This window comes from Aquirufa aurantiipilula, assembly GCF_019923745.1.
Taxonomy (GTDB): domain Bacteria; phylum Bacteroidota; class Bacteroidia; order Cytophagales; family Spirosomataceae; genus Aquirufa; species Aquirufa aurantiipilula.
This window is the reverse complement of the sequence record NZ_JAANOG010000014.1, coordinates 1-46,228: the sequence shown is the minus strand read 5'-3', so window position 1 is coordinate 46,228 and position 46,228 is coordinate 1. Positions and strand designations below refer to the sequence as shown.

Sequence of the window (46,228 nt, the reverse complement as noted above, 5' to 3'; positions counted from 1 at the left end):
TAGGGTCTTGAAGATGCTTAGAAATAAATACCTGTCTTCGATGTTTATAAAAGCTAGCTCTTGTTTTACCTAGTTTATGCACAATAGGGGCTACTTTCTGCCCTTTTTGGACGGCTTTGAAGCTAATATCGAACCAGCTTTTTTTTTAACTTCATCAATATCCAATCCTTGTTGTTCACAAATAACCTCTAAGGTACTTTCAGCAATCACTCGGTCAGTGACAATGTCTGCTATGGACATCTTTAAGCGCTTTATTTCAAGCTTCAAAGCGGCTATTTCATCTTTTTCTTGGGGAGTTTCCACACGAATAGTTTTTGGTATCAGGTTAAAATTACCACTTTTTCTCGCCCAATATGCAATAGTGTTCGAACCTTTAATTCCATAGCGCCGCTGTAATTCATGGGTGCTATAAATTCCTTGAGAAAGTTCTTCTAAAACTTGTTGTTTGAAACTTTCACTGTAACGATAAATCCTCTTAATTTTAAGCATAAGTATTCAGTTTATAACTGTCTACTTTTTTCAGGACGGTACATAGTGAGTTGGATATGGGTGAAAGCTGAATTATATAGGGCATTTTGGTTAGAATCTCCAAGTCAAATCCACCATTCACCATTTACCTTTTACAATTTAGAATGGTTCATATTTCGCCTGAATAATATAATAGTTCCCATGTTGACCCTGTATGATGGAATTTCCCAGGTCATCAATATCATTGATTTGCAAGCTATCTTGATTAAACTTTGAGCCTTTGGGAAAACGAATACCAATCACAAAACAGCCTTCAATCTCAACCGCAATGCGAGCAAATACTGTGGAATCTTTCGTAACTGTATTTCTTTGAATAACTGTAGCCGGATATGCCCCATCCTCAAAAATACAGGCATATGGCAAATGGGCATTCTTTTTTTCTGGCAAAGACTTTTTAGTCTTAGCCTGTTGTGCAAAGGCTAAACTTGGAATCATTAAACATAAAAGTGTAATTAGTCGAAGCAAAGCAGTTTGTAGGGAATGAAGAATGTAGAATGTAGAATGAAGAATTAAAAATGTAAGATGGTAAATCAATTTCATTTACATTCCAACATTTATAATTTATAATTTATAATTTATAATTTATAATTCATAATTTATAATTTATAAATTACCTCACTTCTTCTTTACCAAACTTAATATACTGTTCCCAATCATATTCATTGATATCATGTTTACCATCGCGTATATGGTAACGAATAAGTTTGCCTACTGGTTGATTTAAACCAGGCATTTCTATGTTGCCTAATCCCTTTTTGCCATACAAAGCATATACTTTTTCCATTTCTTTAGCACTCAAAAATTCTCCCTTAGGATCAGACCATTGATCGCCAAAAGCAGAGGCAACGTAAACGGGACGAGGTGCCATCAAACTCAACAAAATATGTTGGTCAAAAGGTAATTCATTCTCACGGTCAGCATAGGTGGCATATGTAGGTATAAACCAATGCGGGAAACTATTGGTAATCCTCCAAATAGTTTCTCCATAAATTCTTCTACTTAAAGCAGCTCCACCTTCACCGGATTCATTGGAAATGATGGCTGCAAATCGACGGTCATTGGCACCTGACCATAAAGCGGCCTTGCCTAATCGAGAATGTCCATGCAATATCACTTTCTTCCCATCTATTTCCTTGATACTTTGGGCCAAATCCAACATGCGACTCAAACCCCAAGCCCAAGCTCCATTGGCCGTCCAAGCTTCAGGTTTTAAACCCAATTCACTTGCCAATTTTGTTCTTACTCCATTTTTATACCCTGTAGCAAAATCTTCTTCAAAATCACCACAAGCGGCCGTAATCGTTCCGAAGCCCGCATCGATGACTTTCTCAATCTGCCAGCGACTAGCCCACTCTCCTCGAGAAGCAGCTTGAGAAATATTCTTGATAAATTTTGGCTCGTTGTTACATACCACATATTTATCAAATACAGGAATCCCTTCATCCGTACTGATGGTTTGGTTTCCACAAAAATTCAAACCCATAAATACCGGAACCTTCTTGCTTGATTTAGGTAAAATCACCACCACTGTGGCTTGAACTTTCCCGGCAAAATCCATTTTCCAAATCGATTGTATCGCTTTTCCTCCCAAAATTTCTTTCTGAGAAATTAGGGTATTGCTTTGCTTAATAGATTTTTTAGGCATTTGACCATACATGTGGTCAGCAAACAGAGTTAACCAGGTAGCTCTATTCTTTTCCCAATCTGCTTGGCTACTAATTTGCTTAGAACCAATTTGTAAAGGATCAGGCAGAGTAAATTGACCGACTTTACTTTCATCGTAATTCGCTACAAAAGGTTTTTGTTGGGCCATGATCGTAGTACTTATCAAACAAAAAAAGAGAAAATTTTTCATATTAACGTTCTATTTTAAAGCAGAATATTATTTTGTTTTAACCTGAAAAGGAATCAGCACTTGTGATTCTTTAATGGGTTTTTTATGAATTAAATCCAAAGCCAAGGCTATAGCTTGTGCTCCCTGTTGTTCCGCATTTTGTAAAATGGTGGCATCTAAAGTTCCGGCATCTACCGCTTTTAAGGCATCTCCAATGCCATCCACACTAACAACCACTACTTTATCTTTTTTCTTGGCATCTAATAATGCTTGCATAGCGCCCAATCCCATTTCATCGTTATGAGCAAACACTCCTTGGATTTGATCCCCATAGGACTGTATCCAATTTTCCATTAAAGACATGGATTTAGCCCGATCCCACTCTCCTGTTTGGGTCGCTAATAATTTCATATTGGGATAGGCTTTCAATGCCTCAACAGCACCACGTTCACGATCTATCTGGGCTGCTTGACCCATGTATCCTTGAATTATCAAGATGTTGCCTTGACCATTTAATTTCTTCGCTAAAAAATCAATGGCCATTTTAGCTGATTCTGCATCATCTGACCCTACCCAAGCATCCGGTTTTTCTTTGGTAGATGAGTTGACATTGACAATGGGAATACCAGCTTTTTTTGCTCGTAATATCGCGGGAGAACTAGCCTCAAATTCTGCTGGATTTAATATGATTGCGTCAACTTGTTGACTGATAAAATTCTCTACTTGTTCCACTTGTTTCAAAGCTGAGCGTTCAGCATCCACCACAATTAATTCTACATCAGCCTCTTTAGCATGCTTTTCTAGTGAAGCACTTACTTGTTGAATGAACTCATTTTGTAAACTCAGCATAGATACCCCTATGACGATTTTTTTCTTTTCTCCTGATTCCTTGCTACCACAAGCCCATGCTAAAGCCAACACCAAACAAGTCAATAAAATGCGTAAACTAATTTTCATACTAACGTTTCATTTTTTGATAAACACTATCCAATACTACTGCTAATATAATGATTCCGCCCATCACAACTTGTTGCCAATAAGCAGAAACATTTAATAAATCCAAACCATTATTAATTACGCCAATGAACAGAACACCCAAAAGTGTCCCAGTCATGCTTCCTTTCCCTCCTCGTGTGCTTGTTCCTCCAATGATAACTGCTGCAATGGCATCTAACTCAAAACCTAATCCAGCGTTTGGCTGGCCTGTATTGATTCTAGCAGATAATAAAATCCCACCCAAAGCTGCGAATATTCCACTTAATGTATACACCCACCATTTAACTTTAGCGACTGGTATACCTGCCACCCATGCAGCTGTTTCGTTTCCCCCAATTGCTGTAACATAGCGTCCAAATACCGTTTGAGTTAATACAAAATGACAGACAAGGTAAGTCCCAACTAAAAATATAATTGGAATGGGCACTCCCAGTAAATCTCCATTACCCAGGTAATTAAAAGATTCCGATAAATCTGAAACGGGCCTACCTGAAGAAATAATCAATGCCGCCCCACGGGCGATGGTCATAGTACCCAAAGTCACTATAAATGGTGGAACTTTGGATAAAATGACGGTAAATCCATTCATTGCTCCCATTAAAGCACCTACACCTAAGGCCATCAATAAGGCCATATATACATTACCTCCATCAGATTTGGCAAATAAGGCAGCCACTACTCCCGCTACGGCTAACATGGAACCCAAAGACAAATCTATTCCTCCGGAAATAATCACAAAAGTGACACCAAAGGCAAGAATGGCATTCACAGAAACTTGATTTAAGATGACCAACAAATTGGTATCTGTTAAAAAGCGAGGCGTTAAACTAGATATTAACACACACATCAAAATCAATGCCAAGAAGATTCCTCCTGATTGACTCCCAATAAGTATTTTTTTCAAATTCATGTGCTTATTATTTCATGGCATAAGACATAATCTCCGCTGGATTGGTCTCTTCTTTTTTCAAAGTAGCTGTTTGTTTTCCCTTTGAAATAACCAAAATTCGGTCACTCATGTGCAATAACTCAGGTAAGTCTGAAGATATTAAAATAATGGATTTGCCTTGCTTACTTAATTCTGCCATCAAGGTATATATTTCAAATTTGGCCTGAACATCAATCCCCCGCGTAGGTTCGTCTAAAATTAACACCTCGGGAAGATGTTGCAATACTCGTCCAAAAACAACTTTTTGTTGGTTACCTCCACTCAAATACATCACCTGCTGATTCACTCCTTGCGTCTTAATCTTCATTCGAGATACATGCCCTTCGGCTGTTTCTTTTTCTTTTGATTTATCCAAAATCCCCCAACGTTGAAAATCCAATAAAGAAGACAAGGTCAAATTGTGCTGAACCGAAAATTCCGGTATAAAACCCATTTCTTTCCGATCCTCACTCACATAACCTATCCCTTGTAGAATTGCCTCTTGAGGATTTTTGAATTTAACCAACTGATTTTTCCATTTAATTTCCCCCTCTTGAGGGATTAGCAATCCCGCTAAAGCCTTACCAATATCTGTCCTTCCTGCGCCTACAAGTCCACCAAAACCTAAAATTTCACCTTGATGCAAATCAAATTCAATACCTTGGAAAAGGCCAGGAATACCAAGACCTTTAACTTGTAAAGATATATCCCCACTTTGTACTTCACGATGAGGAAAAAACTGATTCATTTCACGACCGACCATTTGCTGAACTACTTCCTGTTCTGTACAGTTTTCCTTATTGCTGGAGGAAATCAAATAACCATCGCGTAAAACAGAAATCCGATCGGAGAAGCCAAATATTTCCTCCATTTTGTGGGAGGTAAACAAGATACTAACTCCTTCATTTTTTAATTTATGAATGAGACGCCTAAACAAAGTAATTTCCTTTTCTGATAAGGAAGAAGTGGGTTCATCCATCAAAATTAAGTGGGCGCGTTGAGAAATGGCCCGCAAAATTTCAACTAATTGTTGTTCGGCAATCGATAAATTCTTGACTAAAGTTGCTGGATCTAAAGGGATATCACAGTCTCTCAATAATTCCGCTGTTTTTAATTGGGCATTTTTCTTCCTTTCCCAAGGCCAAAATCCCAATTCATTTTCTCTTCCTAAAAAAATATTTTCTGCAATGCTTAATTCTGGAATCAGCATCAGTTCTTGATGTATCATGGAAATACCGCTTTCCATGATTTGTTTCAAACTTTGATGGTGACGTTTTTGACCAAAAAAAATCACCTCCCCTTTATCAGGCGAGATGATTCCTAAAATAGTCTTCATTAAAGTTGATTTACCTGCTCCATTTTCACCCACTAAAGCGTGGATTTCACCAGGGTACAAAGATAAATCAATGGAATGTAAAATGGGAGTTCCCGAATAAGCGATAGATACTTGATTGAGTTCTAAAACTGGTTTCTCTCCTTCCACCCTACATTCCATTTAAAATATTAACAAGGCCACTCTACGTTGGTGTCCTTCCACTGCTTTTGTTTTGCTGAATCAATGACAGCTTCACATACTTTTTGAGTTTGCAACGCTTCACGGAAGGTAGGTGAACAAGGTTCTCCTGTCTCCAATGATTTCAAGAAATCAGCAGCTTGGTGTACAAAGCTATGCTCATAACCAATAGATAAACCTGGAACCCACCATTTATCCATGTAAGGTTGGTCTCCATCCGTTACTAAAATAGATTTCCAACCACGAACGATTGATTCATCCGCATGGTCATACATTTCCAAACGGTTCAAATCATGTAAATCCCAACGAAGAGAAGCATGCTCTCCATTGATCTCAAAAGTATAGAGAGCTTTGTGTCCGCGTGCATAACGAGTAGACTCAAACAAACCTAAAGAACCGTTTTCAAAATGGCAGTGAAACAAACAAGCATCATCAATACCTACTTTTTGAACTTGTCCAGATTCTGTGTGTACACGCTCCTTAATGAAAGTTTCTGTCATAGCTGACACATCGGTGATTCCACCGTTAATCCAAAGCGCCGTATCGATACAGTGAGCAAGCAAATCGCCCGTAACACCTGAACCAGCAGCTTCTACATCCAAACGCCAAGTACCTGCTCCACCTTGTGGTAAATCAGGACTAATGGTCCAGTCTTGCAAGAAGTTAGCACGGTAATGGAAAATACGACCTAATTTACCTGAATCTACAATTTGTTTAGCTAAAGTAACAGCAGGCAAACGGCGGTAATTATACCAAGTTGTGTTTTTCACACCTGCTGCTTCAATTTCTTTCACCATCTCTTCTCCTTCAGCTAATGTTCTAGACAAAGGTTTTTCACAAAGAATCATTTTACCTGCTTTAGCCGCAGCAATAGCGATTTCTGCATGGGTGTCGTTTGGTGTACAAATATCAACTGCATCGATATCATCGCGAGCAATTAATTTACGCCAATCTGTTTCGTAAGAAGCATAGCCCCATTGTGCTGCAAATGCCTTTACTTTTTCCTCATTACGCGAACAAACGGCCTGCATCACAGGCTCATAAGCTAGATTCGGGAAAAAGTTTGTAATACGGTTAAAACCATTGGAGTGGGTTCTTCCCATGAAGCCCGTTCCTATTAATCCTATTCTTAATTTCTTCTTTTCCATTGTCAAATATATTTCAAAATCTTAAGACCAACCATGGGCATTACGCACCTTAATCATGGTCGCTAAAATATCGTTCCAAGTTTTTTGTTGTAACATAACTTCATTGCTGAACATACAACCATCCCAACAAATATGTTTGAATGCTTTGGTCAATTCACCTTTTTCATCACGAAGCCAAAACCCAGCATCTTCAGCCACTACTAATTTTCCATTCGGATCTGTAGCTTGACAGTGTCTACCTGTTTTATCATGGCTACCTGTTCCATGTACTGTACCATCGTTTTGTGCTACGTGGAAGTCGATCGTCCAAGGACGAAGGGCTGCAGTAATTTGACGTAAGGCATCTTTCAACACGTCACGATCAGTCCAATCATACCCTTCAGGTAAAATACGGTCTTCAGGAGAATTATAACCCATAGTGTACAACAAGGTATGCGACATATCAGCTTGAAAACCAATATTTTTACGGTCTACTGCTTCTAATGTAGCTACCATGTGACGCCAAGAGTGCATTCCACCCCAGCAAATCTCACCTTCTGCCGCTAAGCGCTCGCCGTAATCAGCTGCCACATCACAGGCACGTTGGAATGTCTCAACGATTTTTTTGGAATTAGCTACCGGGTCTTTTGCCCAATCAGACACACCACTTGCTGAGTCAATACGAACGATACCATTCGGACGAATACCCATTTCACGTAATGTTTGACCAATTTCGCAGGATTTTTTAACCATGTCAACAAAAGTATCCTGATCAGCTTTGGAACCAATAGCTGGACCACCCCAGATTGGAGCAACCAAACTACCAATTTCTAAACCATGAGCTGCTACTTTGTCAGCCAATCGTTTCGCTCCTTCTTTACCAGAATTTATATCAAAATGCGGATCAAATAATCCGACATCAACTCCATCAAATTTCACGCCATCTACTTCTGCCGCTGCAGTCATTTCAAGCATTTGATCTAAAGAAATTACGGGTTCGGAATCTGGACCTTTACCCACGATGCCAGGCCAAGTGGCATTGTGCAATTTTGGATAATGATTTATTTGTGTCATTTGTTCAAATGGTTTATGTCTATGATAATTTTAAATCAGGATTGTTTGGACCAAAGTGCTTCAACATGACGATTGGGTCTGTAGATGAATGGTTCGTTATAACCACACCTTCTTGAGCTGCTTTTTCAGTCACAAAGAATTCATCGTTTGTCAATTGTCCGTAACGAATCATGGCAGGAGTTTCTACATTCCAAACACCCATTTTTCCATGACCTTGCATCATGATTAAACCGTAAGCGGCTGCATCTTTGATGGTGACAGTTTGACCTGGGAAAACTGTTAATTCTTTAGCGGAGAAAGCTTCTGAACGGTAGCAAACCCACTTTTCTGAATATCCTTCTTTCGCCATTTCAGCCTCATCCTTTACTGGAATTGGAGCCATAAAACGGGTTTCTAATAAATTAGGATTGGTATTCAAATCCCAATCTATCACTTCCATCAATTGGTCATAATTACCAATTTCTTCTTTGGGAGTACCATTCCACAACAATTCTTCTGGAATGATTGCTTCATTTACTAAAGACTGATACATAGCAAAAACATCTGATGCTTTCTGTGGCTCGTAAGTACAAAGACTACCCGGAGCGTGCAACATTCCTGGAGGCACATCCCATCCAGTCCCTGGAATTAAAGGGAAAGCTTGCGAGAACATGGTGATTTTGTTATCACCTTTGGTAAAGTTCTGCAAACATTCTTTGATTTGCTCTTTGGTAGTACCAGGAGCAATTCCGAAGAAAGTATAAGGAAAATCTCCACCATGGTTATTCAATTGAGGCGGGAAATAATAGGCCTCAGGCTTACCCAATTGACCAATTTTTGCCGCGTGCTCGTCGTTATGGTGAATGTGATGAGGTAAAGGACCCATGTTATCAAAAAACTTGGAATACATAGGCCAAGACTTATATTCATTCCAAAGACGATCTCCAATGATTTGGCCACCTAATTCTTCAATGACATCTTTTAATAGGATTTGTTCTTCTTTTCCGCCTTCTGAGTAAACAACAGCACTTAGGCCTTCGTTTTCTCCCGTTAAAGGACCATTTTTAGCAGGGGTTGTAGATGATAACCAACGCTCATCAATTCCTCCTCGTACTCCACCAAGTACATAATAATCATCTGGATGCAATTTAATACGACGACCTGGAACACAAAATGATCTTGGTACCCAAGTTGGTGCTAAACGCAATATGCCCTTTCCTTGCTCCAGGGCTTTTTCTGCTTTATTTTTCATAAGAATAGGCAATCTTTTATTGTATAAAATTAGTTAATTTCTCTGTTTGTTTTTGTTGATCTAAGACTTCTAAAGTCACCGAAAAACGTTTACTCGCTCTAGGAGCTAAAAAAAGCAATGAGCCTTCTTCCCGAGCGGCTTTTTGGCCAATTGGAGGATTTGTACCTGGTTCAATCCCAGTCACATATTCATCCTTACCCCAATGCTGCCAATTGGTTAAACTAGGCAATTCTCTTTTGTCGTAAGACATCTTAACTCCTAAGCCTAGCTTTTCATTATAAAGTCCGCAAACTACTTGATGCTGTGCATCTGTAGCTGCATCGATAAAGGCTACTTCTTCTCCCCCACCTACATGTATGTCCAAAGGGGCAGGACATGTTTTATAATCATTTCCTTCTTTGAAAATAAGAGCATCTTGAGTTCCCTCAAAACGATATTTCCAAGTTCCATTGGCCACAATTTTTGTTCCTTCGTCTACCAAAGGCCAGCCAAAATTAAAGTGATATAATAACATCAAAGGGGCATTAGTATTGCCTTCATTGATGATTTCATCTTCAATTTTCAAAAAAGCTTCCCCTAATCTACCAGAAATTGTTCTTTTCAATGTCAAACATGGGCCGAAAATAACATGTTGACGAATAATACCTGAAATACTCATGTCTAGTTTTCCAGCATGAATATCAGGTTGTACAATGGACGTAATTTCAGCGATTTGATTACTGATTTTACCATGAATTCCACGACTGCCTAACTCATCTTCTTCTGGGCCACCTACATGGTCCAAACCGCAAGTTGTGAGCAATCCTCCTCCAAAGGTGCGTAACCAGTGCAGCCCCTGATCTGACAGGGGCTGTGGACTAGTAATGCCTGCATGGGAAATCCATGCTAAACTTTTTTCTTGGTAAAAGGCCTCGGCAATATCCATGCCGCGATCTAGTACAATTTTGTAGCGAAATCCCGCTCCCGTATCCATCCAAGCAATTCGAACGCCTCTACCAGCTCCGTTATCTAATGTGGAGGTTTCAATGCCTCCGAGTTGCTTGTGATTGGATATTTTATCTTTCCAAGGATACGTCATCTTTTTCTTTTCAATTATTTCGCAGCTGGTTTAGCAAACATAGCATTCGCCTCACTTCCACCTGACATTAAATAAGCCATCAAATCTTTCAATTCTTCTGGATTCAAACTGTTCACCAAACCGGCAAGCATTGGAGAAACACCTGAGTATTTCACTGAAGTTACATTTTTCTTCAATACTTTTTCCAATTGATCAGGAGCATATGGGTTTTGAGACACATAGAAAGCTACTTTATCTTGGTTGGTGATACGTCCTACTACAGATGTTCCATTTCTCAACATCAACTGTGAAGCTGCATATTGATCAGAAACGGTCTTGTTAGGATCAATGATGGCTTCCAAAATATCTTTCTTAGAGAAACGAGTTCCTAAATTCGTTAAGTCTGGACCAATGTTTCCACCTCCATCAGCACCTACAGCGTGACAGTTTCTACAAGTAGTAGCAGCAAACATCGATTTACCATTTTGGAAATCTCTGTTGGTTAATGGAGCGTCTAAAAGAGCAACTGCATCATCTACTTTCCAGTTTCTTCCTGGTCCTTTTGGAGCATTCACTTTCACTAAATCATTACCATTGGCAGTCAATAAATCTGCACCTGATAATTTATCGTATTTAGCACGCTGAGATTCAGCTACATTTTTCAATGCTAATTTACGAGCACGGTCAATGAAACCTACATAGCTACGTCCACCTTGATACTCAAATCCTTTACGGAACCAAGCAAAATAACGATCATGTAATTCTGGAGTCCAGTTATTTTTAGCTGCACTTAACATAGTAGCTAAATAGGTCTGTTGAGCTGGTGGAATTTTCTCCAACATACGTGCGATATCTGTACCGTACTGTGGGTTACGCATGATTAAGTCAGCAGAAGAGGTTGCAGTTTCAGCACGGTATGCAGCAACTGAAGCAGTATCTTTTGTCTCTAACAATTTCAAAGTACGAGGAATAATGTTAGGTGCTTCCAAAGTAACCAAGATACGGCTCAATGAACGAGTTAAGTTCATTTGTTTAGCAGGATATAAAGCATCAAACTTAGCTACGATAGCAGAGGATTGTGATGCATCTGGCAAACCATTTCTTAAAATGTTCAATTCAAATGCACGGATGTAATCAATTTGTAATGCCTCATTGAAACCTTTGTTATCAATCTTTAATAAAGCAGCATTGATTGCAGCTTTGTTTTCAGGCTTATCCATACGAATCAATCCAATCAAAGCATTAATAGCCGATACTGGATCTTTTTCATTCAATGCTTTCTCTTTCCAAGAATCAGCTGGATTATGTTCTAGAGCTATACGAGCTGCATAACGAACAAAGCGATCTGGGCTATTTAAATGTGGCCAAACTGTTGCCACAGCAGCAGGATTAGAACCATTGTGGAATACCTCTAATTTACGACGTAATTCATTCAATGGAGTAATCTGAGATACTACTGGCTTGGTAGAGGCTTCTTCAGGACCTGTGTAATACACACGGTATAAATCAGATTCCAAACGACGACCACCAATCAAGAAATACAAGGCACCATCAGGACCAATTTGACCATCAGTCAATGGTAATGGAATACCTGATAAGAATTCTTCACGATCTGCAGAATATGACGAACCTTGTGGCTTTAACTTAATTAAGTGAGCAATACCAAATGTCCAATCGAAAGCCAATAAAGATTTTTTGTATTTCGCTGGGAACTTAGCGTCACGCAAAGATAATAAGCTGGTAGGTGAACCTTGACCGATATTCAACACTGGAGGTAAGTTATCTGGTAAAGATGGTGACCATTTACTGTTACCTGTTCTCCATCCATGCTCAGAACCTGAAGTTACGTGGTTGATACGAGTTGGGCGATACCAAGGTAAACCGAAATCCCACTCCATATCAGCATCATAAGCAAATAAATCACCTACTTCATTAAATGCGATATCAAATGCATTTCTATAACCAGCACTGATTAATTCCCATTTCTTACCATCTGGATCAATGTTTACTACATATCCACCTGGAGCATAACGATCATTAGCATGTCCACGTGGGTCTTTAATTAATGGGAACAAGTTATCCTCATGCCAGTTTTTTGGTAAACGATAGGCATCCATTGGAGGCACGTCGGTGTGGTTACCATTGATTAAATAAATGGATTTTTTATCTGGGGATAAAATGATTGAGTGAGGACCATGTTCTCCTTCTCCTTTGAATTCTTTCATCAAAGTAATTTTGTCATACTGATCATCACCATCCAAATCCTGAATACGGTACAAGCCACTACCACGTGGAGCGTAGCTTGGTGCAAAATTTGGATTACGACCTGGTTGAGCAGCAGGAGGATTCACTGGAGCAACACGTGCATTCACCATGACGTACAAACTATTGAACGCATATAGTAAACCGTGAGCATTACCAATTCCCAATGTATCTACTCCTTTTCCAAACTTTAATTTTTCAATTTTTGGAGTATTATCTTTAGAACCAATCGCTGGAATGGTTAATCTGAACAATCCACCATATTGGTCAGAAGCGATCATTCTTCCCTTATCATCAAAACACATCGCTACCCATGAACCAATTTTGGCATCGGAAGGACTAAATAAATGTTCAACTTTAAATCCTGGTTGTAAGCGAATCTTATCCGTTTTAGGATTTGCCCCTTCTGCCAGGGCGGGTTGTACTTTGTGGAGTGAATTGTAGCCAAAACTGCCCAAAGCAATTACCGCTGCAAACACCATTCCAAGTTTAACTAGAGGTCTCATTTTCATATAATTAACAGTGTTTATTTAAGTGTTTTCAATCGAATGTTTTTGTACTCAACTTTCATAGGAGGTCCAACGTGCACTTGCATACCTAACCAACCTGAAGCTTTTCCATTTATTTTATCTAAGTCAGTTACATCACTCATCAAAATACCATTGATGTAATGCAATAAATGATTTCCTTTAGCTACAATATGAAGCTCATTCCAATCTTCTGATTTAATCGAAGTTTTCAATGAATCAGTATGTCCTAATGAACCTTTTACCTGACGAGCTGTCCAGTTATTTCTCTGTGCTAACGTACGCAAATTGTTCTTTAATTCGGGATCTGTCTGCTCGTTAATCACAGATACTTCACCTCGATAAGCCAACGTTGTGCGAGCACGCTCTTCATAATTTTGACCGGTATAACGGTTATTTCCATCGATATCTGCTTGATATCCTTTTAAAGCAAATGGTAAATCAGGTAATAATTCTTCTGAGCGGTAGTTTACTCCTGTATTTCCAGCTTTGGTAATTTTAACATCGGCCTTAAATTCAAAATCAGCGGGTTGTCCACCTCTCCAAATTAAGAAATGATTTCTTTTCAATACGGTTGCTGGAGTAATTTCTCCAATGATGGATCCATCTTCTACCCGCCAATAAGCAGGATCCCCTTCCCAACCTTTTAAGCTTTTACCATCAAAGATTTTCTTGAATCCTTTTTCCTTAGGCTTGTCCTGCTGGCCAGCCGAAGGGTTGCGAAATGCAAAGAACGGAAGCATTAGCCCCACGAGGCCTAGGTACAATAATTGTTTTTTCATAGGTAATATAGATTATATGTAAAAATTAGTGAAAAATTCCGCATTTATATAATGTTTTATAGGGTTTTAAGCCTTTTTGGTAGAATAATGAAAAAAGACAAAAACTCCTTTTTTATTCGAAATGACAATATCTTTAAGGCCATCTTGATTCATATCTTCTATTATGATATGAATACCCGCACCAGAATCTTCATCTATGTCGTGGCTAATCCAAGTAGGAGTTTTGCCTGGTTTAAATTCATACCAACGTAATAGTGCTTTCTCAAATTCACCTGGATCTTTCCCGTTATGTGCCATGAAGCGCTTACCCACCACAAAATCTGGATGCTTATCTCCATTCAAATCTGCCATAGCCATAGCATGTGTTTGAGATAAATCCTTTTGAATTACTTGAGTTTCAACACCAGTGGCTGTCCGACGGTGCCACCAAATTCCATAATCATGCGCAGAGGAATTGAGTAAATCAACTAATCCATCTCCATCAAAATCCAATACCATAATGTGCGCGCTATCAAAACTTAAGGACAAAGGATGATATGTCCATTCGTTAGCTAACACATCTTGAGGACATTCCCACCAGCCTTCTTTAAAGACTATATCCTTTCTTCCATCACCATTCATGTCGCCATGACCTAATCCGTGTGTATACTTATGAGTCCCTAAGTTAGGGTTAGAGGAAATCACGTGTGCTTTCCAAATAGTATCTTTTTTAGTGCTGGGTGCTTGTAACCAAACCATTTGTTTCGATTTGGAATCATTGCCAATGATATCTTTAAAACCATCTCCATTAACATCTTCAAATAGAGGTGATTCATTCCCGATAGAGGCATATAAAAAATGTCTTTTCCAAAGCTCAGACTTGTTTTTGGGATTCTCAAACCAAAAAACTGCTTCACCTGGCAATCCTACTTTAATCAAATCTACCCAACCGTCATGATTTACATCTTGGGCAAAATTTAAAAATGAATTACTATAACCCTCATCCACTTTAAATACATGGTCTTTCGGGAATGCTTTCAATGATTTATCGTAACGAATATCATCGTCACTGATTATATGTTTTGTCCATGTAGGAGCTTCAAACCAAAATGCTCCGGCTAAAACATCTTTTTTCCCGTCATGATTGACATCCCCTACGCATACTCCTTCTGAAAGAAAAGTGGAACTCAAGGTTACTTTCTTAAAATCAGGGATATGTGAAGCCGCCATGGTTTGCCCGATAGACATCAAGCACATTAAAACGACCTTGGAATTCAATGTAAACGTTTTCATGACAAAAGGAGAAAAAAATAGCTGTCCTGTTAATCTAGGACAGCTATTTTAAAATTAAAATATTACTTAATATTAGGATTCAATGCTGCTTCATCAGCTGGCATTGGGTAATATTTCTCAATTACGGTGAAAGAGTTACTACGTAGAGTATATCCTTTTTGGTAATAATAAGAGAATGGATTTGCTTTAATTTCAGCACCATAAGCTGTAATCACTGCTTTGAACGTATCTGTACGAACAAGGTCATGCCAACGCTTGTTTTCGAATGCAAGCTCAACGCGACGCTCCTTCATCAAAGCAGTACGGAAATCAGCCTGAGAAGTAGCCGTAGTATTCGCTAAACCTGCACGCTTACGCACCATGTTCATGTAAGTAGCTGCTTCAGCCGTTTTTCCTTGCTCATTCAACGCTTCCGCTAAGAACAATATAACTTCAGCATAACGGTATACTGGCCAGTTCATTCCATGGTTACCATTCAAAGCGTGTGTTTTCATGTACTTCTTAATGATTGGGTATGTTTTACCCTCCCACAAAGTAGAAGAACAAGTGATGTAACCAATAGAAGCATCCTTACGTAAATCACCTGCTTCATATGCCGCGATAATATTAGGTGTAGGAGCATTATTACCTTCACCTGTTTGCGGTTGAGGGTTAGAAGTTCCTGACAAAGTTTTCAATTCATCAGCAGTCATTGGACGAGGCAAGAAGTTGTACATGAATGTACCGTTATAACCATTCGATCCCTCTTGGAATTGTACTTCAAACACACTTTCTGCATTGTTTTTGTTCGCAGTTGAAGTAGAGAATACGTTGTTGTAATCAGGAATCAATGAATAGCTTCCTTCAGCTACAACTTCTTTCAATAACTTTTCAGCTTCTGCCCATTTCTTCTGGATGATGTACAAGTTTGCCAATACTGTTTTAGCAGCACCTGAAGTAGCACGTCCAGCTTCTTGAGTAGACTTTGGCTTTAAGTTAGCCGCTGCACCTACTAAATCATCCGTAATGATTTTCTCCAAATCAGCAGCCGTACCCAATTTAGCCGCAGCTTCTTCTCTAGTTGTAATAGGAGTTAAGTGCAAAGGCCCTTTGTTGAAATATCTGTATATTTCAAAATAAGCAAAAGCTCTTAAAAACTGAGCTTGACCCTTTAAATTAGCCTTAGCAGCTGCATCGAAATCAGCCTTGTCGATTAATGCAAGAACCTGATTAGCACGAGCAATGATCAAATAATCCTGACGATACTGGTTCAACACGTGTGTATTGGTCGTTAATCCATTCGAAACTGGAATGGAGAAATCCGCCAAGTCCTCTTGTTGCTCTGTCGCTCCAAATGCCGTATTTCTGTAATAATATGTATTATCAGAGTGCATTTCAGACAATAACCAAGAACGGTCATTATAAATAGTTCTCAAAGGAACATAGCACGCATTGACAGCTTGTTCAAAATCCGATTGGGTCTTAAAGAAGGTCACCGAACTTAAATTGGTTTCTGGAGTAATTTCCAAGAAACTCTCTGAGCAGCCCGTTAAACCAAGGGCCAGCAAACAGCTTAATATGATTTTATTTTTCATTTTGTCTATCTAAATATATGATAAGATTATCGTCGTCCTAATTAAAAGTTAAAGTTCGCACCAATTGTAAAAGTACGCGGAACAGGATAGTTAGATAAATCCACACCTGGGCTTAAGTTACCACCATCGCCCTGACCATTTCCTTGTGCCGATGTTTCTGGATTAGGTCCACCCCAATAATTGGTGAAAACATAGGCTTGTTGACAAGAAGCATATACACGTAATGACTTGTATACTTTTGAAGGCTTAGTGAAGGTATAACCCAAAGTGATGTTACGAATAGTAAAATAAGATGCATCAGCTACGAAACGACTATTCATCCAGTCACGCTCGATACCTGTTACGTTACCACCACCAACAGTAGTTCCATACATTCCCATTCCTGGATTAGCCTCTGAACGGAAACGATATTTAGCTCCATCCACCATATTGAATACACCATCTAAGTTAGCTGTTGAATAAATGTGACGAACTAATAATTGGTTTCCATAAGATCCAGAACCAATGATGTTGAAATCCCAGTTCTTGTAAGTAACGTTGTTTGTGATACCATAAACGAAGTCAGGGAAAGGATTACCCATGATAGTTCTATCATCAGCGTTTCCACCGTAATCAATTATACCATTACCATTGAAATCCTTCAGCTTGATACTTCCTACAGTTGAACGACCTGGAACTTGTGGCGAATTAGCCAAATCTGCAGCATTTTTGTAAACACCGTCAGCAATCACACCATAGAACTGACCGAAAGGTTGTCCTACTTTAGTGATGTGGAAAGATCCATAAACACGGTCAATACCCGGAGCTAAAGCTACTACTACGTTACGGTTGAACGAGATGTTAGCGTTGGTAGTCCATTTAACCGCACCAGTTGTATTTTTAGTATTAACAGCAAATTCATGACCCCAGAACTTAATCTCTCCAATGTTATCATTGAAATTACCAAAACCAGAAGCCTGAGCAATTTGAACTGAATACAATAAATTTGTGGTATTCTTTACGTAATAATCATAGGTAAAGTTTACACGATCATTCCATAAGTTTAAATCTAAACCTAAATCAAATTGACGTGTTTTTTCCCAACCTAAGTTCGGGTTAGCCAATGAACTTACAGAAGCACCTGGAGCTACCGTGTTCCCAAATACACCATTAACCGTATTGTTAATCAAGGCATAGTGAGTGTAGTTACCAATGTTATTATTTCCAATTTCTCCTAAACTTGCACGAATTTTCATGAAGGATACTGCTGGCATGTCTTTCATGAATTCTTCATCAGACACTACCCAACCTGCACCAATAGAAGGGAAAATACCCCAGCGGTTATTTGAACCGAAACGAGAAGAACCATCACTACGAATAGCAGCATTTAATAAGTATTTGCCTTTGTAGTTGTAATTCAAACGTGCCAAATAAGAAATCAATCCCCACTCTTGTACACCTGATACAGTAGCACCACGGTTGATATTAATGGCACCTTGGATCGTTGGAAGACGATCATCTGCATAAGTATCTGCTTGAATTTGGCTAGACTCTTGACGGAAATATTGACTTGTGTAACCTCCTAAAATTTCGAATTTATGATCATCCCATAAAGTCTTGCTGTAAGTCACTGTATTTTCATTCAACCAAGATAGGTTTTCAATATTCTGACGAATAGAAACTGCCGTAGTAGGAATAGCTACGTTGATTGCGGATGTAGCTGTAGATGGATTGAAGAAGAAGAATTTCGTTCTCAAAATCTCACCATTCATACTAGATCTGAATTTCAAACCTTTGATGGGTTCGAACTCAATAAACGCATTGGTTAATAAATTCGTTGTAGTCGTCTCATTAATCAACTCTTGAGCTGATCTAACCCAGTTTGGATAGGCGAAAATATTACCTGTACTAGCAGGGAAACGGTTAAACTTAGTTAAGGTCTTTCCGTCTGCTTCATATATTGGCATGATTGGCCAAGTGTGTAAAGCATTGAACAAAATACCAGTTCCACGATCACCGTCTGTTCTTGGTGTATTATCGTATGTCAACTGTGGAGCTACATTAAAACCAATAGTTACTTTATCTGAGATATCGTATGCAGAGTTCAAACGTAATGAATAACGCTTATAGTCTGTATTTAATACCACACCTTTTTGATCTAAAATACCCGCAACCAAAGAAGTTCTTGATTTTTCTTTATTTGAAGTAATTGACAAGTTATAACTTGTAATAGGAGCATTTTTCTGAATCAAAGCATCATACCAGTCGTTGTTTTTACCTGCATACTGAGAAGGATTCTGGAATTCAGCAGGAACTGGTTGTTTCGCATCTTCGTAAGATTCTTTTTTGAATGTAGCAAATTCTACCGCATCCATCATATCAACGCGACCTTTCATAGGTACTTGCTGAATACCAGTATATACGTTAAAGCTTACATTGGTTCCACTTCCTTTTCCTTTTTTCGTTGTGATCAAAACCACACCATTCGCAGCACGAGAACCGTACAATGAAGTTGAAGCCGCATCTTTTAATACTGAAATATCTTCAATCTCATCTGGGTTCATAGCACCGATTGTACCAGTGATAGGGAAACCATCTACTACGTATAAGGGATCAGAACCTGCAGAAACAGATAATTGACCACGAATACGTACGTTCATGCCTTTACCTGGCTGACCAGTGGTTTGGTTGATTTGAACACCAGCTAATTGACCTTGTAATTTTTGGCCAATTTGAGTTACCGGTAAATCTTTCAATTCTTTGTACCCAATCGTTTGTACAGCACCCGTGATTTCTTTTTTCACTTGGCTACCGTAACCTACTACTACGATTTCGTTCAAAGTCTTGTTATCCGCAGCTAAAGAAATATTCAAAGTCTTTTGACCTGAATAAACTACATCTTTAGATATAAAACCAACTGAACTAAAACGTAAAGTTTCGTTGTTTTTAACATCGATGGCAAAGTTACCTGAACCATCAGTTGATGCTCCACGAGTGGTACCAACAATAGTAACGGCAGCACCAATCAAAGGTTCCCCGTCGGAACCACTTACTTTACCTCGAAGATTCTGGGCCTGTGCCATTGCTACCGAGGACAAAAAGAAAATCAGCGCTAGAAGCAAGCCTCCAGTCCGATTTCCCATTCGTAGGTCGTAAAATTTGTTTTTCATAGAGAAAAAATTAAAGGTTAAAAATGTGTGAATTTGTTTAATTCAGAAGCCGAGTTTTAAAGCAACATGATTAATAACTGTCGAAATTTAGAATATAGCACTACCCTAACCGTCCTTATCTATCCTTATGAAAAAAATAAAAAATTTCTAGATTTCATCAAAAAAGTACTATTTCGTGTATTAAGTGGTATATAAAAATGCATTAAATAGTACTTTAACAGCATTATTTTGAAAAATTCCGACTCGTCAATTTTTAAACTGACTTGACCTGAATAGCTGATGAAAATCATACATAAATGCTGAATTTTCAGAAAAAAGAAAGAAATTGAATTACATATCCTTTAAATAACATGATTCATCGACGACAATTCCTACAATCTTCATCATTGGCATTCTTGGCCCCTAGCCTAATGACCCAAACGAGTAATGCGATACTACCACCAACAGTTATTCCAATAAGTGTCGAAGAAAGAAAACAAAGGATAGCTAAAGCTCAGCGTTTATTAGTTAAAAATAACATGCGGGCTTTGATATTGGATGCCGGAACAAGCATGGAATATTTTACTGGGGTAAAATGGTATCCTAGTGAGAGGTCTTTATTAGCCATCATTCCAGACAAGGGAGATTTAAGTTTTATTTGTCCGGCTTTTGAGGAAGATAGATTCAGTGAAATCAATGTAATCAGCCAACAAGTTCGTACATGGGAGGAGCATGAAAACCCATTTGCCATGACGATTCAGTTGTTGAAAGATCAAGGAATTCGAACAGGAAAATTGGCTATCGAAGAAAGAACCCGTTTTTTTATTTTTGATGGATTAAGAAAAGCCGGTCCTTCTTTCCAATTAGTGAGCGGCGACCCTATCAGTATTCCTTGTCGAATGATTAAATCACCTACAGAAATAGCATTGATGCAAAGAGCCAATGATATAACGGTGGAAGCTATCAAAGCAGGAATAGCAAGTTTGAAAGAAGGGATGACACCTGCTGATGTTTCTTCCAAGATTGCTCAAGTTCATCGAAGTCTAGGTGCTGTTCATGATTTTGCATTGGTAAACATGGGGGTGGCTACGTCGTTTCCACATGGTAGTAATAAACCTCAAATTTTAAAGCAAGGCGAAGTCGTATTACTGGATGTGGGTTGCGTTGTGGGCGGATATAGTTCTGATATTACCCGGACTATTGTATTTGGACAAGCAAATGATCAACAGAAGAAAATATGGGATTTGGAAAAAAAATCCCAGGCTGCAGGTTTTGCTGCTGCTCAATTAGGTCGACCTTGTGAAGAGGTTGATCGAGCTTCTAGAAAGGTATTAGAGGATGCAGGGTTTGGACCTGGGTATCGATTACCGGGTTTACCTCATCGGACAGGGCACGGGATTGGCATGAATGGACATGAGTGGGGCAATATGGTAAAAGGGAATAAAGATCCACTTCAGGTTGGGATGTGTTTCAGTATTGAACCGACCATTGCCATACCTGGTGAATTTGGAATTCGACTAGAAGATTGTGTATATATGACAGAAGATGGCCCACGGTGGTTTTCACAACCTAGCCCATCGATCAATAAGCCATTTCAATAATTAGACAACTTTCTAATAAATAAATTTGCAGCTTATATTTGTGTGGGATTTAGTGCTATTTACCAACTAAATAAAAACTAAGTGAGCTGAACCGAGCTGAGCTCAGCTCAGCTGAAGATTTGACAACTTTTTAAAAGTTGTCAAATCTAAGTAACAAATCTATCTACCAAAACTAATCAGCTCGACCTATTTTTGCCCAAAACATATTGATATTCTTAATCAATAAACAGATAATTGACTAAACCATACTCTTTCTTTGAGTGACACAACTAGGGACATCACTCTCATAATGAGATACATATAGTAAGGTAAACTCATATTGATTGGACATATAGTCCAACAAGTCTTTTACATGTTGGATTTGATTTTCATCTAAACCTTGACAAGGTTCATCCAATATCAATAAAGGTGGATTCTTAACCAAAGCTCGGGTTAATAAGACCATTCTCTGCTCACCAGTAGATATTTGTTGGAAATTCCTATCAGATAAATGTTCCAATCCCATTACTTCCATCCAAGCCTCTACCCTGCCACTTTGATCCATACTCATTCTTTTACCTAATCCCATGATATCAAATAATCCTGATGAAATCACTTCTCTCACAGTACCCGTTGCTCTGAAATACAAATGCATTTCAGGACTTACATAACCCATTCGTTTTTTGATATCCCATATACTTTCTCCACTACCTCTTTTACGATCAAATAAAACTAAATTTTGGGCATACGCTTGAGGATTATCCGCTGAAATTAAACTCAACATAGTTGATTTACCGGCTCCATTGGGTCCATGTATCAGCCATTTATCGCCTTGTCTTACTTCCCAATTAAATCCAGTCAAAACCACTTTATCCCCATATTTTACTTGAACATCTTTCATTCGGATTGCCCATTCAAATGAAGCAAAATCTTCTTTGGTACGAATTAATTCATTCAATTTACTTTTCCAACCAGTTACATTGAATTTGACCAAATGCTTCTTTTGCTGCTCATAAGCTTGTTTCTCTCCTTGCCAAACGGATTGTCCATGCTCCAAAACCATCACATGCGTCACCGTATCAGGCAATTCCATGGCTGAACTGATCAAAATGAAATGGATGTTTAATTGGGATAATTTAGCCAAACATTGACTCAAAATTTCTCGACCCTGTACGTCCAATCCTAAAAATGGATTATCCAATATTAACCAATCTGGTTGTTTCAATAAGGCCTTAACTAATTGTAAACGCTTATTTTCACCATTGGACAATTGAATCAAGGGCTTATGAGCCAATTCTGTTAAATGAAAGACATCTAACCAGGCATACATGGCATCAGCATCTTCCTCTGCTAACTCCTCTAAAATGGTGTAAGCATCCTCAGAGTCTTGTGAATTAAAGCGTTGTTGAAGATAAAAGTCGGAAACATTGCTCCTATTTTTAAATCGATGCTGTTGCTCTATCCAATATACTTTTGAGGTAGATATGCCTTCTTGGAAAAAGCTAACATCGCCTTTCCTAAACAATCGCCCTGTTAAGGCTTTAGCTAAAGTTGTTTTTCCTGAACCCATTGAGCCCACTATGGCCCAATTTTGCCCCTCTAGCACTTGAAAATTAATATCACTTAGCACTTGAGCACTTCCATAAGAAGCACTCAAATGCTGGATATCTGCCAATATTTTCGACATATTACAATCTCTCCTCCTTGATTTTGTCCACAACTGAAGGGTCCAATAATGTGGAAGTATCTCCTAAATTATTGATATCGCCTTCTGCTATTTTTCGCAAAATCCGGCGCATGATTTTCCCTGAACGTGTCTTAGGTAAGCCTGTTACAAATTGAATTTTATCAGGTCTAGCAATAGCTCCAATAATTTGACTTACCGTAGCCGCTATATCCTTTCTGGCCATAACAGGATCCATGGGTGTCGAAGCCATGATGACATAGGCATATATACCTTGCCCTTTGATATCATGCGGATATCCCACTACGGCAGATTCAATCACATCAGTAAACATATTGATGGCATTTTCTACTTCAGCCGTTCCAATACGATGTCCTGAAATGTTCATTACATCATCTACACGGCCTGTAATACGGTAATAACCATCCTCATCGCGCATACATCCATCTCCTGTAAAATACAGATTTTCGTAGGTGGCAAAATAGTTAGTCCGACAACGCTCATGGTCACCATAAGTAGTTCTCAAGATTCCAGGCCAAGGAAATTTAATGCATAAATTTCCTGAAACGCCATTTCCTGTAATTTCATCCCCTTTTTCATCCACCAAAATAGGCTGAACTCCTGGTAAAGGAAGCGTCGCATAACAAGGTTTAGTTGGGGTTATATTAGCCAATGGAGATATCAAAATACCCCCAGTTTCTGTTTGCCACCAAGTATCAACAATCGGACATTTTCCTTTTCCTATGTGTTCATTGTACCAATTCCAAGCCTCCTCATTAATGGGTTCTCCCACAGATCCCAATACCCTTAAACTACTCAAATTCTTGTCTTTGACATAGTCTAAACCAAATTGCATCAAAGAACGTATGGCCGTAGGTGCTGTGTACAGAATATTGACATCATGTTTATCAACAATATCCCAAAAACGACCTGCATCTGGGAAAGTGGGTATCCCTTCAAAAATCAAACTAGTGGCTCCTTGAATCAATGGGCCATACACAATGTAAGAATGTCCTGTAATCCAGCCAATATCCGCCGTACAGAAATACATTTCCCCCGGTTGATATTGAAATATATTTTGGAAAGTATAAGCTGTAAATACCATGTAGCCTCCACAGGTATGTACCACGCCCTTGGGCTTACCCGTTGAACCAGAAGTATATAGAATAAATAATGGGTCCTCCGCATCCATCTCCTCGGCAGGACAATCCGTCAAGCCTAAACTGCGCATACGATCCATCTCTGAGTGCCAAAAAAGGTCACGACCCTTAATCATACTAACAGCCGACTTAGACCGCTCTAGTACAATGACTTTTTTCACGCATGGACAAGAGATAATAGCTTCATCCATGATGTGTTTCAAGAATATCTCTTTATTTCCTCTGTGTGAACCATCTGCAGTAACAACCATGGAGCACTGAGCATCTTGAATACGGTCCGCAATGGATTGGGCAGAAAATCCACCAAAAACCACAGAATGTATAGCCCCAATACGCGCACAAGCTAAAACAGCAATGGCCAATTCAGGCACCATAGGCATGTATAAACAAATCCTATCCCCTTTCTTCGCTCCATTTTGTTTCAAAACATGGGCAAAGGTGCATACTTCTTGGTGCAGTTGGCGGTAAGTATATGTTTTATTCGCCTCATTGGGATCGTTTGACTCCCAAACAATGGCAGGTTGATCTGCTTTATCAAGCAAATGGCGATCTAAGCAGTTTTCAGTAATGTTCAATGTAGCCCCTTGATACCACTCTATTTTAGGCTCTTTGAAATTCCAATCCAGTACTTTATTCCATTTTTTCTTCCAAACAAAATTCTCGGCAATTTCACCCCAAAAACCCTCTGGATTTTCGACACTATATTGGTACGCTTTTTCGTATTCTTCAAAATTTTCTACTTGTAGTTTCATGCGGATTTTGTTTTTAATCTATAATTCATACTCGCTTTGTAAGGCATAAAGTCCAAATACACACATCCCCCCTGTGATGATTGGGGACAATATAAACGTGTAAATAATTGCTGGAACTAAACTCTCCATGTCTCCTTTCGCAAACAAAGGAATAGCTTGTTCAACAATCAAAAAATAAGCTGCAGCAATACCCAAAAGAATCCAAATGGCTCCTGCTATACGTCTAATGTTATTCATCTTAATCGTTGATCTCCCGATCTTTACCGTTAATGTATAATAATCCAATCACAAAACAGACCCCACCTATGATGATAGGATACCATAAACCCTCCAAATAGGGTTTAGCATAAGGCAGGCTTTGTCCTGCTGCTGCCGCAACTTCATTCGCGGTATTCGCCTTGGCAGCCAAATAAGTAGCCACCGCTGGAAGTAATCCCCCGAAAATTCCATTACCAATGTGGTAAGGTAATGACATTGATGTATAGCGAATAGCCGTTGGAAACATTTCAACCAAAAAGGCGGCAATAGGTCCGTACACCATGGTAACGTAGAGTACTTGTATAAAAACCAATAAAATCAACAACCAAAATGCTTGTTGGCCTACATGAACTGTTTTTTTCACTACTGCCTTTTCTCTTTGTACTGATGGCAAATGAGATACTTTCTCGGTCCTTTCTTCCAATAATTGTGAACCATCCGTATAACTGTAAATGGTACGAGTAACTTTTGATAAAGTAACCGTTCCATCCATCATATGGTAATCTGTTCTGGATTGACGAGAATTAGGTTTCTCTGTTTTCTGATTGACGTCAGCTAATTCATACATAGCCTGATAAATCGGTCTGTAGGTAGAAATAGCGATTAACATACCGGCTAACATTATGCCTTTACGACCAATCTTGTCGGATAACCATCCGAAAAAGATAAAGAATCCTGTCCCAGCAGCTAAGGAAATAGCAATGATGTAATTGCTTTGTTCAAATTCAATATTCGCTACTTTTTGTAAAAAGGAAAGCGCATAAAATTGACCAGTATACCACACCACTCCTTGCCCCATGGTGGCACCAAAAAGCGCTAAAAGGACAAATTTAAAATTCAATTTCTTTCCAAAGGATTCTTTCAAAGGGTTAGCTACAATCTTGCCCTCATGTTTCGCTTGAGCAAACAACGGAGATTCATCCATATTTTTACGGATGAAATAAGAAATACCAACCATCACAATGGAAATCAAAAATGGTATACGCCAGCCCCAATCATTGAAGGCTTCCAAACTCATGGATTTTTTCGTAGCTAAAATAACCAACAAGGATATGAATAATCCCAAGGATGCCGTGGTTTGAATCCAAGCCGTTCTTAATCCTCTTTTATTAGGTTCAGCATGTTCAGCTACATAAGTAGCAGCCCCACCATACTCACCTCCTAATGCCAATCCTTGCAATAAACGTAAGGTTAAGACTAAAATGGGGGCTAAAAAGCCAATGCTTGAATAAGATGGAATTAAACCAATGGCAAAAGTGGAAAATCCCATAATTAAGAGGGTTACCAAAAAGGTATACTTCCTACCTAATAAATCGCCTAAACGACCAAAGAAAAGTGCGCCAAATGGACGAACAACAAAACCTGCAGCAAAGGTGGCCAGAGTAGATAAAAAGGCGGCTGTGGGATTATCAGAAGGAAAAAATTTGGTGGCAATAATGACGGATAAACTACCAAAAATATAGAAATCGTACCATTCAATCAATGTCCCTACGGAAGAGGCGGCAATCACTTTACGCAATTTCTTTCCATCAAAGCCTTCGCTTATTTCATTCTGTAACATAGTTGTATTCATAGGTTAAATTCATGCCTTATCTTCTCCTCATTCCTTCTTCAGACACAAAAATCTAAATTACTGATAATTTCATTATTTTTAGAAATCTTTAGACAATAGAATTTAAAAAATCACACAATACCATTTAGCCATGAAAAAAATCATATTTCTCTTTTACCTTATTGGGATATGCATTCTCAGTACAAATCAAATTACAGCTCAAAATTTATTAAGAAGTACACCAGAGGCTGAAGGTGTTTCTTCCGAGGCCATTGGACAGTTCATTGATTCCTTTGATGCCAAAAAGCATGAATTGCATTCTGTAATGATACTTCGTCACGGTAAAGTCATTGCAGAAGGATGGTGGAAACCTTATGCAGCTAATTTGAAACACAGTATGTATTCGGTGTCTAAAAGCTGGACATCCACTGCCATTGGTTTTGCTGTTGCCGAGAAAAGAATTCAAGTGAGTGATAAGGTCATGAAGTATTTTCCAGAATACCAAGACTTAGCCAATAAGCCCTATATCGCTGATTTAAGCATTCAAAACCTATTAACCATGTCAGTTGGACATGAAGTAGAACCTTTACGCGGCGTAGTGGCTACGCAAAATGATTGGGTCAAAGGTTTTCTTTCTGCCAGTATAGCTCACCAACCAGGTACAAAATTCCTGTACAATACTTTAGCTACCTACATGCTTTCGGCTATTATTCAAAAAGTTACCGGACAGAAAGTGGTGGATTACCTAGGCCCTCGGCTTTTCAAGCCACTGGGAATACAAGGAGTGGACTGGGAAGTTGACCCTAAAGGTATCAATACCGGCGGCTGGGGAATTCGGGTAAAAACAGAAGATATGGCCAAGTTAGGTCAACTTTATCTTCAACATGGAAAATGGAAGGGTAAACAAATTTTACCTGCTGACTGGGTTACAGAAGCTACTTCCAAGCATATTGATCAAGATCCTTCAGCTAGTGCCGAGAAAAAAGCCAATTCCGACTGGCTACAAGGCTATGGTTATCAGTTTTGGCGCTGCAGAAATGGGGCCTTTAGAGCCGACGGAGCCTATGGACAATACATTGTGATGATGCCTGAACAGGATGCTGTGGTGGTCATCACTTCCGAATCTCATGAATTGCAAGATGATTTAAACATGGTATGGAAACATTTACTTCCTGCCTTTGAGAAAAAAGCTTTGGCACCTAATCCTCTTGCGCAGAAACAGTTAAAATCGAAGCTTAGTCAATTACAATTAAAAGCTCTTGTTCAAGAAAAAGCCATTTCATCATCCATTTGGAATAATCCAACAATACACTTAGAGAAAAATGCGCTGAATGTAGAACAAATTGGATTTCAGTTTGAAGGTGAAAAATTAACCCTAACATTAACAGACAATAAGCAACAAAAGCACTATTTACCAGCTGGGCATGGAACATGGGCTATGACCAGTACAGAAATGCCTGGTCCCTATTTATTGCGAGCAGCTAAAGCCAATTTAGAAGGTCAATCCCCCTTTAAAGTAGCGTCGAGTTACCGTTGGATAAATCAAAATACGATGGAAATATCCTTACGCTTTTTTGAAAGTCCACACCATTGGGTTTGGATTTGTCAGCTAGAAAATGGCCAATTAAACATGGAGATTAAAAATTCCTTTGATCGACTGAATACAATCAAAGTCAGCGGTAAAGTGAAACTTTAACCTACGTAATCCCCTACTCGTCGCAAAATAGGGAGTGCCGTATAAGAATATTGAAAACTTTTTCTAACATTGTACAATAGCAAACATATTGCATCTTAAGATTTCATTTAAATCATATATCTATGTCAACTCATTTACCAAAAAACTCATCTCGTCGTCAATTTTTACTTTCGGGATCCTTGGCCACGATGGGCCTATTTTTGGCAGGAAAAGCGAATGCTTCTTCTTTACTTTTAGCCGCTAAACCAGATTCAAAATTTGCTGGTGTACAAATCGGAGCTATTACTTATTCATACCGCAGTTTACCAGGTAGCATTGAGCAAGTATTGCAATATTGCATCGACAGTAATATTTCTGCCATTGAATTGATGGGCGATGCTGCTGAGGATTTTGCTGGAAAGCCTAAAAATCCAAATCCAAGACCAATGATGGGTCCTCCAGCTCCTGGCCAACCACGTCCACAAATGACGGATGAGCAAAGAGCTAAAATGGCTGCTTATCAAAAAGAGGTAGCAGAATGGAGAGCATCTGTTTCAATGGACAAGTTCAAGGAAGTGAAACAAATGTTTGATAAGGCTGGAATTAGCATTTATGCATTCAAACCAAATGCTTTAGGAGCAAACAATACCGATGCTGAGGTAGAATATGCATTAAAAGCGGGTAAAGCTTTAGGTGCAAAATCAGTAACGATAGAATTACCAACTGATCCTGCTCAATCGCAGCGTTTAGGTGATTTGGGTGCCAAACATAAAATGTACATTGGATATCACCTACATTTGACAGCTACGGATACAGCTTGGGATGTTGCTTTGGCTCAGTCGCCATACAACTCCATGAACTTAGATTGTGGTCACTACATTGCAGCAGGTGGAAATAACACTACGGCTAGTCTTTTGAAATTAATCGAATCAAAAGCGGACCGTATTACTTCCATGCACATTAAGGACAGAAAGAATAAGGAGAATGGAGGTCAAAACCAAGTTTGGGGCCAAGGAAATACTCCTTTGAAAGAAATTCTTACTTTGATGAAGGAGAAAAAATACAAATTCCCTGCTACTATCGAATTAGAATATGATATCCCTACAGGTTCTGATCCCGTATCAGAAGTTAAGAAATGTGTTGCTTATGCAAAAAACATTTTGGTAGGATAATTTAATAATCTGGCATAAAAAATGCCAGATTATTAAATTATAAATGGTGAATGGTAAATTATACTATTTCATTTCGCTATTATTAACAATCATTGAATTAAATAGGTGGATAAAGCGAAAGTTTTGTTCACCTATTTTTTTAATTTAAAATTAGTGAAAATCACTTTAACCTAGCTGATTATCGTCAATTCACCTTCTACAATTCACCATTTACCATTTACAACTTACAATTACATTTTAATTTGCTTCAGCATCTCAATCAAATCCCCTGCTACCAAACTGGATTTAGAATAAGTACTAGTATATAAATCCCCAGCTAGGCCGTGATAATAGACTCCTAAGCAAGCTGCCAAACTAGGCGGATAAGATTGTGCAACTAATGCAGCAATGATACCAGCCAATACATCGCCACTTCCGGCGGTTGCCATACCATCATTTCCCGTACTATTCATACATACTTTGCCATCTGAAGTAAACACATGGGAATTCTTTCCTTTGACTACCAATTGAACTGGATAATGTTGGACAAATTTTTTCGCCTCTTCCAAAGCCGATTCAGCATCAACTGTTTTACCTACTAGCCGACTTAATTCTCCTAAATGAGGTGTCAGTATATGACTCTCCCCTAGCAAAGCATACCATTCAGGATGTTGCGCTAGTAAAGTCAAACCATCTGCATCAATCACCATTGGGGTTTTAACATGTTCCAATAAATAATGAAGCTCTTCTGCAGAAGACTCACTCAAACCCACACCAGGACCAAAAACTATGGCCGAATTCTCTTCCTGCCAAGGCAAATTCTCCAACATTGACTTCCCTTCATTGATTTGATACATCAACTCTGGGCTATTGGCTAAAAGAGGAATTAGCCCTTCTTTTGGAATTATGGCCGTAACTAAACCACAACCAGACCGTAAGGCTGCTCTGGAGCATAATATGGAGGCGCCTAAAGTTCCTTCGCTTCCAGCAATGACCCAAACATGACCAAAGCTTCGCTTGTGACCATCCAATGCTCTTTCCTTACGGTGACTTTGCACCCAATCTTCTTGCAGGACTGTTACCATTTTTATTCTATTTTATCGTCAAATAATAAAATTTATAGCCAAATTTGCAATTCTACTAATCGAGAAGTACTATTGTAACAAACTGATACAATAAAGAATTTTATACACATGAAAAGAATCTTACAACTAGCTGCAGGCTGCCTTTTCAGCCTATCCCTGTTGACCATGCATGCACAAGGACCCAAAAACACTTATGGTATCGATGTACAAGTTAAAACCAAAAACGGAACCGTTGAAGGGGAACTTGACACTCGATCTAAAATCGTTAGTTTCAAAGGTATTCCATTTGCCCAAGCTCCAGTTGGAGATTTACGCTGGAAAGCTCCTCAAGAACCTAAATCTTGGAATGGAGTATTGCAAGCTAAGCAATTTGGCCCGAAAGCCGTACAAACTCCGATCTTTGGTGATATGGGTTTCCGTAGCAATGGCATGAGCGAGGACTGTTTGTACCTAAACGTTTGGACACCTAAAGTGGAATCAGGAGCCAAATTACCTGTATTGGTTTATTTTTATGGTGGTGGTTTTATGGCTGGTGATGGATCTGAGCCTCGCTATGATGGAGAATCCATGGCAAAAAAAGGGGTGGTTTCTGTCACCATTAATTACCGATTGAATCTTTTTGGATTCTTTTCCCATCCTGAATTAACGAAAGAGTCACCTAATAAAGCATCGGGTAACTATGGCTATATGGACATGGTCGCCGCATTAAAATGGGTGAAAGCAAACATTGCTCAATTTGGCGGTGATCCTAATCATGTGACTATTGCAGGTGAGTCAGCAGGCTCTATTGCCGTTTCTGCACAAATGGCTTCACCTTTAGCCAAAGGTTTATTCCAAGGAGCCATCGGTGAAAGTGGGGGTTGGTTAAGTAATACCTTAGCACCTATGAGCTTACAAGATTCTGAAAAATTTGGAGCTGATTGGGCGAAAAAAATTGGGGCCACTTCCTTGAAAGAATTAAGAGCTATGTCAACCTATGAATTATATCAAAAAATGGTTGATTCTAAGACCTTAAGCTTCCCTGGGAATATTGATGGCTATTTTATGCCAAAGACCGTACGTGAGATTTTTGAGGCTGGAGAGCAATCCCAAGTGCCTTTATTGGTTGGTTGGAATTCAGAAGAAATGAATTATCGTGCCATCACCAAAGGAAAAGCCGCTACTCCTGAAGTTTTCAAAGAAGTAGTTAAAGAATTGTACAAAGACAAGGCTGATCAAATTTTACAATTATACCCTGCCAATTCAGCGGAAGAAGCGGAGCAATCTGCCACCGACTTAGCGGGAGATCGTTTCTTGGGTTTCTCGACTTGGAAATGGTTTGATCTACATCGTAGACATAGCCAACAACCCGTATTTCGTTATTATTTCGCTCGTCCTAGACCAGATATGGCTCAAAAAGACGTAGAAGCAGCTTTAGCGGGTGGAGTAGTAAAAAGAGACCCGAATGCCCCTAAAGCTCCAAAACCCAAGGGTGCTGTACACTCTGCTGAAATTGAATATGCCTTAGGTAATTTATCGACAAATTTAACCTATGCTTGGACTCCAGAAGATTATAAAGTATCTCAAGTTATGCAGGAATACTTTGCCAATTTCATTAAAAACTGGAACCCGAATGGAGGAAATTTAGCCAATTGGCCAGCTGCCAAAATTGAAGCTAAACCAGAATTGATGCTTTTAGACGTAGAATCTAAAGTTATTCGTGGCGAAAAAGATGCCCGATATGAATTTTTAGATCAAGATTCAGGTAAAAAATAAATTGCTTATTTTTACCTAATCTAACGTAAACCTATCACATGCAATCGAACATATTTCACACGGCCATACTTTCTTACGGAATGTCTGGCCGTGTTTTTCATGCCCCATTTCTAGCGACTCATCCTGGATTTCATTTAGTAGGATGCTTGGAAAGATCTCAAAAAAACATACAAGCTCGTTATCCTGAAGTGGCAAGCTATGATTCTTTGGAAGAGGTCTTAGCCAATGATCAAATCCAACTGGTGGTTGTCAATACCCCCATTGCTACACACTTTGAATATACCTTAAAGTGCCTAGAAGCTGGGAAACATGTCTTAGTAGAAAAGTGTTTTACCCGCACGGCTGAGGAAGCAATTCTATTAAAAGCTGCCATGGAAAAAGCTGGAAAGCAATTATTTGTCTTCCAAAACCGTCGCTGGGATTCTGACTTCTTAACCGTTAAAAAAGTGAAAGAATCAGGTATTTTGGGTGAATTGGTGGAAGCAGAATTCCATTACGATCGTTTTGACGGAAATCTTTCTTACAAAGCCCATAAAGAAATTGCCGGAGTTGGTGTTGGCGTAGTTACCGATTTAGGTCCGCACATCATCGATCAAGCCATTTCCTTGTTTGGTATGCCAGAACGCGTATTTGCTGATTTGCGTAAAACAAGAAAAAACACGCAAGTCGACGATTACTTTGAAATTCTATTGTATTACCCAGATTTGCGGGTAAGATTAAAGGCGGGTTATTTCGTCAAATTGCCGGTGCCTTCTTTTCAATTACACGGGAAGCAAGGTAGTTTTTTAAAGAATAGATCTGATCGACAAGAGGCTGACTTACAACTAGCTATATTGCCTAATACACCTAACTGGGGTGAGGATTCAGAAAAGGATTTTGGCCAAATTTGGGTAGACGGAGAAGAAAGCCCACGGGCCATTCCATCAGAAACTGGTAATTACATGGCCTTTTTTGAAAATGTTTACCAAAGCCTATTAGGGAACGAAAAGCCAGCCGTATCTGTTGAGGATGGAATTCGTAGTATGCGCATTGTAGATGCGGCCTATGAAAGTAATCGTCAACAAGCTATCATCTCCATTCAATAACCTTATGGCAACTGCTTCCGATACCCAGAGATTATTCCAACAATTTGAGCCTGAATTACTCAAAAAAGTACAGCAAGTTGGTGCGGTACGCAAGTTTAAAGCGGAGGAATATTTAATGCAAACCGGACAACAAATCCGTTCGGCAGTATTGGTATTGGATGGGGTTGTTAAAGTATTTCGAGAAGACGATGACGGAAATGAAGTCTTCATGTACAACCTTCACCCAGGAGAAGCTTGTGCTATTTCCATGACTTGTGCTGCTCGACAATTATCCAGTCAAATCATGGCCAAGGCCTTAGTCGATACGGAAGTTTTAGTCATCCCGGTAGAATTAATGGATGAATGGGCCCTAAAATACCGTTCTTGGTATCAATTTGTCTTAGAAACCTATCGTGCTCGTTTTGAAGAATTATTGGATACGCTGGACCATATTGCCTTCCGAAATCTGGATGAACGCCTACTTTGGTATCTAAAACAGCACCAGAAGAGTTTAAAAAGCAATTTCATCAAAACGTCTTTTACAGATATCGCATTGGAGCTAAATTCTTCTCGTGAAGTCATATCTCGCTTAATGAAAAAACTAGCCGAAAAAGGGCATGTTAAATTACATAAGAATGAAGTGGAGATTCTAAATTTAAAAATGTAATTAGGTGTTAGGGGTTAGGTATTAGGGTTTAGGTATTAGAGTTTAAGTATAAATAGATACCAAAATAGCCTTTAATAGAACATTTAATAAACACTATTAACTAATCTCTAACAACTCTAATAACTAATTCCTAATCACCAATAACTATTTTTCTCTCTTGTGATAAAAATCACGAATTAGGCAGAATAAATGCTAGACATTTGTATCAACAAAAATGAAAAGCACAACATGGAAATAATCGGATACTTTGCCTCTTTGCTGATTGGAATCTCTTTGGGACTCATAGGTGGAGGTGGATCCATTTTGACCGTACCTGTATTGGTGTATTTATTTGGCATCAATCCCATATTAGCTACGGCATATTCCCTTTTTATAGTAGGAGCAAGTAGTTTGGTAGGGGCTTTCCCAAAATACCAACAAGGTTTAGTTAATCTAAGAACAGCCATTATTTTTGGTATTCCTTCTATCATTTCTGTTTATGCTACACGAAAATTCATTGTACCATTAATCCCTACTGATTTATTCCAAATCGGAGATTTGATGATAACCAAATCCATTTTAATGATGGTCCTATTTGCCATATTGATGGTTGCAGCTTCTATTTCGATGATTCGTGGAACCTGTGAAAACTGTGGAAAAGAGGGTGCTGAAGACCAAGAAATCAAAGCACAAGCATTCAATTACCCAATTATATTGTTGGAAGGTTCTGTCGTGGGATTATTAACTGGATTAGTAGGTGCTGGCGGTGGTTTCTTAATCATTCCTGCTTTAGTAGTACTTTCCAAATTACCTATGAAACAGGCCGTAGGTACCTCACTACTTATCATAGCCATGAAATCGCTCATAGGTTTCACGGGAGATTTGGGGCATCAAACCATTGATTGGACCTTATTGATGACCATTACAGCTTTGGCTATGGCGGGAATTTTCATTGGAGATAAATTCAGCAAAAACGTAGATAACGATAAATTAAAAAGAGGTTTTGGCTGGTTCGTACTCGTAATGGGACTTTATATCTTAATTCAACAATTAGCATTTCCTTTAAAATAAGCACAAACTACCTTAAAACAACGCATTAACAACATACTATTGAAGAATATGAAAGTAGAACAAATTTATACTGGATGTTTAGCACAAGGTGCCTATTACATTGAAAACAATGGCGAAGCAGCTATCATTGATCCTTTGCGCGAAGTAGAACCCTATATCCAAAAGGCGGAGCGTAATGGAGCTAAAATCAAATACGTATTTGAGACACACTTTCATGCTGACTTCGTTTCCGGACACATTGATTTATCAGCTAAAACAGGTGCCCCTATTGTTTATGGTCCCAATGCTGCTTGTGCATTTGATTGCATTTCAGCTACGGACGGACAAGAGTTTCCATTAGGAAAAGCAACCATCCGTGTCATTCACACGCCTGGTCATACTATGGAAAGTACCTGTTTCTTGTTGATCGATGAGCATGGTAAAGAAACAAGTTTATTCTCAGGTGATACCTTGTTTATCGGAGATGTTGGTCGTCCGGATTTGGCACAAAAAGTAAAAGCTGAATTAACTGAAGATATTTTAGCTGGACATTTATATGATTCCTTACGTAACAAAATCATGCCATTAGCTGACGATATCATCGTGTATCCAGCACATGGAGCAGGCTCCGCCTGTGGTAAAAACATGAGCAAGGAAACCACGGATACCTTGGGTAATCAGAAAAAAACCAATTATGCTTTGAATCCCAATTTGACTAGAGAAGAATTCAAAAAAGAAGTTCTAACAGGTTTGGTTGCCCCTCCATCCTACTTCCCATTGAACGTATTGATGAATATTCAAGGCTATGACAGCATTGATAAAGTATTAGAAAGAGGTCAGCACGCCTTATCGCCAGAAGCTTTTGAAGTGGCTGCCAATGAAACGGGAGCACTAATTTTGGATACACGTGATCCTCAAACATTTACGAAAGGATTTGTACCCAATTCCATCAACATTGGAATCGATGGTTCATTTGCTCCTTGGGTAGGTGCCATGATTCCTGACATCAAACAAGAAATTTTATTAATCACAGATGAAGGTCGTGAGGAAGAAGTGATTACTCGGTTAGCTCGTGTAGGTTACGACTTCACCATTGGATACTTGAAGGGTGGATTTGAGGCTTGGAAATCAGCTGGTAAAGAAGTAGATAGTATTGAATCCATTTCAGCAGAGGAAGTTGCCAAGCGTTTTGCCGCAGGTGAAGGTGAAATCTTGGACGTACGTAAGAATTCAGAATTCTTAAGTGAGCATGTGAAGGAAGCTGAAAATGCCCCATTGGACTTCATCAATGATAGTATGTTGAAAATTGACAAGAACAAAACCTATTTTGTGCATTGTGCAGGAGGTTACCGTTCTATGATTTTCAATTCTACTTTAAGAGCACGTGGATTTCACAACTTAATTGATGTCAATGGTGGTTTCAAATCCATCAAAGAATCGGAAAAATTTCATATCACGGACTATGTTTGTCCATCAACTTTATTGTAATCATGAACATGCAAGATTTAATCAGCAACCCGAAAACTAGTATAGTGGATGTGCGTGAAGTCGGGGAATTCATGCAAGGCCATTATGAAGGAGCCATCAATATTCCATTAGGAACTATTCCCAACCAATTGGAAAAATTCAAAGCCATGGACGGCCCCATCATTGTGTATTGTCGCAGTGGCAACCGCTCTGGATTAGCTCAAACCATGCTTAAGCAGATGGGTTATCAGGAAGTCTACAATGGAGGTGCATTACAAGATATGTTGGTTTATTCTAACAACTAATCCTATGTGGAACACACTCAGACAACCGTGGGATCTTATGCGCTTGGCTCGCCTTTTAATGGGTGGCTATGCCATGTTTGAAGCCATTAAAACGCAAGAACTATTTTTAGGTTTGTTAGCTGGAATTTTATTGATCCAGGCTTTATTTAATATAGGTTGTGGAGCTCAGGGATGTGGTATCCCTACTAAAACGAAGAAATCATCTTCCATAAATAACGAAGAAACAACATATGAAGAAGTTCATTCAAAACCATAAATTAGCTCTGATTGGCACCTTTTTGGGTGGAATTGCGGGATATTTTTATTGGCAACAAATTGGATGCAGTACGGGTACTTGTCCGCTGACTTCCAAGCCATTGAATAGTACCTTGTATTTTGCCTTTCTAGGTTATATTTTTAGTGGATTTTTCAGTAATAAAAAAACAGCAAACAGTTAATAGTGATTAGGGATTAGGGTTTATGGATTAGTAATATTAATAGACACATTCTTCAAATTAATTCAGGACAAGCCACTTATAAGTAATAACTAACAACTAATAACGAATAGCTAATAATTGCTTACCATACTCAAACAATGATAGAAACAATTTCACAACCATGGCCCTGGTACGTGGCGGGAGCCTTGATAGGTTTAATCGTACCTGCTTTATTGCTATTGGGCAATAAACACTTTGGCATATCGTCTAACTTAAGGCATATTTGCGCGGCTTGTTTTCCAAGTAATATTCCCTTTTTCAAATACGATTGGAAAAAAGAATCTTGGAATTTATTTTTTGTAGGAGGAATATTGATTGGTGGATTTTTATCTGCTCAATATTTAGGTTCCAATGAACCTGTGGTTGTCCACCCAGATTTAGCAAAAGAATTAGCCACTTACGGGATAGATGATTATTCGGGTTTAGTTCCTGTACAGTTATTTTCCTTTGACAACTTATTTACAGCCAAAGGCATTATCATGATGATTGGTGGAGGATTCTTAGTGGGCTTCGGAACGCGTTATGCGGGAGGATGTACATCGGGTCATGCCATCATGGGCTTAAGCAATTTGCAATGGCCTTCTTTAGTTGCCACTATCTGTTTCATGGTAGGAGGATTCGTCATGGCCAATTTCATTTTACCTTACATTCTTAGCTTATAATCATCATGGAAAATAAAAATTTAGTACATAGCGACCCAATGGATTATGAAGTAAGATCATTGGATACCATGTGTATCAATGAATCCGAATTAAAGCACCCTTGGTGGTATAATTTCAAGTATTTAGCCGTAGGATTGATTTTCGGAATAGTATTCGTCAAAGCGGAGATCATTTCTTGGTTTAGAATTCAGGAAATGTTTCGTTTGCAAAGCTTTCACATGTATGGTGTCATTGGAACTGCGGTAGTGGTAGGAGCCATTTCAGTGTTTTTAATTAAGCAATTGAAAATCAAAACCATTCATGGAGAAGACATTACATTCAGTGACAAGAAATTCAATAAAGGCCAGATTTATGGAGGATTGATGTTCGGCTTTGGCTGGGCTATCACTGGGGCTTGTCCTGGTCCTCTTTTTGCTCAATTGGGCACGGGAGTATTATCCATATCTGTGGTGATCTTAAGCGCCATTGCTGGCACGTGGACCTATGGATACTTACGCGATAAACTACCGCATTAATACCCATATAGTTCAAATTGATATAAAGACCATTACCGAAAGGTGGTGGTCTTTTTTTTATCATTTATCAAAATCGGAAAGGAAATTGTAAATGATGAATTATAAATTTTGAATCCTTTCATCCTAATAACTAATACCTAAAAAGGTTAATCTCAACGAAAGATTGAACCGTAGCTTGAGCGAAGCGCAAGGCGGATATTTGACATTGCGCAAAGGCCGTGTGTGTTGGCGTCAAAGATTAAAGCCGTAAGCGGAGAGACAATCTGTTCTGCGTAGCAGAATTCGTCTTAGGATTAACCGTATTCCTACCGTTTTTTTTGTTTCTTATTTTATAAAAAAAGAAAGACCATATGAATTAAATCTTCGACAAAGCTATTTTTAGGACTATTTCTTGTTGTTTTAACAATAACACGATGTTTCAGCAAATACTTGGGATTTTCTTTTTTTGGACAAAAAAAGAAACAAAAAAACTTCTTTTTTGTCGTTCAGCCAAGGCGAATTCCGCTTCGCGGAACCGTGATTCACTCCGCTATCGCCTATACTTTTGACGCCGACGCACATTGCCTATGCTGAGGTCAAAACCTCGTCTACCGCTGCGTTCATCACATTTCGCAGGGCTACACGAAGGTGTTTTCTATAAAAATTCTACATTGAACGGTTAGTTGGAACGCAGCTTGATGAATTGTTAATGATAAATTATGAATTATAAATGTTGGAGCATTTCATTCTAATAACAAATAACTAACAACTAATATTAAATCTTCAATTATCTAAAAGAATAATCCACACCTGTAACCTGACTCAACAAAGACTGTGGACCATCCAGAATTTTAGCATCATGACGTAAACTAGGCGTCACTGGTGAGAATTTAGCTAGATACTCTTTCATCATACTATGTAATGTATAGTCCGTATTCTTGGCTTCTTTTACCCCTTTCATGCGACAAAGCATATCTTCAGGGTCTCCGTCGCGTTCACATGCACACAATACATATGATTTCTCTAGCTCTAAGGGGGCCCCTCCAATAATAACTTTTTGAACCCGATGCCCTACTCGCTCAAATGCTTTAAACTCAACCTGCATTCCCTTAAAACGAATAAGCCATCCCCCAAAACGTAATGACGCATCCTGAGCAAAGACATTCTGCAATTCCTTTTCTAACCAATTCATGATTTGTTGACCTGTCGCTTTCGCCGTCCGAATCGGGGAATCCACAGGTAACATATCAAATAAATAGCCTTCGGTAATTGCTACTTTCCCATCCTTTCCAGCTACGCGTGGCGGACAAAAACGGAAACCATTGGATAAAACCACATCCGCATTTACTTTCCATTTCAATGCATCTACAATCAGTGTATCAATGGTATTTTCAACGACAAAGTTGCGATACAATGGCAAGGTACTGTAACCTAAAACTTGGTCAATTTGGGATTTCCACGGTGCTTCTAAGTCTTTTACTAAGTTTAAAATCTCCTTTTTAGCAGGATATTTCATAGGATCAACTTCCACTAATTCATAGGTAGAACCGGTCACTTTCCCATCTTTGACCTGAATATCTAATTTTCCAATAAAAGAACCAAAAGCTCCAGGTTCCACAATTTTCGTATAAGCAGCTTGAATGGGTTTTCGTACTCGCTCATGCGTATCCGCCCCAAAAATATAATCAACACCCTCACAATGCGGGTTATTTCCTAAGGCAATTTGCTGGGAGAGACCTAAGTGAGATAAAATGATGACAAAATCACATTGCTCTTGTTCGCGTAAAATTGCGACGTATTCTTTTAGATTTTCTTCTGGTTTGGTATATAAAATACCCTTACTATACATAGGGGATTGTCGAAGCGGTACCAAAGGATCCGTGTAACCTAAGAAACCAATTTTAACCCCTAAACGATGCATAATTTGATAGGGTTGAAAGATCAATTCACCTTTCTTACCATCAGCTACATCGTGGTACATATTAGCACAAATTTTTGGAGCTAAAAGTCCACCCAAAAGCTTTTGCATGTTTTTCTTGTAATACACTACTTCCCAGTTACCCGGTAAGTATAAATCATAGTCCATGGCATTCAATAAAGGAACAAAAGCCTGGCCTGTTGTTTTCACCGATAACATGGAGCCTTGAAACATATCCCCCGTATCCAAAGTAATCGTATTCTCGGGATTCGCCTGCTTCATACGATCTAAGGCCGTAGCCATATGTGCATATCCCCCTGTTTTCCGAAAAACAAGCTCTTCTTTCTCCCAAAACAACTCATCATGGGCATGCAATTGACAATGCACATCCGTTGTTTGTAAAATGGTAATATGGCCTGAACTCGGCTTGACAGCATTGGAATGGGCAAATGCACCTTTTACTTCCGAGGAAGCTATAGGCGTTAAGGCAGCCACACTACCAAGTAAACCGCCTTGTAAAAATTTCCTTCTAGAGTTCATAGGTTTAGCTTTTTGATTTTCTGTGTTTTTTGATCCAATCCGAAATAGGTTTATATGGTCCAAATTTATGTTGGGATTCTGGGAAAGAATCCGCGTAAGGACCAAATGGATGATCAAAAGGCTTAGCTGCCATTTCTGGCCAATCTTTGGATAAATCTTTTTCTGGTCTAGGCATGGAATTGATATATGCCGCCACATCCCATGCCTCTTCATCCGTCAATTGAGCTTTTTCATACGTGGTACCCAAAGGCATATTGTATTTCACAAAACCAGCTAAATTGGATATTCGAAATAAACCCGCTCCTTGATTATAACTATGAACTCCCCAAAGTGGTGGATAAGTATAGGATTTTCCACCTTCAGCCAATACTCCTTCCCCATTAGCCTGATGACAAGATTGACATTTGGCATCATAGACTAATTTACCTTTATCTGGATCAGAAGCTCGTTTCAGGTATTTCAATTTGAATATTCCCGAACCTTTGGGCTTAACATCTTTGGCTATATCCTGACCAAGCCAAGTAATATAAGCCAATATGGCCAGCATTTCTTTACTTGTCGAGTCTAACTTCATTCCATTTAAACTTCTCTCAAAACAATCATTAACCCGTTTGATTTGGTTTTCCACTGTCCCAGAGCGTGCCCTAAACTTAGGATAGGTGGATTCCACAGCAAAATAATTATTTCCCCAAGGTTGAGAACCCGCCTTCAAATGACAATTTTGGCAATTCATGCCATTTGACATAGCCTTTACTGATCCTTTGGGGCCCAAATAATCGGAAGTATGTGCAATCAATTCCCGCCCATAAACAACCAATTCTTTTTGCGAAGGACTTAAATACATCATGCGCCAGTCGGATGGAGCAGTCCACACATGGGTAAAATTGGAATCAGGTTGAATAAATACAGCGCTAGAATCCGATTGAGCTAAGGCATTTTTCTTTGAATCTAACTGTCCAAAAAACAAATATGCCATCAATCCGAGTAAAAGGACTAGCAAGACATACAACAATCGAATAAAATTATCCAGGGTATTCTTTGGGGTATTGGTTTTCATGTTGAATAAGGGTGGTAAATCATTCAAATTTAGTCGCTCTATTTACCTGATGTAGTGACAAATATCACGAATTGCTAGGCTTGAATCTCATAATATTACATATAATTTAAAACAAAAACCACATGAGAATTCACCATCAAATTATCATCATTGGTGGAGGTAATGCAGGCATATCTGTAGCCAGTCAGCTACTACGTCAGAATTCCTCATTAGACATCGCCTTGATTGATGCTGCGGAAAAACATTATTACCAGCCTGCATGGACTTTGGTAGGCGGTGGTGTGTATGATATTCAAAAGACGGTTCGTGATGAAGCTTCTGTCATGCCCAATAAGGTCCATTGGATCAAAGCCATGGTAACGGAGGTTCAAGCTGAAAAAAACAAACTAGAACTGAGCAGTGGGGAATCCATTTACTACGATTACCTGGTGGTGAGTCCGGGTATTCAGTTAAATTGGTCTGCCATCAAAGGCCTGAAAGAAAGCCTAGGTAAAAATGGGGTTTGTTCTAATTATAGCTTTGAAACGGCTCCATATACTTGGGAATGCGTTCAAGCACTACCGAAAGGAGGAAAAGCAATTTTCACTAATCCACCTACCCCCACTAAATGCGGTGGTGCTCCCCAAAAGGTCATGTACCTCTCTTCGGATTATTTCAAAAAGCATCATAAACATGCAGATGTTCAATTTTGGAGTGGAGGAACTCGGGTATTTGGTGTGGAGAAATACGAAAAAACCTTGAAGCAAGTCATACATCGCTATGGCATCAAAACTCAATTCTTTGTCCAATTAGTCGAGATAGATGGGCCAGCCCAAAAAGCCAAATTCGTTGGAATAGGTGACACAAATAAAAACCAAGAATATTGGGTAGATTACGACATGATCCATGTGACTCCACATCAATCAGCACCTGATTTTATCCAAAAAAGCAGTTTAGCTAATGCGACTGGTTGGGTAGAAGTGGACAAACATAGCTTGCAACATGTTCGTTTCCCCAATGTATTTTCTTGCGGTGACGTTGCCGGCATACCAGTCTCAAGAACGGGAGCAGCTATACGAAAACAAGCGCCTGTTTTGGTAGCTAACTTATTATCCATGATGAAAGGAGAAACATTAAAAGCTTCTTACAATGGATATTCATCTTGTCCCATTATAACAGGATACGGGAAATTAGTCTTAGCGGAATTTGATTACAACAATGTACCTACAGAAACTTTCCCATTTGATCAATCTAAAGAAAGGTGGTCAATGTATCAATTGAAAACCAAAATATTACCTTGGTTGTATTGGAATGAAATTTTACCGGGTAAAATGTAAAAAGCTGGAAGCCTTTTATGCCCCCAGCTCTTTGCAAACAAATTAGGTGATTAGGGCTTTAAATAAGACCAACCTGCTTCTTGCTTTAAAACAACTTCAGCTACACCAGAAGGAACAAAGCCCGACTGTGGCAATAGGGTCGCTTTATCAATTTTATTCATGCGGATGGTATTTTCACAAGCAACAAATGAAACTCCTTTAGCCGCTAATTCAGCGATTTTAGCTTTTTGAGTCGTTTTTGAGTCTATTAACAAACCAATACCAGAACCATGAGCCACTACTTCAATGGAAGTATTTGGCCCCAAGGCAGTTTGTAGATTACCGATATTACGTACCACACCATGCCATGCAGTGGTATCCGAAGTATTCACCTGAATCACAATTTTATGAGCAGGTGACTGCGCTAGGGCATGAAAGCTCAGTAATAGCGCAAAGACAGAAGTGACAACAATTTTTTTCATAGTTTTAAATTTTTCCCAAAGTAAGCAATCTATACATGAAAGCAAATTGGAATAATCGATATGATTCAAAAGAATATCAATATGGCCTAGAGCCCAATGATTTCTTTAAAAAGCAAATTCAACTATTAGCGGCAGGTCGAATGCTCGTTCCAGCAGCAGGCGAAGGCCGAGACGCAGTATTTGCTGCGCAATTAGGTTGGGAGACTCATGCCTTTGATAGTAGTGACAGTGCACAAGGAAAAGCTAATAAACTAGCAGGTGAACGATCTGTCAATTTGCATTATGAATGCATCGATGCAGCTAGCGTGCGTTATCCTTTAGAATCCTTTGATGTAATCGCATTGGTCTATTTCCATCAAATGCCTATGGAAAGATATAAATTTCATCAGCAATGCATCAAATGGTTAAAACCAGGGGGTAAAATTATTTTGGAAGGATTTCATAAAAAACAATTAGGCCTAGCATCCGGTGGTCCTAAAATCCTAGATATGTTGTTTGATAAGGAGGAATTAAGCCTAGATTTTGAAGGATTAAGAATTGAATCCATGGAGGAAAAAGAATGTATCCTGAATGAAGGGCCCTTGCACCAAGGTAAAGCTTTTGTTATTGATTTAGTGGCAACTAAGCCTATAGCTTAATCTGAGTTTAAGAGACAATTGTCACGCCAAATGGCTGACAGCAAGCTTACCTTTGTATTATAAATCAGCAAAAATATGTTAGAATTTCTTAAAAATTTATTGGGTTTTGGTCCAAAAGTAGATTTAGCAACTTTAATCAAAGCGGGTGCAAAAATCGTGGATGTGCGAACACCGGCAGAATATCAACAAGGCCACGTAAAAGGCTCTTTGAATTTACCTTTACAGACATTGCCAAACAATCTTAGTAAATTGAAAAAAGAAGATATTATTATCACTTGCTGTGCTTCAGGTATGCGAAGTGGTGCCGCCAAACGCTTGTTGAAATCATATGGATTCCAACATGTACACAATGGTGGAACTTGGAAGTCATTAGAATAGTTTAGTCTTTATAAAAGTCAAAATTATGAGCAATTTTTCAGAATTATTGAAATCGGAACAGCCTGTGTTGGTCGACTTTTCAGCGGAATGGTGTGGCCCTTGCAAGCAGCTGAAGCCTATTTTGGAACAAGTTAAAGCCAAAATTGGGGATAGTGCAAAAATCATTAAGGTGGATGTAGACAAAAACCGAAAAACAGCCGAGAAATTTCAGATTCGTTCTGTACCCACCATGATCTTATTCAAAAATGGGAAATCAGTCTGGCGACAATCGGGTGTTATTCCAGCAAATACATTGGTGGGAATTATACAGCAGTATAGCTAATTTTCAGTTATTAGTTATTAGTGTTTAGAAATAAAGAAAAAGCTAATCACTAATCACTAACAACTAACAACTTATATTTTTCACATAGAAAATATTTAATATATGAAAGCTTTCCTCCTCTCTTTACTAATCGCTCTAACTATTTTTTCATGCTCCAAGCCTTCCGAAAATGGATTACAAGATGTGAGTGCTAGTGAATTCCAAAAGGCCATTCAAAGCAATGCATCCCAACAAGTTTTGGATGTGAGAACTCCCGATGAATTTGTAGGTGGGCATATCCAAGGAGCTATTTCAGCCGATATTAGTTCTGGGGCATTTCAAGAAGTTGCTGGATCTTTAGATAAAGATAAAGCAGTATATGTCTATTGTCTGTCTGGGGGTAGATCTTCGCAAGCAGCCCAACTTTTAGTTTCCATGGGTTTCAAAGAGGTGTATAATTTAGGTGGTGGAATCTTAGCTTGGAATGCCGCCAGCTTACCATTATCAAGGGAAGAGGGAGCTACTAGCCAGCAAGCAGGAATGACATTGGCTGCATTTGAAACACAAATTAAGGGAAAGAAAAAGGTTATTATTGATTACAATGCTACTTGGTGTGGACCTTGCAAAACATTGAGCCCCATCTTAGAAGCTTATGTTAAAGATCAAAAAGGAGCAGTTGAATTGATTAAAATCGATGTGGATGAAAATCCCGAATTAGCCAAAGCCAAGAACATCGAAGCCATCCCTTATTTAGAATTATACCAAGACGGGAAATTAATCTGGAAAAACGTAGGCTTGATTGGAAGAGAAGAACTTAATAAATTATAGGTTATAGATTATAGGTTATAAATTGTGAATGCCTGAATGACGTTGACCGTTTTGTGTCACTTATACTTGATTCATATTCAAGTATTTTAGGTATTTAGCTTATAGCTTGATTTAAATTTAGTAGTTTTTTTTCAAATGCAAT

Annotated in this window: 41 protein-coding genes; 18 read left to right on the top strand and 23 right to left on the bottom strand. The window is 38.9% G+C overall.

The genetic code is table 11. The features are described 5' to 3' along the window. Positions 1–90: 90 nt before the first annotated feature. The 15 genes from G9H60_RS12470 to G9H60_RS12400 all read right to left on the bottom strand — a co-directional run bounded on the left by G9H60_RS12470 (position 91) and on the right by G9H60_RS12400 (position 19,854). On the bottom strand, positions 91–489 hold the full coding sequence (locus G9H60_RS12470) for a transposase (protein WP_223144385.1): 399 nt from the start codon (positions 487–489) through the stop codon (positions 91–93). 138 nt (positions 490–627) lie between these two features. After that, the gene (locus tag G9H60_RS12465) at positions 628–963 is read right to left on the bottom strand and encodes a hypothetical protein (RefSeq protein ID WP_223144384.1); all 336 of its coding nucleotides are present in this window, start codon (positions 961–963) and stop codon (positions 628–630) included. A 175-nt stretch (positions 964–1,138) separates the two neighbouring features. Further along, positions 1,139–2,383, bottom strand: a complete 1,245-nt coding sequence (locus G9H60_RS12460; RefSeq protein WP_223144383.1) for a glucuronyl esterase domain-containing protein — start codon at positions 2,381–2,383, stop codon at positions 1,139–1,141. A 27-nt stretch (positions 2,384–2,410) separates the two neighbouring features. Further along, on the bottom strand, positions 2,411–3,319 hold the full coding sequence (locus G9H60_RS12455; protein WP_223144382.1) for a substrate-binding domain-containing protein: 909 nt from the start codon (positions 3,317–3,319) through the stop codon (positions 2,411–2,413). Position 3,320: 1 nt separating this feature from the next. Beyond that, positions 3,321–4,268 (bottom strand): ABC transporter permease, encoded by a 948-nt coding sequence (locus tag G9H60_RS12450; protein WP_223144381.1) that lies wholly within the window; start codon positions 4,266–4,268, stop codon positions 3,321–3,323. A 7-nt stretch (positions 4,269–4,275) separates the two neighbouring features. After that, complete coding sequence (locus G9H60_RS12445) at positions 4,276–5,769, bottom strand: sugar ABC transporter ATP-binding protein (RefSeq protein ID WP_223144380.1); 1,494 nt, start codon at positions 5,767–5,769, stop codon at positions 4,276–4,278. A gap of 20 nt (positions 5,770–5,789) precedes the next feature. After that, complete coding sequence (locus tag G9H60_RS12440; RefSeq protein WP_223144379.1) at positions 5,790–6,947, bottom strand: Gfo/Idh/MocA family protein; 1,158 nt, start codon at positions 6,945–6,947, stop codon at positions 5,790–5,792. Positions 6,948–6,968: 21 nt separating this feature from the next. Further along, the gene (locus G9H60_RS12435; RefSeq protein WP_223144378.1) at positions 6,969–8,000 is read right to left on the bottom strand and encodes a sugar phosphate isomerase/epimerase family protein; all 1,032 of its coding nucleotides are present in this window, start codon (positions 7,998–8,000) and stop codon (positions 6,969–6,971) included. Positions 8,001–8,019: 19 nt separating this feature from the next. Continuing rightward, the gene (locus G9H60_RS12430; protein WP_223144377.1) at positions 8,020–9,231 is read right to left on the bottom strand and encodes a class I mannose-6-phosphate isomerase; all 1,212 of its coding nucleotides are present in this window, start codon (positions 9,229–9,231) and stop codon (positions 8,020–8,022) included. A gap of 16 nt (positions 9,232–9,247) precedes the next feature. After that, on the bottom strand, positions 9,248–10,309 hold the full coding sequence (locus G9H60_RS12425) for an aldose 1-epimerase family protein (RefSeq protein ID WP_223144376.1): 1,062 nt from the start codon (positions 10,307–10,309) through the stop codon (positions 9,248–9,250). A 14-nt stretch (positions 10,310–10,323) separates the two neighbouring features. Then, complete coding sequence (locus G9H60_RS12420; RefSeq protein WP_262900035.1) at positions 10,324–13,062, bottom strand: c-type cytochrome; 2,739 nt, start codon at positions 13,060–13,062, stop codon at positions 10,324–10,326. Between the two features lie 14 nt (positions 13,063–13,076). Beyond that, positions 13,077–13,820, bottom strand: coding sequence for a 3-keto-disaccharide hydrolase (locus G9H60_RS12415; RefSeq protein ID WP_262900039.1), 744 nt, complete (start codon positions 13,818–13,820; stop codon positions 13,077–13,079). A gap of 105 nt (positions 13,821–13,925) precedes the next feature. Then, entirely contained in the window at positions 13,926–15,131 is a 1,206-nt protein-coding gene (locus G9H60_RS12410; protein ID WP_223144374.1) for an FG-GAP repeat domain-containing protein, read from the bottom strand. A 62-nt stretch (positions 15,132–15,193) separates the two neighbouring features. Beyond that, entirely contained in the window at positions 15,194–16,705 is a 1,512-nt protein-coding gene (locus G9H60_RS12405) for a RagB/SusD family nutrient uptake outer membrane protein (RefSeq protein WP_223144373.1), read from the bottom strand. A gap of 41 nt (positions 16,706–16,746) precedes the next feature. Then, a complete protein-coding gene (locus tag G9H60_RS12400; RefSeq protein ID WP_394369790.1) occupies positions 16,747–19,854 on the bottom strand; it encodes a SusC/RagA family TonB-linked outer membrane protein in 3,108 nt (1,035 codons plus the stop codon). Positions 19,855–20,204: 350 nt separating this feature from the next. Between G9H60_RS12400 and G9H60_RS12395 the strand changes: the two genes are divergently transcribed. Further along, positions 20,205–21,434: a M24 family metallopeptidase gene (locus G9H60_RS12395; RefSeq protein ID WP_223144372.1), complete on the top strand. Its 1,230-nt coding sequence runs from the start codon at positions 20,205–20,207 to the stop codon at positions 21,432–21,434. A gap of 238 nt (positions 21,435–21,672) precedes the next feature. Here the strand turns inward: G9H60_RS12395 and G9H60_RS12390 are convergent, their stop codons facing one another. The 4 genes from G9H60_RS12390 to G9H60_RS12375 are packed head-to-tail and all read right to left on the bottom strand — an operon-like array spanning position 21,673 to position 26,840. Beyond that, positions 21,673–23,100 carry an ATP-binding cassette domain-containing protein gene (locus G9H60_RS12390; RefSeq protein ID WP_223144371.1) on the bottom strand — a complete coding sequence of 476 codons (1,428 nt, stop codon included), beginning with the start codon at positions 23,098–23,100 and terminating at the stop codon, positions 21,673–21,675. 1 nt (position 23,101) lies between these two features. Beyond that, positions 23,102–25,009, bottom strand: coding sequence for an acetate--CoA ligase (acs, locus tag G9H60_RS12385; RefSeq protein ID WP_223144370.1), 1,908 nt, complete (start codon positions 25,007–25,009; stop codon positions 23,102–23,104). An 18-nt stretch (positions 25,010–25,027) separates the two neighbouring features. Continuing rightward, a complete protein-coding gene (locus G9H60_RS12380) occupies positions 25,028–25,246 on the bottom strand; it encodes a DUF6814 family protein (protein ID WP_223144369.1) in 219 nt (72 codons plus the stop codon). Between the two features lies 1 nt (position 25,247). Then, a complete protein-coding gene (locus G9H60_RS12375; RefSeq protein WP_394369788.1) occupies positions 25,248–26,840 on the bottom strand; it encodes an MFS transporter in 1,593 nt (530 codons plus the stop codon). A 130-nt stretch (positions 26,841–26,970) separates the two neighbouring features. On the opposite strand from G9H60_RS12375, the gene G9H60_RS12370 reads away from it, so the two are divergent. Both G9H60_RS12370 and G9H60_RS12365 read left to right on the top strand, forming a co-directional pair. Beyond that, on the top strand, positions 26,971–28,515 hold the full coding sequence (locus tag G9H60_RS12370; RefSeq protein ID WP_223144368.1) for a serine hydrolase domain-containing protein: 1,545 nt from the start codon (positions 26,971–26,973) through the stop codon (positions 28,513–28,515). A 122-nt stretch (positions 28,516–28,637) separates the two neighbouring features. Further along, positions 28,638–29,666: a sugar phosphate isomerase/epimerase family protein gene (locus G9H60_RS12365; protein ID WP_223144367.1), complete on the top strand. Its 1,029-nt coding sequence runs from the start codon at positions 28,638–28,640 to the stop codon at positions 29,664–29,666. A gap of 230 nt (positions 29,667–29,896) precedes the next feature. Here the strand turns inward: G9H60_RS12365 and G9H60_RS12360 are convergent, their stop codons facing one another. Beyond that, a complete protein-coding gene (locus G9H60_RS12360; protein WP_223144366.1) occupies positions 29,897–30,730 on the bottom strand; it encodes an NAD(P)H-hydrate dehydratase in 834 nt (277 codons plus the stop codon). Between the two features lie 108 nt (positions 30,731–30,838). Here G9H60_RS12360 and G9H60_RS12355 point away from each other — a divergent pair, with 108 nt between their 5' ends. The 10 genes from G9H60_RS12355 to G9H60_RS12310 all read left to right on the top strand — a co-directional run bounded on the left by G9H60_RS12355 (position 30,839) and on the right by G9H60_RS12310 (position 38,670). Continuing rightward, positions 30,839–32,485, top strand: a complete 1,647-nt coding sequence (locus G9H60_RS12355) for a carboxylesterase/lipase family protein (RefSeq protein WP_223144365.1) — start codon at positions 30,839–30,841, stop codon at positions 32,483–32,485. Between the two features lie 38 nt (positions 32,486–32,523). Continuing rightward, positions 32,524–33,570 (top strand): Gfo/Idh/MocA family oxidoreductase, encoded by a 1,047-nt coding sequence (locus G9H60_RS12350; protein ID WP_223144364.1) that lies wholly within the window; start codon positions 32,524–32,526, stop codon positions 33,568–33,570. 4 nt (positions 33,571–33,574) lie between these two features. Continuing rightward, positions 33,575–34,216 (top strand): Crp/Fnr family transcriptional regulator, encoded by a 642-nt coding sequence (locus tag G9H60_RS12345; protein ID WP_223144363.1) that lies wholly within the window; start codon positions 33,575–33,577, stop codon positions 34,214–34,216. Between the two features lie 228 nt (positions 34,217–34,444). Then, entirely contained in the window at positions 34,445–35,266 is an 822-nt protein-coding gene (locus G9H60_RS12340; protein ID WP_223144362.1) for a sulfite exporter TauE/SafE family protein, read from the top strand. 48 nt (positions 35,267–35,314) lie between these two features. After that, the gene (locus tag G9H60_RS12335) at positions 35,315–36,733 is read left to right on the top strand and encodes an MBL fold metallo-hydrolase (protein WP_223144361.1); all 1,419 of its coding nucleotides are present in this window, start codon (positions 35,315–35,317) and stop codon (positions 36,731–36,733) included. 2 nt (positions 36,734–36,735) lie between these two features. Beyond that, positions 36,736–37,017: a rhodanese-like domain-containing protein gene (locus tag G9H60_RS12330; protein ID WP_223144360.1), complete on the top strand. Its 282-nt coding sequence runs from the start codon at positions 36,736–36,738 to the stop codon at positions 37,015–37,017. Positions 37,018–37,021: 4 nt separating this feature from the next. Beyond that, on the top strand, positions 37,022–37,273 hold the full coding sequence (locus G9H60_RS12325; protein ID WP_223144359.1) for a hypothetical protein: 252 nt from the start codon (positions 37,022–37,024) through the stop codon (positions 37,271–37,273). Beyond that, positions 37,248–37,454, top strand: coding sequence for a DUF6132 family protein (locus tag G9H60_RS12320; RefSeq protein WP_223144358.1), 207 nt, complete (start codon positions 37,248–37,250; stop codon positions 37,452–37,454). The genes G9H60_RS12325 and G9H60_RS12320 overlap by 26 nt, the downstream gene beginning before the upstream one ends. 137 nt (positions 37,455–37,591) lie before the next feature. After that, complete coding sequence (locus G9H60_RS12315; RefSeq protein WP_223144357.1) at positions 37,592–38,155, top strand: YeeE/YedE family protein; 564 nt, start codon at positions 37,592–37,594, stop codon at positions 38,153–38,155. A 5-nt stretch (positions 38,156–38,160) separates the two neighbouring features. After that, on the top strand, positions 38,161–38,670 hold the full coding sequence (locus G9H60_RS12310) for a DUF6691 family protein (protein ID WP_223144356.1): 510 nt from the start codon (positions 38,161–38,163) through the stop codon (positions 38,668–38,670). A 766-nt stretch (positions 38,671–39,436) separates the two neighbouring features. On the opposite strand, the gene G9H60_RS12305 is transcribed toward G9H60_RS12310, so the two are convergent. After that, positions 39,437–41,107 carry a bifunctional metallophosphatase/5'-nucleotidase gene (locus tag G9H60_RS12305; RefSeq protein ID WP_223144355.1) on the bottom strand — a complete coding sequence of 557 codons (1,671 nt, stop codon included), beginning with the start codon at positions 41,105–41,107 and terminating at the stop codon, positions 39,437–39,439. Between the two features lie 4 nt (positions 41,108–41,111). Continuing rightward, positions 41,112–42,164: a c-type cytochrome gene (locus G9H60_RS12300; RefSeq protein WP_223144354.1), complete on the bottom strand. Its 1,053-nt coding sequence runs from the start codon at positions 42,162–42,164 to the stop codon at positions 41,112–41,114. 122 nt (positions 42,165–42,286) lie between these two features. Here G9H60_RS12300 and G9H60_RS12295 point away from each other — a divergent pair, with 122 nt between their 5' ends. Next, complete coding sequence (locus G9H60_RS12295; protein ID WP_223144353.1) at positions 42,287–43,480, top strand: NAD(P)/FAD-dependent oxidoreductase; 1,194 nt, start codon at positions 42,287–42,289, stop codon at positions 43,478–43,480. 50 nt (positions 43,481–43,530) lie between these two features. On the opposite strand, the gene G9H60_RS12290 is transcribed toward G9H60_RS12295, so the two are convergent. Beyond that, complete coding sequence (locus G9H60_RS12290; RefSeq protein WP_223144352.1) at positions 43,531–43,941, bottom strand: DsrE family protein; 411 nt, start codon at positions 43,939–43,941, stop codon at positions 43,531–43,533. Between the two features lie 35 nt (positions 43,942–43,976). Between G9H60_RS12290 and G9H60_RS12285 the strand changes: the two genes are divergently transcribed. The 4 genes from G9H60_RS12285 (at position 43,977) to G9H60_RS12270 (ending at position 46,086) form a co-directional block, all read left to right on the top strand. Then, positions 43,977–44,579 carry a class I SAM-dependent methyltransferase gene (locus tag G9H60_RS12285; RefSeq protein WP_223144351.1) on the top strand — a complete coding sequence of 201 codons (603 nt, stop codon included), beginning with the start codon at positions 43,977–43,979 and terminating at the stop codon, positions 44,577–44,579. 75 nt (positions 44,580–44,654) lie between these two features. Beyond that, positions 44,655–44,957, top strand: coding sequence for a rhodanese-like domain-containing protein (locus G9H60_RS12280; RefSeq protein ID WP_223144350.1), 303 nt, complete (start codon positions 44,655–44,657; stop codon positions 44,955–44,957). A gap of 25 nt (positions 44,958–44,982) precedes the next feature. Beyond that, on the top strand, positions 44,983–45,279 hold the full coding sequence (trxA, locus tag G9H60_RS12275; protein ID WP_109322621.1) for a thioredoxin: 297 nt from the start codon (positions 44,983–44,985) through the stop codon (positions 45,277–45,279). Between the two features lie 102 nt (positions 45,280–45,381). Continuing rightward, positions 45,382–46,086, top strand: a complete 705-nt coding sequence (locus tag G9H60_RS12270; RefSeq protein WP_223144349.1) for a thioredoxin domain-containing protein — start codon at positions 45,382–45,384, stop codon at positions 46,084–46,086. Positions 46,087–46,228: the final 142 nt, after the last annotated feature.

Bases quoted from the DNA above. Each gene is read 5' to 3' on its own strand.
- G9H60_RS12470 (WP_223144385.1), bottom strand. From the start codon at position 489: ATGCTTAAAATTAAGAGGATTTATCGTTACAGTGAAAGTTTCAAACAA.
- G9H60_RS12465 (WP_223144384.1), bottom strand. From the start codon at position 963: ATGATTCCAAGTTTAGCCTTTGCACAACAGGCTAAGACTAAAAAGTCT.
- G9H60_RS12460 (WP_223144383.1), bottom strand. From the start codon at position 2,383: ATGAAAAATTTTCTCTTTTTTTGTTTGATAAGTACTACGATCATGGCC.
- G9H60_RS12455 (WP_223144382.1), bottom strand. From the start codon at position 3,319: ATGAAAATTAGTTTACGCATTTTATTGACTTGTTTGGTGTTGGCTTTA.
- G9H60_RS12450 (WP_223144381.1), bottom strand. From the start codon at position 4,268: ATGAATTTGAAAAAAATACTTATTGGGAGTCAATCAGGAGGAATCTTC.
- G9H60_RS12440 (WP_223144379.1), bottom strand. From the start codon at position 6,947: ATGGAAAAGAAGAAATTAAGAATAGGATTAATAGGAACGGGCTTCATG.
- G9H60_RS12435 (WP_223144378.1), bottom strand. From the start codon at position 8,000: ATGACACAAATAAATCATTATCCAAAATTGCACAATGCCACTTGGCCT.
- G9H60_RS12430 (WP_223144377.1), bottom strand. From the start codon at position 9,231: ATGAAAAATAAAGCAGAAAAAGCCCTGGAGCAAGGAAAGGGCATATTG.
- G9H60_RS12425 (WP_223144376.1), bottom strand. From the start codon at position 10,309: ATGACGTATCCTTGGAAAGATAAAATATCCAATCACAAGCAACTCGGA.
- G9H60_RS12420 (WP_262900035.1), bottom strand. From the start codon at position 13,062: ATGAAAATGAGACCTCTAGTTAAACTTGGAATGGTGTTTGCAGCGGTA.
- G9H60_RS12415 (WP_262900039.1), bottom strand. From the start codon at position 13,820: ATGCTTCCGTTCTTTGCATTTCGCAACCCTTCGGCTGGCCAGCAGGAC.
- G9H60_RS12410 (WP_223144374.1), bottom strand. From the start codon at position 15,131: ATGAAAACGTTTACATTGAATTCCAAGGTCGTTTTAATGTGCTTGATG.
- G9H60_RS12405 (WP_223144373.1), bottom strand. From the start codon at position 16,705: ATGAAAAATAAAATCATATTAAGCTGTTTGCTGGCCCTTGGTTTAACG.
- G9H60_RS12400 (WP_394369790.1), bottom strand. From the start codon at position 19,854: ATGAAAAACAAATTTTACGACCTACGAATGGGAAATCGGACTGGAGGC.
- G9H60_RS12395 (WP_223144372.1), top strand. From the start codon at position 20,205: ATGATTCATCGACGACAATTCCTACAATCTTCATCATTGGCATTCTTG.
- G9H60_RS12390 (WP_223144371.1), bottom strand. From the start codon at position 23,100: ATGTCGAAAATATTGGCAGATATCCAGCATTTGAGTGCTTCTTATGGA.
- acs (WP_223144370.1), bottom strand. From the start codon at position 25,009: ATGAAACTACAAGTAGAAAATTTTGAAGAATACGAAAAAGCGTACCAA.
- G9H60_RS12380 (WP_223144369.1), bottom strand. From the start codon at position 25,246: ATGAATAACATTAGACGTATAGCAGGAGCCATTTGGATTCTTTTGGGT.
- G9H60_RS12375 (WP_394369788.1), bottom strand. From the start codon at position 26,840: ATGAATACAACTATGTTACAGAATGAAATAAGCGAAGGCTTTGATGGA.
- G9H60_RS12370 (WP_223144368.1), top strand. From the start codon at position 26,971: ATGAAAAAAATCATATTTCTCTTTTACCTTATTGGGATATGCATTCTC.
- G9H60_RS12365 (WP_223144367.1), top strand. From the start codon at position 28,638: ATGTCAACTCATTTACCAAAAAACTCATCTCGTCGTCAATTTTTACTT.
- G9H60_RS12360 (WP_223144366.1), bottom strand. From the start codon at position 30,730: ATGGTAACAGTCCTGCAAGAAGATTGGGTGCAAAGTCACCGTAAGGAA.
- G9H60_RS12355 (WP_223144365.1), top strand. From the start codon at position 30,839: ATGAAAAGAATCTTACAACTAGCTGCAGGCTGCCTTTTCAGCCTATCC.
- G9H60_RS12350 (WP_223144364.1), top strand. From the start codon at position 32,524: ATGCAATCGAACATATTTCACACGGCCATACTTTCTTACGGAATGTCT.
- G9H60_RS12345 (WP_223144363.1), top strand. From the start codon at position 33,575: ATGGCAACTGCTTCCGATACCCAGAGATTATTCCAACAATTTGAGCCT.
- G9H60_RS12340 (WP_223144362.1), top strand. From the start codon at position 34,445: ATGGAAATAATCGGATACTTTGCCTCTTTGCTGATTGGAATCTCTTTG.
- G9H60_RS12335 (WP_223144361.1), top strand. From the start codon at position 35,315: ATGAAAGTAGAACAAATTTATACTGGATGTTTAGCACAAGGTGCCTAT.
- G9H60_RS12330 (WP_223144360.1), top strand. From the start codon at position 36,736: ATGAACATGCAAGATTTAATCAGCAACCCGAAAACTAGTATAGTGGAT.
- G9H60_RS12325 (WP_223144359.1), top strand. From the start codon at position 37,022: ATGTGGAACACACTCAGACAACCGTGGGATCTTATGCGCTTGGCTCGC.
- G9H60_RS12320 (WP_223144358.1), top strand. From the start codon at position 37,248: ATGAAGAAGTTCATTCAAAACCATAAATTAGCTCTGATTGGCACCTTT.
- G9H60_RS12315 (WP_223144357.1), top strand. From the start codon at position 37,592: ATGATAGAAACAATTTCACAACCATGGCCCTGGTACGTGGCGGGAGCC.
- G9H60_RS12310 (WP_223144356.1), top strand. From the start codon at position 38,161: ATGGAAAATAAAAATTTAGTACATAGCGACCCAATGGATTATGAAGTA.
- G9H60_RS12305 (WP_223144355.1), bottom strand. From the start codon at position 41,107: ATGAACTCTAGAAGGAAATTTTTACAAGGCGGTTTACTTGGTAGTGTG.
- G9H60_RS12300 (WP_223144354.1), bottom strand. From the start codon at position 42,164: ATGAAAACCAATACCCCAAAGAATACCCTGGATAATTTTATTCGATTG.
- G9H60_RS12295 (WP_223144353.1), top strand. From the start codon at position 42,287: ATGAGAATTCACCATCAAATTATCATCATTGGTGGAGGTAATGCAGGC.
- G9H60_RS12290 (WP_223144352.1), bottom strand. From the start codon at position 43,941: ATGAAAAAAATTGTTGTCACTTCTGTCTTTGCGCTATTACTGAGCTTT.
- G9H60_RS12285 (WP_223144351.1), top strand. From the start codon at position 43,977: ATGAAAGCAAATTGGAATAATCGATATGATTCAAAAGAATATCAATAT.
- G9H60_RS12280 (WP_223144350.1), top strand. From the start codon at position 44,655: ATGTTAGAATTTCTTAAAAATTTATTGGGTTTTGGTCCAAAAGTAGAT.
- trxA (WP_109322621.1), top strand. From the start codon at position 44,983: ATGAGCAATTTTTCAGAATTATTGAAATCGGAACAGCCTGTGTTGGTC.
- G9H60_RS12270 (WP_223144349.1), top strand. From the start codon at position 45,382: ATGAAAGCTTTCCTCCTCTCTTTACTAATCGCTCTAACTATTTTTTCA.